This window comes from Anaerosolibacter sp. (assembly GCF_029240175.1).
GTDB lineage: Bacteria > Bacillota > Clostridia > Peptostreptococcales > Thermotaleaceae > Anaerosolibacter.
Genome location: NZ_JARBTM010000017.1, coordinates 57,672 through 115,342, shown reverse-complemented (window position 1 = coordinate 115,342; position 57,671 = coordinate 57,672). Strand labels below are relative to the sequence as shown.

General features: G+C 37.9%; 59 protein-coding genes and 1 other annotated feature (1 of these 60 only partly in view). Of the genes, 48 read left to right on the top strand and 11 right to left on the bottom strand.

Going from position 1 to position 57,671, the window contains the following annotated elements:
- The 7 genes from hypE to K0R93_RS13815 form a co-directional block, all read left to right on the top strand.
- Positions 1-995: the 3' portion of a hydrogenase expression/formation protein HypE gene (hypE, locus tag K0R93_RS13845; protein ID WP_300302408.1), read on the top strand. 7 nt of this gene lie to the left of the window's left edge; the window shows 995 of its 1,002 coding nt (coding positions 8-1,002); its start codon lies off the left edge, out of view; its stop codon occupies positions 993-995.
- 239 nt (positions 996-1,234) lie between these two features.
- Positions 1,235-1,443, top strand: a binding site (T-box leader).
- Positions 1,444-1,507: 64 nt separating this feature from the next.
- Positions 1,508-2,134 carry an arginine--tRNA ligase domain-containing protein gene (gene argS / locus K0R93_RS13840; protein WP_330685166.1) on the top strand — a complete coding sequence of 209 codons (627 nt, stop codon included), beginning with the start codon at positions 1,508-1,510 and terminating at the stop codon, positions 2,132-2,134.
- Between the two features lie 20 nt (positions 2,135-2,154).
- Positions 2,155-2,373, top strand: a complete 219-nt coding sequence (locus K0R93_RS19210; protein WP_300302406.1) for a DALR anticodon-binding domain-containing protein — start codon at positions 2,155-2,157, stop codon at positions 2,371-2,373.
- Positions 2,374-2,547: 174 nt separating this feature from the next.
- Positions 2,548-3,510, top strand: coding sequence for an ArsR/SmtB family transcription factor (locus tag K0R93_RS13830; RefSeq protein WP_300302404.1), 963 nt, complete (start codon positions 2,548-2,550; stop codon positions 3,508-3,510).
- Positions 3,511-3,659: 149 nt separating this feature from the next.
- Positions 3,660-4,634 carry an ABC transporter ATP-binding protein gene (locus K0R93_RS13825; RefSeq protein ID WP_300302402.1) on the top strand — a complete coding sequence of 325 codons (975 nt, stop codon included), beginning with the start codon at positions 3,660-3,662 and terminating at the stop codon, positions 4,632-4,634.
- Positions 4,627-5,412 carry an ABC transporter permease gene (locus K0R93_RS13820; protein ID WP_300302400.1) on the top strand — a complete coding sequence of 262 codons (786 nt, stop codon included), beginning with the start codon at positions 4,627-4,629 and terminating at the stop codon, positions 5,410-5,412. Before K0R93_RS13825 ends, K0R93_RS13820 begins: the two co-directional genes overlap by 8 nt.
- Positions 5,413-6,192, top strand: coding sequence for an ABC transporter permease (locus K0R93_RS13815; protein WP_300302398.1), 780 nt, complete (start codon positions 5,413-5,415; stop codon positions 6,190-6,192).
- Between the two features lie 56 nt (positions 6,193-6,248).
- Here K0R93_RS13815 and fbaA read toward each other — a convergent pair whose 3' ends face one another.
- On the bottom strand, positions 6,249-7,283 hold the full coding sequence (gene fbaA, locus K0R93_RS13810; RefSeq protein ID WP_300302396.1) for a class II fructose-bisphosphate aldolase: 1,035 nt from the start codon (positions 7,281-7,283) through the stop codon (positions 6,249-6,251).
- A gap of 348 nt (positions 7,284-7,631) precedes the next feature.
- Complete coding sequence (locus K0R93_RS13805; protein ID WP_300302394.1) at positions 7,632-7,826, bottom strand: thioredoxin family protein; 195 nt, start codon at positions 7,824-7,826, stop codon at positions 7,632-7,634.
- A 298-nt stretch (positions 7,827-8,124) separates the two neighbouring features.
- Between K0R93_RS13805 and K0R93_RS13800 the strand changes: the two genes are divergently transcribed.
- From K0R93_RS13800 to K0R93_RS13790, 3 genes are all read left to right on the top strand, one after another.
- Positions 8,125-8,433, top strand: coding sequence for a hypothetical protein (locus tag K0R93_RS13800; protein WP_300302392.1), 309 nt, complete (start codon positions 8,125-8,127; stop codon positions 8,431-8,433).
- Positions 8,434-8,608: 175 nt separating this feature from the next.
- Positions 8,609-10,270, top strand: coding sequence for a hydroxylamine reductase (hcp, locus tag K0R93_RS13795; RefSeq protein WP_300302390.1), 1,662 nt, complete (start codon positions 8,609-8,611; stop codon positions 10,268-10,270).
- A 137-nt stretch (positions 10,271-10,407) separates the two neighbouring features.
- Positions 10,408-11,466: a GGDEF domain-containing protein gene (locus K0R93_RS13790; RefSeq protein WP_300302388.1), complete on the top strand. Its 1,059-nt coding sequence runs from the start codon at positions 10,408-10,410 to the stop codon at positions 11,464-11,466.
- Positions 11,467-11,517: 51 nt separating this feature from the next.
- Here the strand turns inward: K0R93_RS13790 and K0R93_RS13785 are convergent, their stop codons facing one another.
- Both K0R93_RS13785 and K0R93_RS13780 read right to left on the bottom strand, forming a co-directional pair.
- On the bottom strand, positions 11,518-13,176 hold the full coding sequence (locus K0R93_RS13785) for a ribonuclease J (RefSeq protein ID WP_300302386.1): 1,659 nt from the start codon (positions 13,174-13,176) through the stop codon (positions 11,518-11,520).
- Positions 13,177-13,281: 105 nt separating this feature from the next.
- The gene (locus tag K0R93_RS13780; RefSeq protein WP_300302384.1) at positions 13,282-13,887 is read right to left on the bottom strand and encodes a class I SAM-dependent methyltransferase; all 606 of its coding nucleotides are present in this window, start codon (positions 13,885-13,887) and stop codon (positions 13,282-13,284) included.
- Positions 13,888-14,172: 285 nt separating this feature from the next.
- Between K0R93_RS13780 and K0R93_RS13775 the strand changes: the two genes are divergently transcribed.
- The 5 genes from K0R93_RS13775 (at position 14,173) to K0R93_RS13755 (ending at position 19,822) form a co-directional block, all read left to right on the top strand.
- Positions 14,173-14,373 (top strand): helix-turn-helix domain-containing protein, encoded by a 201-nt coding sequence (locus K0R93_RS13775; protein WP_300302382.1) that lies wholly within the window; start codon positions 14,173-14,175, stop codon positions 14,371-14,373.
- A 269-nt stretch (positions 14,374-14,642) separates the two neighbouring features.
- On the top strand, positions 14,643-15,470 hold the full coding sequence (locus K0R93_RS13770) for an FUSC family protein (RefSeq protein WP_300302380.1): 828 nt from the start codon (positions 14,643-14,645) through the stop codon (positions 15,468-15,470).
- Between the two features lie 77 nt (positions 15,471-15,547).
- Positions 15,548-16,486 (top strand): hypothetical protein, encoded by a 939-nt coding sequence (locus tag K0R93_RS13765; protein WP_300302378.1) that lies wholly within the window; start codon positions 15,548-15,550, stop codon positions 16,484-16,486.
- Between the two features lie 225 nt (positions 16,487-16,711).
- Positions 16,712-17,854, top strand: coding sequence for a glycerate kinase (locus K0R93_RS13760; protein ID WP_300302376.1), 1,143 nt, complete (start codon positions 16,712-16,714; stop codon positions 17,852-17,854).
- Between the two features lie 129 nt (positions 17,855-17,983).
- A complete protein-coding gene (locus K0R93_RS13755) occupies positions 17,984-19,822 on the top strand; it encodes an HD domain-containing phosphohydrolase (protein WP_300302374.1) in 1,839 nt (612 codons plus the stop codon).
- 86 nt (positions 19,823-19,908) lie between these two features.
- Here K0R93_RS13755 and K0R93_RS13750 read toward each other — a convergent pair whose 3' ends face one another.
- Positions 19,909-20,550, bottom strand: coding sequence for a lactate utilization protein (locus tag K0R93_RS13750; protein WP_300302372.1), 642 nt, complete (start codon positions 20,548-20,550; stop codon positions 19,909-19,911).
- 273 nt (positions 20,551-20,823) lie between these two features.
- Here K0R93_RS13750 and K0R93_RS13745 point away from each other — a divergent pair, with 273 nt between their 5' ends.
- The 10 genes from K0R93_RS13745 (at position 20,824) to K0R93_RS13700 (ending at position 31,211) form a co-directional block, all read left to right on the top strand.
- The gene (locus K0R93_RS13745; protein WP_300302370.1) at positions 20,824-21,843 is read left to right on the top strand and encodes an alpha-hydroxy-acid oxidizing protein; all 1,020 of its coding nucleotides are present in this window, start codon (positions 20,824-20,826) and stop codon (positions 21,841-21,843) included.
- A gap of 225 nt (positions 21,844-22,068) precedes the next feature.
- On the top strand, positions 22,069-23,229 hold the full coding sequence (locus K0R93_RS13740; protein ID WP_300302368.1) for a polysaccharide deacetylase family protein: 1,161 nt from the start codon (positions 22,069-22,071) through the stop codon (positions 23,227-23,229).
- 221 nt (positions 23,230-23,450) lie between these two features.
- Entirely contained in the window at positions 23,451-24,734 is a 1,284-nt protein-coding gene (locus tag K0R93_RS13735) for a glycoside hydrolase family 18 protein (RefSeq protein ID WP_300302366.1), read from the top strand.
- Between the two features lie 128 nt (positions 24,735-24,862).
- Positions 24,863-25,561 carry a Crp/Fnr family transcriptional regulator gene (locus tag K0R93_RS13730; protein WP_300302364.1) on the top strand — a complete coding sequence of 233 codons (699 nt, stop codon included), beginning with the start codon at positions 24,863-24,865 and terminating at the stop codon, positions 25,559-25,561.
- A gap of 16 nt (positions 25,562-25,577) precedes the next feature.
- Positions 25,578-26,009 (top strand): DMT family transporter, encoded by a 432-nt coding sequence (locus K0R93_RS13725; RefSeq protein ID WP_300302362.1) that lies wholly within the window; start codon positions 25,578-25,580, stop codon positions 26,007-26,009.
- Between the two features lie 555 nt (positions 26,010-26,564).
- Positions 26,565-27,743 (top strand): ABC transporter substrate-binding protein, encoded by a 1,179-nt coding sequence (locus K0R93_RS13720; protein WP_300302360.1) that lies wholly within the window; start codon positions 26,565-26,567, stop codon positions 27,741-27,743.
- 123 nt (positions 27,744-27,866) lie between these two features.
- Positions 27,867-28,742, top strand: coding sequence for a branched-chain amino acid ABC transporter permease (locus K0R93_RS13715; protein WP_300302358.1), 876 nt, complete (start codon positions 27,867-27,869; stop codon positions 28,740-28,742).
- Positions 28,743-28,751: 9 nt separating this feature from the next.
- A complete protein-coding gene (locus K0R93_RS13710; RefSeq protein ID WP_300302356.1) occupies positions 28,752-29,714 on the top strand; it encodes a branched-chain amino acid ABC transporter permease in 963 nt (320 codons plus the stop codon).
- A gap of 10 nt (positions 29,715-29,724) precedes the next feature.
- Positions 29,725-30,495 carry an ABC transporter ATP-binding protein gene (locus tag K0R93_RS13705; protein ID WP_300302354.1) on the top strand — a complete coding sequence of 257 codons (771 nt, stop codon included), beginning with the start codon at positions 29,725-29,727 and terminating at the stop codon, positions 30,493-30,495.
- The gene (locus K0R93_RS13700) at positions 30,495-31,211 is read left to right on the top strand and encodes an ABC transporter ATP-binding protein (RefSeq protein ID WP_300302352.1); all 717 of its coding nucleotides are present in this window, start codon (positions 30,495-30,497) and stop codon (positions 31,209-31,211) included. The genes K0R93_RS13705 and K0R93_RS13700 overlap by 1 nt, the downstream gene beginning before the upstream one ends.
- Positions 31,212-31,310: 99 nt before the next feature.
- Here the strand turns inward: K0R93_RS13700 and K0R93_RS13695 are convergent, their stop codons facing one another.
- Entirely contained in the window at positions 31,311-31,508 is a 198-nt protein-coding gene (locus K0R93_RS13695) for a cold-shock protein (RefSeq protein WP_300302349.1), read from the bottom strand.
- A 387-nt stretch (positions 31,509-31,895) separates the two neighbouring features.
- On the opposite strand from K0R93_RS13695, the gene mtnK reads away from it, so the two are divergent.
- From mtnK to K0R93_RS13680, 3 genes are all read left to right on the top strand, one after another.
- Positions 31,896-33,140 carry an S-methyl-5-thioribose kinase gene (mtnK, locus tag K0R93_RS13690; protein ID WP_300302347.1) on the top strand — a complete coding sequence of 415 codons (1,245 nt, stop codon included), beginning with the start codon at positions 31,896-31,898 and terminating at the stop codon, positions 33,138-33,140.
- Between the two features lie 297 nt (positions 33,141-33,437).
- Positions 33,438-35,543, top strand: coding sequence for a glutamine synthetase III family protein (locus K0R93_RS13685; protein ID WP_300302345.1), 2,106 nt, complete (start codon positions 33,438-33,440; stop codon positions 35,541-35,543).
- A 350-nt stretch (positions 35,544-35,893) separates the two neighbouring features.
- Positions 35,894-36,307 (top strand): hypothetical protein, encoded by a 414-nt coding sequence (locus K0R93_RS13680; protein ID WP_300302342.1) that lies wholly within the window; start codon positions 35,894-35,896, stop codon positions 36,305-36,307.
- A gap of 122 nt (positions 36,308-36,429) precedes the next feature.
- Here the strand turns inward: K0R93_RS13680 and K0R93_RS13675 are convergent, their stop codons facing one another.
- Positions 36,430-36,825, bottom strand: a complete 396-nt coding sequence (locus tag K0R93_RS13675) for a VOC family protein (protein ID WP_300302340.1) — start codon at positions 36,823-36,825, stop codon at positions 36,430-36,432.
- A 420-nt stretch (positions 36,826-37,245) separates the two neighbouring features.
- Between K0R93_RS13675 and K0R93_RS13670 the strand changes: the two genes are divergently transcribed.
- The 10 genes from K0R93_RS13670 to K0R93_RS13625 all read left to right on the top strand — a co-directional run bounded on the left by K0R93_RS13670 (position 37,246) and on the right by K0R93_RS13625 (position 47,372).
- Entirely contained in the window at positions 37,246-37,524 is a 279-nt protein-coding gene (locus tag K0R93_RS13670; protein WP_300302338.1) for a hypothetical protein, read from the top strand.
- A gap of 40 nt (positions 37,525-37,564) precedes the next feature.
- Positions 37,565-38,131, top strand: a complete 567-nt coding sequence (locus tag K0R93_RS13665) for a hypothetical protein (RefSeq protein WP_300302335.1) — start codon at positions 37,565-37,567, stop codon at positions 38,129-38,131.
- A 253-nt stretch (positions 38,132-38,384) separates the two neighbouring features.
- Positions 38,385-39,392, top strand: a complete 1,008-nt coding sequence (locus K0R93_RS13660; RefSeq protein WP_300302333.1) for a LacI family DNA-binding transcriptional regulator — start codon at positions 38,385-38,387, stop codon at positions 39,390-39,392.
- A 49-nt stretch (positions 39,393-39,441) separates the two neighbouring features.
- Complete coding sequence (gene rbsK / locus K0R93_RS13655; protein ID WP_300302331.1) at positions 39,442-40,362, top strand: ribokinase; 921 nt, start codon at positions 39,442-39,444, stop codon at positions 40,360-40,362.
- A complete protein-coding gene (gene rbsD / locus K0R93_RS13650; protein WP_300302329.1) occupies positions 40,359-40,778 on the top strand; it encodes a D-ribose pyranase in 420 nt (139 codons plus the stop codon). The genes rbsK and rbsD overlap by 4 nt, the downstream gene beginning before the upstream one ends.
- Positions 40,779-40,790: 12 nt before the next feature.
- Complete coding sequence (gene rbsA, locus K0R93_RS13645) at positions 40,791-42,287, top strand: ribose ABC transporter ATP-binding protein RbsA (protein ID WP_300302327.1); 1,497 nt, start codon at positions 40,791-40,793, stop codon at positions 42,285-42,287.
- Position 42,288: 1 nt separating this feature from the next.
- Positions 42,289-43,224, top strand: a complete 936-nt coding sequence (rbsC, locus tag K0R93_RS13640) for a ribose ABC transporter permease (protein WP_300302324.1) — start codon at positions 42,289-42,291, stop codon at positions 43,222-43,224.
- Positions 43,225-43,298: 74 nt separating this feature from the next.
- Positions 43,299-44,210: a ribose ABC transporter substrate-binding protein RbsB gene (rbsB, locus tag K0R93_RS13635; RefSeq protein ID WP_300302322.1), complete on the top strand. Its 912-nt coding sequence runs from the start codon at positions 43,299-43,301 to the stop codon at positions 44,208-44,210.
- A 445-nt stretch (positions 44,211-44,655) separates the two neighbouring features.
- On the top strand, positions 44,656-46,821 hold the full coding sequence (locus K0R93_RS13630) for an EAL domain-containing protein (RefSeq protein ID WP_300302320.1): 2,166 nt from the start codon (positions 44,656-44,658) through the stop codon (positions 46,819-46,821).
- A 131-nt stretch (positions 46,822-46,952) separates the two neighbouring features.
- Positions 46,953-47,372: a MarR family winged helix-turn-helix transcriptional regulator gene (locus K0R93_RS13625; RefSeq protein WP_300302318.1), complete on the top strand. Its 420-nt coding sequence runs from the start codon at positions 46,953-46,955 to the stop codon at positions 47,370-47,372.
- Between the two features lie 47 nt (positions 47,373-47,419).
- Here K0R93_RS13625 and K0R93_RS13620 read toward each other — a convergent pair whose 3' ends face one another.
- The 4 genes from K0R93_RS13620 to K0R93_RS13605 all read right to left on the bottom strand — a co-directional run bounded on the left by K0R93_RS13620 (position 47,420) and on the right by K0R93_RS13605 (position 50,652).
- The gene (locus K0R93_RS13620) at positions 47,420-48,136 is read right to left on the bottom strand and encodes an FAD-dependent oxidoreductase (RefSeq protein WP_300302315.1); all 717 of its coding nucleotides are present in this window, start codon (positions 48,134-48,136) and stop codon (positions 47,420-47,422) included.
- 241 nt (positions 48,137-48,377) lie between these two features.
- Positions 48,378-49,598 carry a M14 family metallopeptidase gene (locus K0R93_RS13615; RefSeq protein WP_300302313.1) on the bottom strand — a complete coding sequence of 407 codons (1,221 nt, stop codon included), beginning with the start codon at positions 49,596-49,598 and terminating at the stop codon, positions 48,378-48,380.
- A gap of 309 nt (positions 49,599-49,907) precedes the next feature.
- The gene (locus K0R93_RS13610; RefSeq protein WP_300302310.1) at positions 49,908-50,228 is read right to left on the bottom strand and encodes an ArsR/SmtB family transcription factor; all 321 of its coding nucleotides are present in this window, start codon (positions 50,226-50,228) and stop codon (positions 49,908-49,910) included.
- Positions 50,209-50,652, bottom strand: coding sequence for an SRPBCC family protein (locus K0R93_RS13605; RefSeq protein WP_300302307.1), 444 nt, complete (start codon positions 50,650-50,652; stop codon positions 50,209-50,211). The genes K0R93_RS13610 and K0R93_RS13605 overlap by 20 nt, the downstream gene beginning before the upstream one ends.
- 167 nt (positions 50,653-50,819) lie before the next feature.
- Here K0R93_RS13605 and K0R93_RS13600 point away from each other — a divergent pair, with 167 nt between their 5' ends.
- From K0R93_RS13600 to arsD, 10 genes are all read left to right on the top strand, one after another.
- Positions 50,820-52,883, top strand: a complete 2,064-nt coding sequence (locus tag K0R93_RS13600) for a thioredoxin domain-containing protein (RefSeq protein ID WP_300302305.1) — start codon at positions 50,820-50,822, stop codon at positions 52,881-52,883.
- A gap of 207 nt (positions 52,884-53,090) precedes the next feature.
- Positions 53,091-53,252, top strand: a complete 162-nt coding sequence (locus tag K0R93_RS13595) for a hypothetical protein (RefSeq protein ID WP_300302303.1) — start codon at positions 53,091-53,093, stop codon at positions 53,250-53,252.
- 155 nt (positions 53,253-53,407) lie between these two features.
- Entirely contained in the window at positions 53,408-53,737 is a 330-nt protein-coding gene (locus K0R93_RS13590; RefSeq protein WP_300302301.1) for an ArsR/SmtB family transcription factor, read from the top strand.
- Positions 53,738-53,864: 127 nt separating this feature from the next.
- Positions 53,865-54,593: a metallophosphoesterase family protein gene (locus K0R93_RS13585; protein WP_300302300.1), complete on the top strand. Its 729-nt coding sequence runs from the start codon at positions 53,865-53,867 to the stop codon at positions 54,591-54,593.
- Between the two features lie 152 nt (positions 54,594-54,745).
- Positions 54,746-55,078, top strand: coding sequence for an ArsR/SmtB family transcription factor (locus tag K0R93_RS13580; protein ID WP_300302298.1), 333 nt, complete (start codon positions 54,746-54,748; stop codon positions 55,076-55,078).
- Between the two features lie 24 nt (positions 55,079-55,102).
- Complete coding sequence (locus tag K0R93_RS13575; RefSeq protein ID WP_300302296.1) at positions 55,103-55,813, top strand: metallophosphoesterase family protein; 711 nt, start codon at positions 55,103-55,105, stop codon at positions 55,811-55,813.
- A gap of 13 nt (positions 55,814-55,826) precedes the next feature.
- Positions 55,827-56,201, top strand: coding sequence for a Lin0368 family putative glycerol transporter subunit (locus K0R93_RS13570; RefSeq protein WP_300302294.1), 375 nt, complete (start codon positions 55,827-55,829; stop codon positions 56,199-56,201).
- 27 nt (positions 56,202-56,228) lie between these two features.
- A complete protein-coding gene (locus tag K0R93_RS13565) occupies positions 56,229-56,564 on the top strand; it encodes a Lin0368 family putative glycerol transporter subunit (RefSeq protein WP_300302292.1) in 336 nt (111 codons plus the stop codon).
- 29 nt (positions 56,565-56,593) lie between these two features.
- Positions 56,594-57,007, top strand: a complete 414-nt coding sequence (locus K0R93_RS13560; protein WP_300302290.1) for an arsenate reductase ArsC — start codon at positions 56,594-56,596, stop codon at positions 57,005-57,007.
- 281 nt (positions 57,008-57,288) lie between these two features.
- Positions 57,289-57,663 (top strand): arsenite efflux transporter metallochaperone ArsD, encoded by a 375-nt coding sequence (gene arsD, locus K0R93_RS13555; RefSeq protein ID WP_300302288.1) that lies wholly within the window; start codon positions 57,289-57,291, stop codon positions 57,661-57,663.
- Positions 57,664-57,671 lie beyond the last annotated feature (8 nt).

The window sequence follows — 57,671 nt, the reverse complement described above, 5'->3', positions numbered from 1 at the left end:
ATGCGATCAAATTATGCCATGGAAATGGTGGCAAGGACACAATGCAGTTAATCACAGACGTCTTTTATAAGCACTTTCTTAATCCCATACTTTCACAGGGATTAGATGCTGCAGTTTTAGAAATTGGGAAAGAGAGAATTGCTTTTACAACAGATACATTCGTGGTAAAACCAATATTTTTCCCGGGTGGTGATATCGGAAAACTATCCGTATGTGGCACCATAAATGACTTAGTAACGGTTGGAGCAAAACCACTTTATATGAGTTGTGGAATAATTATTGAAGAAGGCTTTGACTTAGAACTCCTTAAAAAAATCACAGCATCCATGGCGGAAACTGCCAGTCTTGCAGGGGTAAAAATTGTAACAGGTGATACAAAGGTAGTAGAGAAAGGTGCAGTGGATCAAATTTTCATCAATACCAGTGGAATAGGGCAGATACAAGACAATTATCAAGTCAAAAAAATCCATCCAGGGGATCAGATTATTGTTACGGGTACCATTGCTGAACATGGAACCACCATAGCGATTGAACAATATAAACTAAAAGTAAAAGGTAATTTTCGAAGTGACTGCACACCTCTTTATGAAATATTAAAGCACCTAGAAGACTATATGGACCATATCAAACTTATGAGAGATCCTACGAGAGGTGGTATTGCTACTACCCTAAATGAATTAGCGGTGCATTCAGGATATGGAATACGTCTTTTAGAAAAAAACATTCCGATTCGAAAGGAAGTGGCAGCGATAAACGAGCTGCTGGGCTTAGACCCTTTATATATTGCTTGTGAAGGAAGAATGCTTCTTGTTGTAGACAAGGATAAATCAAGAGAGATACTGCACTGCATTCAACAGGTTAGTAACTGTAGAGATGCTCAAATCATAGGGGGATTTTTAACCGATAGAGATCCATATGTATATATTGAAAACAGCTTTGGAGGCAGAAAGATAATAAAATCTTTGGAGGGAGAAATGATTCCAAGGATATGTTAAGGGGCTAAATAGATAGACATCGCAATTTCTATAAAATTATGATGGATGAAAATGTACTTATTTAATACAAAGACCTATGGGGATATCTGTATTTTGAATTTCTGTAGGTATTTTTTTATTTTTATTGGAGAGAATTCATAAAAGATCTCATAACAATCCTGAAGAACAGAAGATAATGAGGAGGAATATATTGACAGTAGATATGAAATAATATACTATGACTTACAAAAAATACTTTTAAAAATTCTGTGATGAGAAGAGTATCCATATATATTTTCTAATAGCGAGCAGGAGTATGGTGGAAGTTCTGCAAGAAAGCAAATGGAGAAGAGGGCCTCAGAGAAGCTGCCTGAACAGTATGTAAGGGTTAGCCGTTAACTGCGTTAAAGTATTGAGTGGGCTATATAGCCAATTTGAGTGGTACCGCGGATGCATATCCGTCTCATTTACTGGGACGGGTATTTTTTATGTGCTCTTTTAAATGAATCAATATAATCCAATGGGAGGTATATATGAAAATGCTCATTAAGAAAATAAGTAGTATCGTTGAAGATCAATTCGAACAGAGTGGTTATGATAGAAAGTACGGCACAGTCACAATATCAAACAGGCCAGATTTGTGCCAATTTCAATGTAATGGCGCTCTTCCTGCTGCTAAGCAATATAAAAAGGCACCTATTCAAATAGCCAACGAGATATTAGAGGAACTGAAAAAAGTAGAAGTATTTCATGATGTTTCAGTAGCTGGACCTGGGTTTATTAATATGAATATTAAGGATGGTTTCCTCGCTGAATACATAAATGAAATGTATAATAGTAAGAAACTTGGATGTGATGAAGTTCCTGACCCAAAAACCATTATTATTGATTATGGAGGTGCCAATGTTGCGAAACCCCTTCACGTTGGCCATCTTCGTTCAGCCATAATTGGTGAGAGTCTCAAGAGAATTTTTAAGTTTATAGGTCATAAAGTAATCGGTGATGTTCACTTAGGTGATTGGGGTCTGCAAATAGGTATGGTAATATCTGAACTAAGAAGACGAAATACAGATCTACCATATTTTGATGAAAACTTTCAAGGAGATTATCCAAAGGAAGCCCCTTTTACAATCGATGAGCTTGAAGAAATCTATTTCTAAAGCTATCCAAATTCAATGAAATGGTGGAGTTGAGTTTTACAGACAAGGCACCAAATAAAATATGTGACTATATTTATGATCTAGCGAGTACTTTTAATAGATTCTACCATGATAACAAAATAATATCAGAAGAAAACAACGATAAAAAGGCATCGTGGGTTAATCTCATATCTCTTACTATGAAAGTGCTTGAGACCGGTCTAGAGCTACTTGGCATTGAAACCCCTGAAAGAATGTAATAATGTCTAGACTTAGAAGGAAACAGGAAATGTCCTAAAAAGAAAGAAGTATAAGGTGTTTATGATAAAGTGTTGAATGAAAGATAACAATAGTAAAGTATGTTAAACAGCAAATTAGACAAGTATCGAATTTGGTGATATAATTTTAATATCATGAGGAAATTGGGTGATCGAATGGAGAAGGAGTTTGAACTAAGGGTTATCAATAAACCTTTGTTTTACATTGAGATCATAGCTTTGCTTAATAGGATTGTAAAGGATAGAGAACTCTTAGGGATTTCTTTAAATCATGAGCAAAATGAATTTTTAGATATTCTACAAGGTTTTAGGCTGCAGGGATTTGAACTGTTTGAACTACTACTCTATGATCCTATTGAGGATATGGGTAGTCTTGAAAGGCTATTAAAGGACTATCCAAAGAGAGACTTTTTGTATTTGCTATGTGGAGAAGAACTTGAAAAAGAAAAGATAGATATTCTAATTGAAAACTTTGATGCAATACATGGATTGATTGAAAAAGATAAATATCTATCGGCCTACAACTGGGAAAATGTGAGATATGCTTTTGAAAAGACCAAAGAATTTACCTGCAAACTCATTGATCTATTGAAATTTCTCAATAAGGAAGTTGAAAAATGCTTAGCAGATCAAAACATCTACAGCGAAAGTATTGCGAATGTAAGTATGGAACTGAAATCAAAGGTGCCATTGGATGTGGCGCAGGAGATGATGGGTAAGAAATTTAAGAGAGTGTATGACTTTCGTACCTATTATTTTGTTCCCGCTTATTTTTATAATGCACGGCCCATGCGGACCTTTCATCATCAAGCACAAATCTTAATTTACCCTGTTCAGCAAGTGAATATTTATGACAAGAATAGGATCGCCACTGCTTTGAGAATCATTGGTGACAATACGCGACTAGAGATTATACAAAAGCTCTCACAAAGGCCCATGTTTGGGAAAGAACTAGCAAAAGAGCTGGGGATCGTAACCTCTACCGTGTCCCATCATCTGGATCAGCTGCGTTCCATTGGACTAATTCATGAGGAACGGGATAAAAATACCAAATATTTTAGTATCAATCGAAAGGAATATCATCAACTCTGTGATGCCATGAAGGGTTTTATCAGTTAAAACAATTATAAACTATGAAGAGATAGCTAGGAGAACATCCTAGTTATTTTTTTATGAATCAAACATTTCGGTATTGATTTCTAAAAAGAGAGGTGATATGATGAATATAAAATTCGATATATATAGAATTAGATTGAAAGGGGATTTATATGGGAGTAATTGTCGTTAAAAATTTAAGAAGAGAATATGAAACTTCTCTAGGGGTTGTGAAGAGAGACAAAAAAATCGTTCATGCAGTCAATGACATCAGCTTCGAAGTGGAAAAAGGGGAGATATTTGGGTTGCTTGGTCCAAATGGAGCAGGAAAAACCAGTACCATCAAGATTTTGACTACTTTGTTGGCACCTACCTCTGGAGAAGCTACGGTTTTAGGTCATAAGTGCTTTGGTGAAGAGAAAGAACTGCGAAAGAAGATCAACTTTATCTTTGGCAGTGAAAGAAGTCTTTATTGGAGACTTTCTGCCTATGACAACCTTTCTTATTTCTGCGATTTGTACCATGTACCTGAAAAGATGAAGAAGGATCGGATTGAAAAATTGCTAGAGATGGTTGGATTAGAAGATAGAGCCCATTATAGAGTGGAGACTTTTTCAAAGGGAATGAAACAGCGGCTTCAAATTGCACGGGGCTTGGTGAATGATCCTGAGGTATTGTTCCTTGACGAACCAACGATTGGGTTAGATCCCATGGGGGCTAAAACTCTGAGAAAAATCATAAAGCAGTTAGCAGAACAGGGGAGAACCATTCTCCTTACAACCCACTATATGCTGGAGGCAGATGAACTTTGTGATCGGATTGCGATCATCAATAAGGGAAAACTTTTTGCCTTGAACACCAGTGAAAAGTTAAAAGACAATATGGATTCGTCTATGATCGAAGTAGATTTACATACATTACGAGAAGATACAGTATCTAGACTAAAAGGAATTGAAAATATTACTGATGTAAAAGTTGTCACTGATGATCTAGGACACAGATTAAAAATAGAATGCAGAAATCCTAGACAGATCATGTCCCTGGTGAATGAACAGCTATATGACAATAAAGTAAAATCCATCAATATGCGAGAGGCCACTCTGGAAGATGTATATCTTAAAATCATCGGAGGTGAGCAAAGTGCTTAGTGATGTAAAGGTTGTTCTCGCAAGCTGTAGGCTGCAAATGAAACAATCATTCTCTAGGTCTATGTTTAAGTTTTGTATCCTTGCCTATCCAATACTTGCAGCTATTACCTTTTATTTGATCTACGCAGGTCAAAACGATCAAACCCTAATATCTTATGTTTTCCTAGGCACGGCAATCACTAGCATGTGGTCCTCCATCAGTTTCTCTTCAGCAGGGGATATAGACAGAGAGCGTTTTATGGGTGCTTTGGAAGTGATCTTCTGTTCACCTACAAGGTTTCGGATGATTATGTTTGGAAAGGTTATCGGCAATACTCTCCTAGGGATTGCATCCATGTTCATCAGCTTTCTGATGGTGACCCTCCTATTTCAAGTCCCATTCACTTTGACTCATCCCTTGTTATTTATTGTCAGCATGTTTGTAGGAATTATTTCCTTTATATTCATTGCAATGCTTCTGTCGGGATTGTTGGCCATATCTAGAAACACAAGGGTACTAATGAACTGCATCGATTATCCCGTGTTCATTTTATGCGGTACGGTATTTCCTATTGAAGTATTGCCTGAATGGGTAAGACCTTTGTCCTATCTTTTAAGCCCGACTTATGTTTTAGAACTGGCGAGGATGAGTATCAACGGGATCACAGATATCCGACTATTTTACTATCACATGCTAGGCTTAGGGATTGTTACGATACTTTACTTACTTGCATATCTGAAATTTTATGAAATCATTGATGTGAAGGCTAGGAAAGAAGCAACTTTGGAGGTGATTTAAATGAAAAGATTTTTTAGAATGTCTTCCTTTTCCTTTAAGGCTCTATTGGGTTGGTTGGATCCAAAACTGTACGTGATTTACAAGATTGTTGACCCAGCTTTGCAAATGATTTTTTATACCCTGATGGTACAATTCGTTTATAAAGCCCAGGATATCACCCCATGGATTCTAGGTAATGCCATCCTGTTATGTACAAAGAATGCAGTATTTGCTGTAGGAGTGATGCTTAGGAGTGACAGAGATCAGGGAACCCTGCAGATGATCGTAGCTTCTCCTGTAAATAAACTCCTCGTGTTTCTCTCTAGGGTTTTCTTCAACGTAATCGATTCAGCCTTTACTGTAGTCATTGGTCTAGTTGTTGGGGTTCTATTCTTTGGATTGGATTTCACAGGGACCAATATGCTGGCTTTTGCACTGGCTATAGCTGTGGCGATGATCGGCGGTACGGGTATCGGCCTCGTACTTGGAAGTATAGCCCTAGTAGTGAAGGAAATTCACTTTTTCCTTAATGTAGCGAATATGGTCCTTTATATCCTTACTGGTGCGAGCTTTAGCCGTGAAAAGCTTCCAAGCCTAGTTTATCCTGTAACGAGCCTCATTCCCATTACTCGCAGTATTGATGCTTCAAGAATTATCGTTGCCCACGGGGATTTAGCAAGTGCTATGGGCCTCCTAGGGATGGACTTGCTTATCGGAATAGTCTATGCCTTGATTGGTTTTGCCCTATATCAATATTTCGAGTACAAGGCCAGGGTTTTGGCCACACTAGAAGCCTATTGATGTGCCATTTCATAAAAAAAGACAAGGAAGGCGTTTGTTTGCCTTCCTTATCTTTGCTATCTTGGGAATAATGTGGTGTTCTGGGAACGTAGACTAACAATAGCTTTTTTCATCTGTTCGATCATGCCAGCTTCACCTTTTTTGAGATAACCCCTAGGGTCATAAACCTTTTTATTGCCCACTTCGCCATCAATTTTTAGAATGCCGTCATAATTTTTATAGAAATGATCAGCAATACCTCTTGTGAAGGCATACTGCATATCGGTATCTACGTTCATTTTAACAACACCATATTCTAATGTCTCATGAATCTCTTCAAGACTAGAACCGGACCCTCCGTGGAATACCAAGTCGAGGGTATTTTCTTCGCCAAATTCCTTGACAATTGCATCTTGGCCATGTTTTAGGATTTCTGGTCTTAGTTTGACGTTGCCGGGTTTGTATACGCCATGGACATTTCCAAAGGTTGCAGCCAGTAAAAATCTACTGTTCGGTACTTTCCCTAGCTCCCTTGCTACTGCCAGCATATCCTCCGGTGTTGTGTATAGCTTCTCAGCAGGGGCATCTTCATGGCTGACACCATCTTCTTCTCCGCCAACAACACCCGCTTCGATTTCAAGGATCAATTCGCTCTTTGCACATCTTTCCAATAGACTTTTAGAAATTCGGAGATTTTCCTGTAGCGGCAGTTCTCCACCATCAAACATATGAGAATTAAATAGGTTTGGAAGACCTTGGGCTCTTCTTTTTTCTGTTTCTTCAATCAAAGGAAGAAGAAAACTATCTAACTTGCTTTCCTGACAATGATCGGTATGTAGCGCAATATAAACATTATATTTTTCTGCAAGCAAATGAATATGATTTGCTAAGCTGATGGCACCAAGGGCCATTCCTTCCTTACCTAGACCGGATGCAAATTCTGCACCACCAGTAGAAACCTGGATGATTCCATCTGTTTTCATTTCCGCAAAAGCTTTCATAGCTGCATTTGCAGTAGTCATAGAAGTAACATTTACAGCTACATAAGCAAATTTGTTTTTCTTTGCATGATCTAGCATGCTGCAGTACTGTTGATAATTTACAATTGGCATAGCATGACCTCCCTTTATATTTTGAAGTTGAATTTACGAAAACACGAAAGGGACTTAAAATGACCCTGTGGGACAAAAATACCCCTAAACTATTTTACCATAAATTGATGAATATTTAAATGCAAATATTTAGAATCGTTTACTTTGAGGAGATATAGGTTGAACAATTGAGAGGTGCTAGTATCGGTGAGCTGTATGGACTAAAAAAAGAGTAACGAGACAGAATCCAGGGAAATATTTAAAATTGGAGGGTACTACTGACTTGCAATTAGACAGGATAGCAAAAATATAGTCTATAAAATTTGCCAGGGACAAAGATTCTATCACCTTGTCCCTGTCCCTTAATAATTATTTGGAAGCTTGAATGACTTCTACTACTTCATCAACAGTAGGAATTCTACCTGAAATTTTCACTTCACCATTTACTAGCAGGGCTGGGGCATTCATCACGCCGTGTTTAACAATATCCCTGGCATCACTTATGGTTTCAAACTCAATATCCATACCTAGCTGGGTAAGTGCCGCATCAACGATGGGCTCCATTTCACTGCCGCTTCAACATACGTGTTCTAGAATCTTTATTTCCATGACTAAACCTCCTTGATTGATCTGATGATAGGTAATGTGCTAAAAATATCTACCTGTATATTTTAAGTACCTTATTTCATTTTTATATCCTTCATGTAGATTTTTTAGCAAATTCATTTTATAAATAAATACATATTCATGTATGTGATGTAAGTCACAGGTCGGAAAAGCGGTTTATGATATTCTTAGTCATAGGAAGTGGTTTTAGAAGGCGAATAGATTTTAGTCATATTGAGGACGGAGGCCTAGGTAAATGGATATGAAGATATATAAAAAGCATTATGAGACGATAAGGAATATGGTAAGAGACTTAGGCATTGAAGCAGCCGATGAATACCTGCAGGATGAATTGAAAATTATGATTAAAAATATATCTGCTTTGAGAGAAAAGGTGGACAAACTGAAAGATAACTTGTCCAAGACAACCAATAGTGATGAAAGAACACATATGGAATATGACGTTCAGGATCAAGAAGATCTCCTAAGAAACCTTTTGATCAAGTTAAAGGTTATCGACGAAAGGTATATATGTTTTAAGGAGTATGTAAGGGCGAGAAGCTGAGAAGGATAAAGATGTACTATGGAAGTATCTTGATTGATATAGGGTAGTATTTCATAACAGTAGATAAAAATTTTTATCTACTGTTATTTTTATGATGATCATGGAAAAATTTTGGGTATATATGCCAACGGGGCCATCCGAAATGGCAAATCATAAAACTAAGGAGGATATGTTGATGGAAAATCAAATGTTCTGTTTTCAATGTGAGCAAACCTTAGGGGGCAAGGGATGTGTGAAGCATGGCATATGCGGAAAGAGTCCAGAAGTAGCAGGACTACAAGATTTGTTAATACATATGCTAAAAGGAATAGGATTTTATGGACAGAAGGCCATTGAAAAAGGTCTAAAGATTGATGATGAGACCAATAAGTTTGTCATCGATGCAATCTTTTCAACTTTGACCAATGTAAACTTTGATCCAGAAAGATTTGTAGACTACATAAGAAAAGCTTCTGTGATAAAGGATGGGCTCAGGGACTTAGCTAGTGAAATTGAAGGTGCGATTCCAAGTACTGCGCTATACGTTCCACCTGCTACGGAAGCTGAAATGCTTGAAGCCTCTAAGGGATTTGGTGTTATGGCAGATACAAGTCTTAATGAAGACATTCGATCTCTTAGAGAATTAATGATCTATGGAATGAAGGGAATGGGAGCCTATGCCCATCATGCCCATGTTCTTGGTAAGATGGATGAGACGGTTAGCAGCTTTTTCTACAAAGGGCTAGCGGCAACATTAGATAATAGCTTAGAAGTAGGAGATTTAATAGGATTAAACATGGAGTTAGGGCAAGTAAACTATAAATGCATGGAGTTACTGGATGGTGCCAATACAGGAACCTATGGACATCCAGTTCCTACAGAAGTACTTATTACAAAAAAGAAAGGTCCGTTCATCGTAGTTTCTGGTCATGATTTAAAGGATTTAAAACAATTGCTGGAACAGACGGAAGGAAAGGGTATCAATATCTATACCCATGGAGAGATGATACCAACCCATGGCTATCCAGAACTTAAGAAATATCCTCATTTGGTGGGTAACTACGGGGGCGCATGGCAAGACCAGCAAAAGGAATTTGACGGACTACCTGGTGCCATTTTGATGACAACGAACTGCCTCCAGAAGCCTAGGGACAGCTATAAGGATAGAATCTTTAACACAGGAATCGTTGGATTCCCAGAGGTTGGGTATATAAAAGGTTCTGAAGGTGTAAAGGACTTTACACCGGTGATTGAGAAAGCCTTAGAGCTGGGAGGATGGCTAGAGGATGAGCCAGAAAAGAAAATTCTTGTTGGGTTTGGTCACAATACAGTGTTAAGTGTTGCAGATAAAGTTATTGATGCTGTAAAGAGTGGAGCCATTAAACATTTCTTCCTTATTGGAGGATGTGATGGCGCCAAGCCAGGAAGAAATTATTACACAGAGTTCGCAGAAAAAGCACCAGAAGATACTGTGATCTTAACACTTGCATGCGGTAAATTTAGATTTAACAAAAAAGAATTCGGATCAATCGGTGAACTGCCAAGATTAATGGATATGGGACAATGTAATGATGCCTATTCAGCGGTCAAAGTGGCAGCAGCATTGGCGGATGCCTTTGGATGCAGTGTGAATGAACTTCCCTTATCCTTGATTTTATCTTGGTATGAGCAAAAAGCCGTGTGTATTTTGCTTACCCTGCTTTCATTGGGCATCAAAAACATTCACATAGGCCCGTCATTGCCAGCATTTATTTCACCAAACGTTTTACAAGTGTTGGTGGATAATTTCAATATCACGCCGATTTCAAATGTTGAAGCAGACATGGCTGCAATCCTTGGAGAAGAAGCTTTAGCATAATAAATTGAAAGACTATCCGCTTATGGGTAGTCTTTTCTATTTTATTCTAGCCATACAAATTGTTTGAATTTCGACAGAATTTTCAATATAATGGATACAGATGTGATTAATATTTATTGTGAAGGATGTGCATTCTTTTGGCGGCCATAAGGAAAAGATCATCGATATTGACACTGATTACCATTTGTCTTCTCATTCTATTAAGCAGTGGTGGGTTTTTTACTATGTATTTAACCCATACCATTAAGACTGATGCAGAGGTCATCAATAAATTGGGTATTATAAGAGGTTCTATTCAACGTCTTGTAAAATATGAATTAGCAGGGATTGAAAGCAATGAATTAATCGAGGAGATAGATTCAAAAATCAACGAATTTAACGGTAACAAGATAAGGGTATATGATAAAAAGGGAGAAATCCAGTATGCTTTAGGTGATCTATGCCAGACATGGACGCCGCTAAAGGAGTCAATAGATGATTTTAGAAGGAGTCCCTCTAGTCAAAACAAACAGGTGTTACTTGAAAGAAGTGAGGAAGTCTGGACGAAATCAAATACGATGGTATTGACATCCCAGGGTGTTACAGAAAGAAAAGTGGATAGATTCCAGACCAGTTTTATTTTTTTTGGAATAAATCTAGGTTTAGGAATTTTAATTATTTTTCTTATAAAGAGATATGTAAAAGATACATTAGAGTATCTCGTCAATTATGATGGATTAACAAAATTATACAATAGAAGATATTTCAATGAATATCTGGGCAAAGAGATTTCCATAGTAGAAAGATATGCCAAGGATCTGTCACTGGTTATGTTTGATATAGACCATTTTAAAAAGGTAAATGACACATATGGTCATGACATTGGTGATAGTGTGCTTAAAGAATTATCTAACTTAGTACAAAACCATATAAGGCAAAGCGATATGTTGGCTAGAATAGGTGGCGAGGAATTTGCTGTTGTAGCACCAGAAACAGATGGAGAAAGTGCCGTGTTATTATCAGAAAAAATTAGAAAGATTGTGGAAGAACACGATTTTATGCATGTAGGGAAAATCACAATCAGCTTAGGGGTAACTCAGTTTACCCAAGGAGATAGTAGTGATTCTATTTACAAGAGGGCTGATATTGCTCTATATAAAGCGAAAAATAATGGACGTAACCGAAGCGAAATGGAAATGAGTCAGGTGTTGAACTAGAAAAATAAGGCCTATAGGGATGTAGACATCCCTATAGGCCTTATATAATTTTTATATTTCAATAATAATTGGTAAGATCATTGGTTTTCTCTTTGTTTTCATATAAAGATGCTCACCTAATGATTTTTTTACACTATCCTTGATTGCACTCCAATCTTTGCCTTGTGATTCTGAAAGGGCATTCATGGCGATACTTTTCATTTCTGACATCAGTTCTTCAGATTCTCTTACATAGATAAAACCTCTGGATATGATATCAGGACTGTTGGTAACCATGCCGGTTTCCTTATCGATGGTAATCATGAGAATGACCATTCCCTCTTGAGATAAGAGCTTCCGATCCCTTAAAACGATATTACCCACATCTCCTACACCAAGACCATCTACAAAAACTTTACCAGAAGGTACCTTGCCAGCAATTTTAGCATTTGAAGCATCTAATTCTAGAACATTGCCTGTATCCATGATAAAAATATTTTCCATAGATAGACCTAACTCCTCTGCAATAAGGGCGTGGTGTCTAAGGTGCTTATATTCTCCATGAACCGGCATAAAGAACTTTGGCTGAACGAGACGATGGATCAATTTTAACTCTTCCTGGCAGGCATGGCCTGAAACATGGACATCCTCAAGGGATTCGTAAATTACATTTGCACCTTTTTGGAACAACATGTTTACGTTGTTAGATACCATTTTTTCATTACCAGGGATCGGAGTCGCGGAAATGACAACCAAATCACCAGGTACAATTTCTACCTGCCTATGGGTGGATGATGCCATTCTAGATAGGGCAGCCATGGGTTCCCCTTGACTTCCAGTGGTAATAATCATCAATCGGTTTGCCGGGTATTTATTGATATCTTTAATATCAATAAAGGTACCTTCAGGAGCGTTAAGATAGCCTAATTCCAGGGCTACATTGACTACATTAATCATACTCCTTCCAGAAAGGGCTACTTTACGGTTCGTGTTAATAGCTACATCCAGTATTTGTTGAACCCGGTGGATATTGGATGCAAAGGTGGCAACGATAGCTCTTCCTGGAACATTGGCAAATATTCGCTTAAAGCTTTCGCCTACTCGTCTCTCAGACATTGTATAGCCCTCACGCTCAGCATTGGTACTGTCGGCCATGAGCAGCAGGACACCCTTTTTGCCTAACTCTGCAAAACGGGCTAGATTAATCGCAGCACCTTCAATCGGTGTATAATCTATCTTGAAATCCCCCGTATGCACGACCACCCCAACTGGTGTATGTATTGCCAAGGCTGCTGCATCGGCAATACTGTGGTTAGAGTGAATGAACTCCACTTTGAATATGCCCAACTCAATGGTTTGGCCTAATTGAACAGTTTGTAGGTTTGTATCTCCGAGCATGCGATGTTCTTCCAGCTTGTTTTTTAACAAGCCAAGGGTGAGCTTTGTCCCAAAAACAGGTACATTGATCTCTCTTAATACATAAGGCAATGCTCCGATATGGTCTTCATGACCGTGGGTCAAGACAATACCTTTAACCTTATCCTTTTTATTTCGTAAATAGGTGATGTCAGGGAGTACCAAATCGATACCCATCATTTCATCTTCGGGAAAGGCAATACCGCAATCTACAATGATGATATCTTCTCCGTACTCAAAGACTGTAATGTTTTTCCCTATTTCCCCTAGTCCTCCTAAGGGAATAATTCTTAGTTTCTTCTTACTTTTAGACATAAAAAACCTCCGTATTCATTTTTAACTATATTCAGTATATACCTTCTCGTAGATTAAATAAACATAAGTTGAGTTATTAGCTCTATAGCTTTAGTTTGGCCCATTTTATTTTTTGCAAACAGCAACCATTAAATAATATTTTTTATTTGGTTTAGGAAATTCTATGGTGTTGTCTAATTGATGATACATGGTAATGCTGTTAAAAGGATTCAGTATATCCATAAATTCATCTTCGGTATACTGGAAAACGTGATATGGATTGGAACAAGGTTGATCCTTACCCTTCCCAAACGGGGTGGAAATAATGAGGGTACCATCTGACTTGAGAAGATTATATAGGTTTTGTATAAATTTTGCATCACCATCAAAGTGCTCTATGGTTTCAAAGCTGATGATCGTATCAAACTTTCCATAAAGCGTTAGAAGGTTTTTATTCAAAGCATCATCTGCGAAATAGGATGTTTTATAAGTTTTATAGTGCTTATTCGCATAATCTATACTTTCTTGGCAATGATCAATACCTACATATTCGGTGATAGCAGGATTCTTCTTAAACAGTATTTCACTGCCATAACCCACGCCACAAGCTATATCTAGAACTCTGCCTCTGCAGAATTTACGTGCAAATCTATAACGGAATAAATGCTCAAGAAGCAGACCGCTTTTAGGATTCATAACCTTGGGAATGATTCTTTCTCCAGTATATTGCATCTTTCAATCCTTTCTATTTGTCCTATAACCATTTATAATTAAATATATTATAATATGATTATAACAAATAAATATAAATGATACAATGTAACATATAAATGACCTTGTTTCACTATAATAATTTATATATAATAGCTATAGAGTATAATATAAATAGGATAGCTGCAGATTAATGAATAAATATGTTTAGCTATGTTAGAAAGAAATATTATATATGATATAACTATTTTTGAACTTATAATAATTATTTATGCATAATCTAAATGGGAGAGAGGAAGATGAAAATTGAAACATGATCATCACCAAGAAGATGAGATTATGACGGTAAGTGAAGTTGCTGAGTATCTTAAAATCAGCGAGGTAACAACTTATAAGTTCGTTCAAGAGGGGAAAATACCAGGATTTAAAATCGGTCGTCATTGGCGAGTAAAGAGAAGTGATCTGAAAGAGTTTATTGAGAGGCAAAAGCGAGGGGACCGTTTGTAAATATATAGATTCCTACGAAGAAAAGATTATACTTGAAAAAAGTATATGGAAGTTAAAAAGTGCTGTGGATAGGATTTTCATAGAATCAAGAATTATAAAGAAGAAAAATACCCATATAAAAAGTCCTCCAGCGCGCTGGGGGATTTTTTATATGGGTATTGGGTTTAAGATAATTCAAATAGTAATACTGAAGAGGTATAGAATAAGTTAAAGAACTTTAGATTAGGGTATAATGAAAGAAAAATCCTAAAATATAATGAGGTATAAAAATGTTGAAGAAGAGAATGCCAATGAAATTCCCTAAAATCGGAATGAGGAGTATAAAGACCTTTATTGCCGTGTTCTTATCTATGGTTATAAGTAGTTTGCTAGGGTTTACTTCTCCTGTGTATACCACGTTAACGGCGTTTTTTTGTATGCAGAGCTCCATCATTGAATCATCTGAAATGGCGTCCAAAAGGGGTATAGGCACCATCATCGGGGGAGTGTTTTCATTAATCTATTTGCTGCTAGTGCCTGAGAATGTATATATAATTCCTTTTGGGATATTGGGAATCATTTATTTATGTATTTTAATAGACAAGAGAGATAATATTCCCATGGCAGGTGCAGTGTTTTTGATTATTAGTTTTGGGGTAAGTGAGGGAAAAAGTTTCGATACGATTGCTTATGTTATTGATAGGGTGTTAGCAACGTTTGTAGGCATTGTTATAGCGATCTTTGTAAACTACTATATAAAGCCGCCAAATCCATTTGAGAAGCTAAAAGAATTAGATCGTTGGCTGATCGTGTTTATAGATAAAAATATTGGTGAAGCAGAGCAGTTTGAAAAGATAAAAGGTTTGGAGGAATATCGATTAAAGAATCACGAGTTCAGGGATATTATTGAGTTCTATCATAAAGAAATCAACAGCAAGCGTCATGCTGTGGATATTAAGTACTATATGAGACATTTGACCTTGTTCAGAACAGCATACAGTCACATTTTTATTCTAAACTCCAAGAAAGAAGATATGGGTCTGGATATACAGAAATATCACATGGAGAACTTAAGCGCTATCAAAGAAGAATTAATCAAAGAGAGCATGGTAGATTGAAAGAGCAAGAGCTGCGCTAGAGAAAATGGAAGGAATTTGTTTTGAAAAAAAGAATAGGATACAAGGGAGGGATCAGGATGATAGAAAATCTAAATAGAGAGATTTTGGAAGCAAAGAAAAAGATGTTAGAAAAGGAAAGAACGCAGCGGCTGCTGGTTAAGGCAAAACAACAGCTGAAGAATGAACATGTGAAAAAAGAAGAACTATATGAAAAGTTTATGAGAGAAAGAAAAGATGTAGAAGTCCTTGAGGGAATCACATTAGCGAGTCTGTTTGCGACGATTCTTGGCACAAAGGAAGAAAAACTAGACAAAGAACGGCAGGAATTATTAAGTGCAAAACTCAAATATGATGAAGCAACCAAAGGGGTGACCCAATTAGAGAAAGAGATATATGCGTTGGAACAACAGGTGGAAGCGTTCAGAAATCCTGAGCTAGAATATGAAAGATTAATTGAGCACAAAACGGATTATTTAAAAGGGAACAAAGACTATGATATGCGTACTTTTATGTGGGAAGCGGAAAAATCCCAAGCAGAACATACCATAAAGGAATTGCAAGAGGCAGGGCTAGCAGGAACAGAATTACTAGACAGCCTGCAAAAAGCAAAGAATGAGCTTGAGTCAGCCAGTGGGTGGGGAACTTGGGATATGCTTGGGGGCGGATTGATTGCAACCATGGCAAAACATTCAAAGATTGATGAGGCAAAGGCCACTATGGGGAATGCTCAGATTTTAGCAAAACGTTTTGAAAGGGAACTTTCTGATGTTGGCGAGAATATGGCTTTTGACATTGAAATTGGTGCTTTTGCTACCTTTGCAGACTATTTTTTTGATGGATTGATTGCTGATTGGATTGTACAGGATCGTATCCATGAATCCCGAAGCCGTGTAGAACAACTGGCTAGCAAGGTAACGCTTTTGCTGTCGAAAATTTCCCGGGGAATAGAGGATATGCAGAAGAAAATAGAAGGTATCGATGAAGAAATGAAGAAGTTTATCGAAGGCATGGCGTAGGGCAATGCGATGTTGTAGGGGCGATTCACGAATCGCCCGTAGATCCTTGATACCAACCCGCCTGTCATCCTGAATATCGTGAAGAATCTGAAAGTGGATCTTTAAGATGCTTCGCTACGCTCTGCATGACAGCAATTATAACATTATCCTAATGACTAGTCGGTTTTAGGCATATTCAATCTGGAATCGGTATCGAGAAATTTAATTGAGGGGGAGGTATCAGGTATGAAAATTGTTATTGCACCAGACTCCTATAAGGGGGCTTTATCTTCTAGGGAGATTGCCAATGCTATAGAGGCAGGTGGAAAAAAAGCATCAGGCTGCATCGATATAATAAAGGTGCCCATGGCTGATGGTGGAGAAGGTACGGTAGAGGCTATGGTAGAGGCGACTGGAGGCAGTCTGGTATATGTTGATGTCACAGGGCCATTAGGTGATAAGATACATTCCTATTATGGCATCCTTGGTGATGGAGAAACAGCGGTTATAGAAATGGCTGCAGCTTCTGGCCTTCCCCTAGTGCCGATGGAGAAAAGGAATCCTCTTTACACAACTACCTATGGTACTGGAGAATTAATAAGGCACGCCATTGAAAATGGGTGTAAAAAATTGATCATAGGCATCGGAGGAAGTGCCACCAATGATGGGGGCATGGGAATGGCCCAAGCCTTAGGCATAAGATTTTTAGACAAATATGGAAATGTATTAGGCTTTGGTGGAAAAGTCCTCGAGGAGATACAGGAAATAGATATGTCAAATCGTATTCCTTTTATAAAAAATACAGAAATACTTGTTGCTTGTGATGTAACAAACCCTTTATGCGGTCCAAGGGGGGCTTCTTATGTTTTTGGTCCACAGAAAGGAGCAACACCCCAGATCGTTGAGCAGCTTGACAAGGGGCTCGAAAACTTTTCATCTGTAATCTTTGAACAGCTGAATGTAGCAATAAAGGACCTGCCGGGTGCAGGCGCTGCAGGAGGACTAGGCGGAGGTTTAGTAGCTTTCCTTGGAGCAGCTTTAGAGAGCGGCATCCAAATCATGATAAGAGCTAGTAGGCTAGAAGAGAAAATAAAAGAAGCTGACCTTGTGATTACTGGTGAGGGCAAAACAGATGAACAAACACTATTTGGGAAGGTGCCCTTTGGTGTGGCTCAGATAGCTAAAAAGTACGATGTACCTGTTATATGTCTTTCTGGGGCATTGAGTGATGGCTCGGAAAAACTCTATGATCATGGTGTAACTGCTCTATTCAGCGTGGTGAATAGAGATATGAGTCTTGCAGAGGCCATGAATAATACATATGAGCTTGTTAAAAGTGCATCAGAGAATATTTTGCGGTTATATGTAAAATCTAGCAATAGTTTTTAGTCTATTTCTGTATATGTTCGGCAGGAAAAACACGAGATAAGTCGAATAAAATTAGAATTAAAATAAATTAATTGAATTTAATAAAATCAAATCTCTGACACTATAATCATTAGCAAAAGAGGGATACGGATGAAAATTAGCATAAGAAAAAAAATAACTATTATGGTACTTATTCTAACTTTGGCTTCCGTGTCCACCCTAGGAGCTATTGTATATAAGAATGCAAAAGAGATTCTTATCAGTGACATAAAATCAAAAAGCTTTAATACGTTAACCAACATTAATGACTATTTTTTAAAAAATTTCATGGACAGCATGGAGTATGTAGTAAACTATTGGGCTGAAAATGAGGATATCGTTAACTATGAAAAAGGATACAATCAGCCGAAAATGGTTACTTCTATACCACAATCTTTTGAGGCTATAGACAAGCAATGGCAAGGGTTTATATCTGCCAATCCTGATACAGCATGGATATATTTTGGTTCAGAGGAAGATGGTTCGATTTTCATTACGCCACTGGACCCTACCATGCCGGCGGAATATGACTGTAGAGAAAGGGATTGGTATCAACGTACGGTTGAAAACAACGGCAGAGTTATCTGGACGGAGCCCTATCTAGATGCCGGAGATTCTGGTGAAGTGATTGTTACGGTAGCGAAGGCGGTTAAAAAAGGGGAAAAACTTGTAGGTGTTATCGGAATGGATATCAAGCTTAGCAAGTTCTCCCAAATTATTAAAAGTTTAGTATTCGGAGAAAAAGGATACTTGATGCTAATAGGCGATAAAGGAGATATTTACGCCCATCCGGATAAAAGCATGTTAATGCGTAATATAGGGGAGGATCCATGGTTTGGAAAACCACTTTTAAATAGCAATGGGACCGATCTATACAATGTGAATGATGGAAAACAATATGTTGTTTCCTATCTCACTGTGCCTAAGACAGGTTGGAAGCTAGTGGGGATCATGGAAGTTGATATTGGTGAAATGATTATATCCATTAAGAATAAAGTTCTTGTTATAGGACTTGTAAGCGCTATTATTACACTTGTTTTAGGATATGCATTATCTTTAATTGTAACAAGACCAGTAGAAAAAATTATGGGTGTTATCCACACAATATCCAAGGGAAATATGGGTGTCCGAGTGGAAATTGATTCCAAAGATGAGTTTAAAATACTAGGGGATAAATTTAATGAAATGCTGGGCCAAATAGAAGACTTATTAGATGAAAGAAATATTCATGTACAAGAGTTGGTCAAGAAGAATCAAGAGATCAAATTACAGAATGAGGAAATACGAACTTATTCTGAAAAATCAGAGGCAATGAATCAAGAATTAGCAGAGCTTCTCCACGAGATTCGAAAGAATTATTTATCGACTGTAAAGGCATTGGCTAATTCTATAGAGGCCAACGATGAATATACCCGTGGTCATTGTGAGCGCGTGAGAAATATTTCAATGGAAATTGCAAAGGCTATGGGGCTCGATCCCAATGAAACAAACAATCTTGAGTTTGCCAGCGTGCTCCATGATATAGGAAAGATTGGAATACCCACAGAGATTCTCAATAAGGAAAGTGGATTGACTTTTGAAGAATATGAGAATGTAAAGAGTCATCCTAGAATTGGATTCGATATTTTGGCTGGCGTAGATTTTCTAAATGCCAGCAGGGAAATCATTTATCAACATCATGAAAGAGTAGATGGTAGAGGATATCCCAGAGGGTTAAAGGGAGCGGAAATCAATCTATCTGCGAAAATTCTAGCTGTGGCTGATGCCTATGATGCGATGACCAGTGCAAGGCCCTATCGAAAAGTGCCCCTAACCATTGGTGAGGCAGTGATTCAACTGCAAGAGGCAAAGGGCGTTCAGTTTGACAACCAAGTGGTAGATGTACTCGTAGAAATTTTGGATCAAGAAAGTGTTGTTATTGATTTCGTCAATGTAGAAAATACTGCATGATATTGCAGTTAGGAGAATGTGTGCATATTATCAAAAAAAGGTAAGGAGTACTCCTTACCTTTTTTGAAAACAAAAAACTGGAGAGACTAATAGCCTAATTCTTCTCCAACAACCAGTACGTGAATATCTGAGACTGGCGGGCGTTTGTGCAAAACTGTAGTAACATTGCAAAGACGAGTAGGTCCTTGACAGTCCATACAGTGACCTGTATTTACACAGGGATTGGGTCGATTTAATCTCTTATTGTTGAGGGGGGCAGCAGTTATTCGAATACGCTCCTCTGCTTCCTCGATACTTTCTACAATCTTATTGGTACCAGCGATGACAATAACTTTTTTAGGGCCAAAGATCATGGCAGCTACCCTGTTTCCTGTTCCATCTGTATTTACAAGTCGACCATCGGCTATAATTGCATTGGTGCTTGTTAGGAATACATCACAGGTTAGTTGTTTGCGACGGGTTTCCAAAACTTCTTCAGGGGTTAGACCAGGTTTATGGTGGCAGAAGATGGTATTACCTCTCTCCTCCAACAATTCAACCAGCTTGAGTTGCTGTACAGTCCAAGAACCTGCGATCCCAACTGTGGCATCGGAGGGAATCATGGAAATAATCTGCTCAACTGCCTCCTGGGCTGTATCGTAAAAGGCAGCATGGAAACGATTCTTCTCTAATGCTGCAACCGCTTTTTGCCCTAGTTCCTTGTTGTTTGCACTTATTTGTTCACTCATTAATATTCCTCCTATGTATATCGATTTTATTTGCATATATAAAATGTATCATGACAAAAAGCATTTGTAAAATATAAGATATTCTCTATCTTTGCTAAATCTGCAGAAGGAAGGTTTTTACATCAAACCATCGATTTGTTACAGTCCATGTCTGGAATTCTACCAATAACAAAGAAATGCTTGACAGGGAAAAGCATAAAGAATAAAATGAATAAAAATCATTTAGGAAGTCTAAATATAATCTTCCAAATACATATATTAGGAGGGACTGGGATGGATTTTAAAGAGGCAATGGAAAGTGCCAAGAAAATTGAAGGTTTTAAATGCAGGGTCTGTGGGCAATGTAACGGTAAGGTTTGCAAAGGAGAGATTCCCGGTGTGGGAGGCAAGGGCTCTGGAGCAGGTTTTATGAGAAGCTTTGACAAACTAAACGATATCAAATTAAATATGGACACAATTTATGCGGCTGAGATGGTGGATACTTCTATTGAGTTGTTTGGAAAGAAGTTTCAATATCCTATTTTCGCAGCACCCATTGGTGGTCTTGTAGCTTGCTATGGTGAAAAACTTACCGATTATGAGTATTCTAAGGCTATTGTTGATGGATGTAAGGAAGCTGGAACCATTGGGTTTACAGGGGATGGTGTCAAGGACGAATTTTTCCTAAATCCAGTAAAAGCCATTGAAGAAAATGGTGGGTGGGGTATACCAACCATCAAACCATGGAGAAAGGATGAGGTGGTTGAACGGCTCCGTGCCGCAGAAAAGGCTGGTGTAGCAGCAGTAGCTATGGATATTGATGCAGCTGGGCTGGCAATCTTGGCCATGGCTGGAAAACCAGTCAGTCCCAAGTCTGTAGAAGAATTAAAAGAGATCATTGACGCTACGGAGTTACCTTTTATTATCAAAGGGGTTATGACTGCAAGAGGCGCATTAAAAGCTTTAGAGGCAGGTGCATACGGCATCGTAATCTCAAACCATGGAGGCAGGGTATTGGATCATACACCAGGTACTGTGGAAGTTCTTCCTGAGATCGTAAAGGCTGTAAAAGGAAAAATGAAAATATTTATCGATGGTGGTATTCGCACAGGATTGGATGTACTAAAAGTTTTAGCCCTCGGTGCAGATGCTGTGTTGGTTGGACGGCCATACGCTGTGGCTGCCTATGGCGGCGGTGCTGAAGGGGTAGCGGCGTATACTAAAAAGCTTGGCGCAGAGCTGGTAGAGGGTATGGTCATGACAGGCTGCAATTCTCTAAAGGATATCAATGAAGAGATTATTTTCAAAGGTTAAATAAGAAATGATGTGGAAGCAAGAGGGAATCTTTTTGATAGATTCTCTTTTTTTGTTTGACAAAATAAGTAAATTTTTTTAAAAAAATCAGCATTCCTTTGTAAATGAACACTTTTAAGAAAGAATTGCTTGCTGTTATTTATTTCAATTTCTATTTCCCAGATTGAGTGAAATAATAAAGATATAAGCTGAAAGTTAATCTTTTGCTGGGAAAGGAAAATCCATATGAAAAAAATAGCTTTGTTTTTGATGATCTCCATCATTGTTTTCTTTCCTAATGAGAGCTATGGACATCAAGAAGATCTTAATAAATTAATCTTTATTGTGGTCAATGAGCAGCTGATTGCCTTTGAAGATGCATATCCAGAAGTAAAGGATGGTACAACCTATATTCCTATAAGATTTTTTGCTGAAGCAATGGGAGCAGACGTAAAGTGGGACAATGAATCCAATAGTGTTTATATTACAAAGGATGAAGGGGAGATTATATTGGATATCCCTTTAAAGACCTTAATTACTGATGGAGGAATTATCATGACAGATTGTGTTTATGTAAAACATAATCGTATCATGGCTCCCTTCAAGGTTATAGCAAAATGTTTTGGTTATGATGTGTCATATATCCCAGCAGGTCCCATTGCTAGGGCAAAAAATAATAATGCACGAATGGTTGATGAGGAAGTATATTTTCATTTTCAAGACACGATGACCAAAGAAAAGGAAAAAATGATCTTGACCATACGGAATCGAGAAAAAGAAGAATTCAGATTAAGGTATAAGATTGCCTATATTACTTTTGACGATGGTCCTTCTATCTATACGGAAAGATTGCTTAAAATTTTGGAACAATATCATGCCAAAGCTACCTTTTTTATGCTGGCAGATCGGATTACGAACTACTCAGAAATTGTAAAAAAGGTGGCGGAAGAAGGGAATGCCATCGGACTCCATGGTGTAACCCATGATGTCAAAAAGATTTATAGATCTCCGTCAATTTTGGTATCGGAAATGAATGCGTGCAACGATGCGCTGCAAATGGTAACAGGGATGAAGACCACGCTGATTCGAGTACCTTATGGCAGCAAACCCCATATGACAGAGAAATTTAGGGAGGCAGTTCTTCGTGAAGGATATAAAATGTGGGATTGGAATGTAGATAGCAAAGACAGTGAAGCAGATTATGTTTCCCCTGCAGTGATTCTTGAAAATGTCAAGGAACAAGTTGCACGGCGTAATGTTCCTATTATATTGCTTCATGAAAGACAATCCACGGTAGAGGCACTTCCAAAGATTCTAGAGCATTTAAACCAAGAGGGATACATCTTGATTCCCATTGATGGAGAACAAAAACCCTATAGTTTTTGGAAAGACATGTACGAAAGATGATCACAATAATGTAAAATCAGAGGGTCTGATATCTACCTCTGATTTTTATTTTTGTTACCCCTTAGATATGTGAATGATCTGTCCTGCTCACCTTCTTTTTAATATTAACCTATGCTGTGGGAATGAGAGATGTTCTTGGACGAAAAATTAAATGCAAAGGCATACACAAACATTTTTTCCAGACATATAGTGAATTGAAACTATATAGTGAGGTGAGTATATTGATCATTCATGTTGTGAAACCTGGTGAAAGCATTTACAATATTGCGCAGCGGTATGGCGTTTCGCCAGAGAAGATAATTGCCGACAATGAATTGAGCGAACCAAATCGGTTGGTTGTGGGGCAAACCATAGTGGTATTAGAGGGACAAAGGCGCCATACTGTGTTACCAGGCCAATCCCTGTATGGCATTGCCAGACAATATGGTGTTGCTGTAAATGACTTGATTGCAGCAAATCCCCAAGTAGGAGCAAATGGTGTGATTTACCCAGGTCAGGTACTAACGATACCATCAAGAACAGCGAAAAGGGGTACAATTGAAGTCAATGGATATGCATTACCCAATATTAATATGGAGGTACTGAGAAAGACGCTCCCGAATCTGACGTATCTTAGTATATTTAGCTATGAGGTAAATCCAGATGGAACTCTGAGACCCATTAATGATGAACCTCTTATCCAGGCTGCTCGGGCAGCAAATGTGGCACCATTGATGGTAATTACAAACCTTGAAGCTGGAGGAGGCTTCAGCAGTGAGGTTGCAAAAGCCATTTTGACCAATGATGATGTCCAGGAAAGGCTTATTGCCAATATACTTGAAAATTTGAGAACAAAGAATTATTATGGTCTAGATATCGATTTTGAATATATCTACCCTGAAAACCGCGAAGACTATAACAATTTCCTAAGAAAGGTTACAAGTCGTTTAAGAGATCAGGGTTATACTGTGACGACTGCTTTGGCACCAAAGATTTCTGCTGAACAGGAAGGTGTTTTATATGAAGCCCACGATTATCCTGTCCATGGCGCACTAGTAGATCATGTGATCTTAATGACCTATGAATGGGGATACACCTATAGCCCTCCAATGGCTGTAGCACCTGTTGATGAAATCAGAAGAGTGTTAAACTACGCAGTATCAGCTATTCCAAGGGAAAAAATTTTTATGGGGATACCAAATTACGGCTATGACTGGACTCTGCCTTATGCCAGAGGCTCTCGGGCTACGACTGTATCCAATACAGGGGCAGTGGATCTAGCACGGACACGAAGAGCTGCCATCGAATATGATGGGGAGTCCCAATCTCCATTCTTTAATTACTATGATACCAATGGAAAACAACATGAGGTATGGTTTGAGGATGCTCGAAGTATACAGGCAAAATTAAATTTGGTTGAAGAGTACAATTTGGGTGGAATCAGCTACTGGACCATTGGAAGATATTTCCCTCAAAATTGGCTGGTAGTAAACGCTCTATATGATGTTCGAAAGGTTCTTTCCTAGAGAAATAATAGGTATAGACTGAATTTAATTTAAATAATTTGCAAAATAGGACATATGTCCTTTTCTTTTTTTATGCTATTATTTAAACTAAAGTTAAAGAGGATAAACATTGTGAAAGAGGTACTGGGATGAGACTCACAACAGAAGGGAATCTGTTATATACATATATCGAAAAATATAACTTGAAGGATATCTTCGATCAAGAAGTGATCCAATACATGGCTTTGTATACCCTAGACAAAGGAGAATGCATCTGTCAGAGCGGGGATATGTTTCAGTCCATGTTCTTTTTGGTTAAGGGAAAGTTGAAGATTTATACGGTACAAGAAAATGGAAAGGCTTTATTATTGAGATTCAACAAACCTTTAAGTATTGTAGGAGATATGGAATATCTCACAGGCTATCAGGCACGATGTAATGTAGAAGCCGTGAATAAGTGCATGCTGATAGAGATAAAATATGAGCACCTCAATAAATTTTCTTATAATGATCCTAAATTTCTTCGGTTTTTAATTAAGCAAATATGCCACAAGCTGTATACTATTTCTAATGCTACTGCTTTGAACCTTTTGTATCCAGTAGAAAATAAGTTTGCAAGCTATCTTTTGTCTACCATGGTTAATGAGCAGGAGGATGTACATAGAGAGGAATTAAAATCGTCGAAGCTCACTGAGGTGGCTACGCTATTAGGAACAAGTTATCGCCATCTGAATCGTGTAATTAGACAATTAGAGAAAGAAGGAATTATAAGTAGAAATAAAGGATCAATTATCATTCATGATATCAATAAGATCGAGGAGCTTTCTTGCGGAAGTTTATATGAATAGGAGTGGAGAGGCTATTATGCTGGGAATTATCTATTCCATCTTCGGAGGAATCTTGGTTAGTTTGCAAAGTATTTTTAATACAAGGGTAAGTGAGAGAATCGGATTGTGGGAAACGACTACAGTGGTTCATGGTGTTGGGCTACTTTTTTCTCTGTTGATGCTCCTAATTTTGAGGGAGGGTAACATGGGAAAAATCACTGAAGTGAAAAAACTATATTTGATTGGCGGTGCCTTCGGTGTAATCATCATTTATTGTGTTATGAAAGGCATAGGACTGACAGGCCCTACACTAGCAATTGGTACTATGTTGATAGCACAGCTTATTACCACAGTCTGTATCGATACATTTGGATGGTTTGGGGCAGAAAAAATTGCCTTTCATTTTACGAAACCAATGGGAATTTTGGTTATGATTGCAGGTGTCGTGATTTTTAAGATCAAGGGCTGATCTAGCACGGATCTACCAATGCATATCTTCCTTCTTAGATGCACAATGAGCGTCCCCTAGCGCATATATTTTGCATCTATAAGTTAAATAAGCAAAAATATAAAGACAGGATTTTCCTGTCTTTATATTTTTGCTTATTTTCAAATTATGACAGGAGTCTACAATATAATAAAATTTAAAGGAAAATTTTTGTTTAAATCTTCTGAATTTTGCAAGATTGAAAATGCAATATTGGTATCGTTTTCCGGAAAACGAATAATATTTCATTTATCAGAAAATTTAAAAAACGGTATTGACAGGGGTATAGGGAGTAACTATAATTAGTTTTATAAATAATTTCAGAGGTTTAGAGAATCGTGCCTAAGGGAGTTAAAATATTAGGTACAGCTAAATCTATGAAATGAATGGATGAATATTATGAAAGTTTAATATTTATTCCATTCAGATTACAGGAGAAAGTGAAATTGCAATCTGAAATCATACGCGTTTTATGCATAAGGAAAGATTTCATGGAATTCCTGAACAACTAAAAAATCAAAAAGAGGGGGACTCAGTATGAAAAGAAAATCATTTATTCTTATCGCAATGTTATTGATTGCAAGTTTGTTAGTAACAGCTTGCGGAAGCAAGCCTGCAGAAGCACCGGCTGCAGCACCAGCTGGCGGAGACGAAGGACCGATTAAAATCGGCGGTATTTATCCTTTGACAGGTGCTATCGCAACCTTCGGACAGTCTTCTAAGAAGGCTATAGATATGGCGTTTGAAGAGGTTAACGCCAATGGTGGCCTTCTTGGCAGAAAAGTAGAGCTTGTCATGGAAGACAACAAAAGTGCCCAAGCTGACTCAGCCACAGCTGCACAAAAACTCATCCAACAAGACAAGGTAGTCGCTATTCTAGGTGCGGTAGCAAGCTCCAACTCCTTAGCGGCGGCTCCAATTGCTCAGGAAGCAAAGGTTCCTATGGTATCCTCTTCCTCCACGAACCCAGCGGTTACTGAGGTAGGAGATTATATCTTTAGAGCAGCCTTCATTGACCCATTCCAAGGTCAGGTTATGGCGAACTTTGCAACAAATGATTTAAAGGCTGTAAAAGCAGCAATTATGACCGATGCAAACAGTGATTATTCCATTGGTTTAGCCAATGTTTTCAAAGATGTATTTACGAAGAATGGTGGTTCTATTGTTTCTGAGGTATCCTTCGTTAGTGGAGATACTGACTTCAATGCCATCTTGACAACTGTAAAGAATGCACAGCCAGATGTCGTGTTTGTACCATCATACTATGATACAGTAGGACTAATTCTTAACCAAGCGAAAAATAACGTAGGCTTCCCAGAAAATGTTACGTTCCTTGGTGCAGATGGTTGGGATTCTCCAACATTGTTCGAGCTTGCTGGTGATGCTGCAAATGGACACTATTTCAGTAACCACTACTCACCAGACGTAGATTCTCCAGAAGCGAAGAAATTTATTGAAGCATTTAAGGCAAAATACAATGAGACACCAGACGCCCTGGCTGCCCTTGCTTACGATACAGCATATATGGTTTTCGAAGCTATTGAAGCAGCCGGAAGTGCTGATTCTACAGCTATTAGAGATTCACTTGTTAAGATCGACTTAAAGGGTGTTACAGGGGCCATCAAATTAAATGAAAAAAGAGACCCAGTAAAGAGTGCCGTTGTAATTAAAATTGAAGATCAACAACAAAAATACTTCACAACTGTAAATCCATAAAAGAATCAATAATAAGGTGAATGAAGAGGGGGATTGACCTACCCCTCTTTCATTTATAACTATGAAATTTGTTTAAATTTGTATCATACGCTAAAGAAATAGTCGATGAAAGGAAGTGGGGATGTGGCAGAATTTCTACAACAGTTAATCAATGGTATTTCTCTGGGTAGTGTATATGCCCTTATAGCCCTTGGGTATACAATGGTTTATGGAATCATAAGACTGATTAATTTTGCCCATGGTGAAGTTTATATGTTAGGGGCTATTTTTGGGTATTATGCAATTACGACTTTAAAATTACCCTTCTTTGCTGCTTTAGCTTTGGCAATGGTTCTTTGTGCTGGGCTTGGTGTAATTATGGAGAGAATTGCATATAAGCCGCTGAGAAATGCGCCAAGGGTTGCGGCGCTTATGACTGCTGTGGGATTATCTTTATTTTTTCAGAATTTCACTATATATTCTATAGGGGCATCTCCAAAAGCATTTCCTAAGATGCAGCAGATAAACTGGAGCTTTATGGGAGCCACAGTGAGCAATGGGCAGGTACTCATTTTATTTACTGCCATCGCGCTGATGATTATTTTGCATTTTATTGTACAGAAAACAAAAATGGGAAAAGCCATGAGAGCTGTTTCTTTCGATCAGGACGCAGCAAAATTAATGGGAATCAATGTAGACAATACGATTTCCTTCACCTTTGCCATAGGTTCTGCCTTGGCAGCTGCAGGCGGTGTTTTGGTAGGTCAGTATTACGGTGTTGTCCAGCCTTTGATGGGAACCCTCCCGGGATTAAAAGCCTTCGTAGCCGCAGTTTTAGGTGGAATTGGAATTATTCCTGGGGCCATGATCGGAGGACTGATTCTTGGGGTTGCTGAGTCTACCATCAGTGCCATTGGTTATTCTACATTTAGAGATGCAGTGGCCTTTGCCATCCTTATCGGTATACTTATTTTGAAACCGGCTGGCATCCTAGGTAAAAATGTTAGAGAGAAGGTGTAGGTGATGGCCATGAACAAGAAAAAATTACTAACAGTAGCAGCTGCAATGGCATTTGGCGTTGCAATTCAGTCACTGATTTGGCTTGGTGTACTAAATGCCTACTATGCCCAAGTCTTAACGACGATGAGTATGTTTATTATATTGGCAACCAGCTTAAACCTTATTAATGGAATTACTGGACAGTTTTCTTTGGGTCATGCAGGATTTGCAGCGGTAGGAGGATACTTCTCAGCAATTATAACCACAAGGATTGCACCGCCGCTGCCTGGCCCCATTGTGTTTCTTGTTTCGCTTTTGGTAGGTGGTCTAGTTGCAGCTTTAGCCGGCTTTTTAATCGGGCTCCCTACACTACGTTTGAGAGGCGATTATTTGGCAATCGCAACCTTAGGTTTTGGTGAAATTATTCGAGTTTTATTTGTAAACTGGAAGTTTGTAGGTGCCGCCGCTGGTATGTGGGGTATTCCTGGTTATACAAACTTCTTATGGGCGTATGCTATAGCTGTTTTAACGGTGCTTTTTATTGTTAATTTTATGAATTCATCCCACGGTCGTGCCTGTGTTTCTATTCGTGAAGATGAAATTGCAGCAGAGACAATGGGGATCAATACAACAAGATATAAGGTGATGGCGTTTACCTTTGGTGCCTTTTTTGCAGGCGTGGCAGGGGGGATCTTCGCCCATCTCATTCGATTGCTGCACCCACAGTCCTTTACCTTCATGTTCTCTGTGGAGATTCTGCTGATGGTTGTTTTAGGTGGCTTAGGAAGTATTACTGGTTCAGTGGCAGCAGCAGTGTTGCTGACATTTTTATCGGAAGCCCTTCGCCAATTTGCTGAGCTCAGAATGGTAATCTATTCATTGATGTTAATTGGCATCATGCTATTTAGACCCCAGGGATTATTCGGAACAAAGGAATTGTCTGTAGACATGTTGGCAGGAATGAAGTCGAAGTTTAAATTCTCGAAGAATTGAGGTGTTCAGCATGGCGATCATTGAAACAAAACAATTAGTAAAAACTTTTGGAGGCTTAACAGCAGTAAGTGGATTTGAAATCTATCTGGATCAAGGTGAATTAATTGGTCTGATTGGCCCCAATGGTGCTGGAAAGACAACGGCATTTAACATGCTTACAGGTGTTTACCAGCCTTGTTCGGGAGATATTATTTTTCTGAATGAAAGCGTTGTAGGAAAGAAACCTTATGAGATTACTCAGAAGGGAATTGCTAGAACCTTTCAGAATATCAGGCTTTTTAAAGACCTATCCGTTATTGATAACGTAAAGATTGCGTATCATCAAAATGTAAAATATGGTGTGGCAGCAGGTATATTTGGAACAAAGAAGTTTAAACAGGAAGAACAAGAAATTACAAATAAGGCAATGGAGCTGTTAAAGATATTCAAACTAAATCATAAGGCAGACGAATATGCGAAGAATATGCCCTATGGGGAACAACGACGATTGGAAATTGCCAGGGCTTTAGCAACGCAGCCTAAGCTAATTTTACTCGATGAGCCTGCTGCAGGGATGAATCCCCAGGAAACCCAGGCCCTTATGGAATTGATTCGATTCATTAGAGATACCTTTGGCCTAACGGTTCTTCTGATCGAGCATGATATGTCCTTGGTAATGAATGTTTGTGAGCGTATTTATGTATTGGATTATGGAAAGATTATTGCCCATGGCACACCTCAGGAAATTAAGTCAAATCCTAAGGTTATAGAGGCATATCTAGGCGAGGAGGTGGCCATATAATGCTAAAGGTTGAAGATCTAAATGTATTTTATGGTGCGATCCATGCCATTAAAGGTATTTCCTTAGAGGTAGCAGAAGGACAGATCGTTACCCTTATCGGTGCAAATGGCGCTGGCAAAACAACCACGTTGAGAACCATATCAGGGTTAAATAGGGCAAAAAGTGGACAGATTTCTTTCAAAGGAAAACCGATCAATACACTGCCAGCCCAGGATATTATGGCTATGGGAATCTCACAGGTTCCAGAAGGTAGAAGGGTATTTGCAAATATGACGGTATTGGAAAACTTGGAATTGGGTGCATATCTTCGAAAAGATAAGAGTGGTATAAAAAAGGATATGGATCATGTTTTTGAGAAATTTCCACGCCTTTTAGAAAGGATTAAGCAGCAGGCTGGGACACTAAGTGGTGGGGAGCAACAGATGCTGGCCATGGGTAGAGCATTGATGTCAAGGCCAAAATTACTATTGTTGGATGAACCATCCATGGGCTTGGCACCGCTGCTAGTGCAAGGAATATTCTCTATTATCAAAGAGTTAAATCAAGAGGGAACAACCATTCTACTTGTAGAGCAGAATGCCCATATGGCACTGTCCATCGCCCATCAGGCATATGTATTGGAAACAGGGAAGATCGTTCTTTCAGGAGATGCGAAAGAATTAGCGTCTAGACCAGAGATTTCTGAAGCTTATCTAGGCGGTGCAGTAGGTCACTAAATCAGCGTGCTCCTATATTTAGATATATGATTTTCTATTTCGGCAAAAGCCCCGTGGATGATAATCCATGGGGCTTTTGTCTTGAAAAAGTAGGGAAACCTAAACAGGTATTACATTTTTGGCTTGTGGGCCGCGGTCGCCTTGCTCGATTTCAAATTCTACTTTTTGGCCTTCTTGAAGAGATTTAAAGCCTTCTGACTGTATAGCTGTAAAGTGAACGAATACATCGTCTCCGCCTTCTCTTTCAATGAATCCAAAGCCTTTTTCTGCATTAAACCATTTTACTGTGCCTGTCATTTGTTTCTACACCTCCTAAATCCATTACAAAGAATACTTTTAGAGATATTGTACCTCTCTATTTATTATGATAATGCTTGAAGAAAGTTATACTTCATAATCACTAAGTAGCTTGGAATTAATTTCAAATTTTGTAAAGCAGCCTTCCGTTTATCTCGGGGAAACAACCTAACGGAACGGCACAGGGGCCGCTCCCTACGAATATTCTTTTCACAATCTTGATCTCGATCTTACGTCGCATTCTTTTTCTATTACGATTCAAAAACTGATCAACTGAGGACAAAAATGTATAGCTAGTGAGCAAAATGTTATGGGTCGGTTTTATTGATGGATAATGGCTGAGATGATATGATTTGAGTAATAAACATAGATAGGTGATGAGGACAGATGCTAATTATTACACCGGATAACATCATTGAATATGTGCGAAATCACACAAGGATATTCCCACAAAACCAACTTCTTGTAGAGGATATCAGTGACTTTAATCCTGAAGAAGAAAAAGAGGGTTTTGTAAATTATATCTATAGAGTATACAATCATGAGAAATCAGTCATTGTTAAGCAGGCCAGACCCTATTTGAAATATTTCGGAGAAGGCTACGATTTAACTCCTTTTCGAAACGTTCTAGAGTATGAAACCCTTCGATTAAGGGGACAAATCGTTTCAGCATACATTCCCGAAACTTATTATATTGATAGGGAAAACCATATTTTTATTATGGAAGATTTATCTTATCTAAAAGTCATGCGCTTTCAACTAAACAAAATGGCATATTTTCCAAAGTTCTCAAAACAAATAGGAGAATACTTAGCCAAGTCAAATTTCTATACATCTGAGCTCTATCTAAAACCGGAAACCCATAGGCTTCTGCAAGCAACATTTATCAATGCAGATATGCGATCCATTATGGAGAATGCTGCATTTATTAGGGCTGCTTTTCAAGGGCTTGATTACAATACACCTAACAAAAAGCTTCTAAGGCTCTCTGAGCTTGTATGGTCGAAAGATGAGATTATTCTAGAATGCTACAAGATGAGGGACATATTCATGAAAAGGGGGGAATGCCTCATTCATGGTGATTTACATACTTCCAATATTTTTATTGATAAAGATCGGATGAAGATCATTGATATGGAGTATACCTTCATGGGGCCTTATTCATTTGATATGGGATATTTAATCGCCCATTTAATATCTCAGTTTGCAGCATTTACCTTTAAATCAAATGTTGATGATGGGAAGAGGGAGGCCTATTGTATCTATCTACTGCAAACCATAAAGGAGATATATGACTATTATGTATATTTCTTTAATGAATGCTGGGAGAAAGATGGAAAAGAAGCCTATAAGCAGATCAAAGGCTATAAAGAATCGATTTTAGAAACATTTTTGTCAGAGGTTATAGGTTTTGCTGCCTGTGCGAATATGATCAGACTTATATCATTGGTAGGATATCCAGATTTTGATGTCATAGAAAATATGATAGACCGGTGTAACGCCCAAGGACTGTCTATTGCCATTGATCAGTATATGCTTTTAAACAGAAATAAGATAGGGTCTATGGACGAATTTATCGAAATCATAGTAACCATTAGGGAAGATTATATAAGAAGTTTAAATAATCATTAGTAAAGTACCGTTTGAATTTTATGGAGCAATTAATTGATGATATTTTACAGCGTTAGGAGAAAAAAGTTGTTGCAAACAGTAGCGGTGTGTAGTAAGATAATATGTATAAAAATTCAGTCAACTAAAATTAAATACTTATTACAGCAGTAAATACTTAAGGGCAATGGCGTTCTTGTGAATAAAAGCTAACTGCATGTAAAAATGACTATTATGGTCTTGTGGGCAATGGCGTTCTCGAGTTTATTCGAGGACGCCTTTTTATTTTTATACGAAATTATCATATGAGGGGGATGTAAAATGAACTTTGCAAATCGATCGTTAAGCGAAATCTTTGGTACGAATGTATTTAATGATGCAGTAATGAGGCAGCGTCTGCCTAAAAACACGTATGAGGCATTACGTAAGACAATTGATCAGGGCGTAGAATTAGATCCTGCAGTGGCGGAAGTTGTTGCAAATGCAATGAAAGATTGGGCAATAGAAAAAGGAGCAACCCACTTCACTCACTGGTTCCAACCAATGACAGGCTTTACTGCTGAGAAACATGACTCCTTTATATCACCTACAGCAGACGGAAAAGCGATCATGGAGTTCTCAGGTAAGGAGTTGATTAAAGGAGAACCGGATGCATCCTCTTTCCCATCGGGAGGAATCAGAGCAACCTTTGAAGCGAGAGGATATACTGCTTGGGATTGTACGTCCCCAGCTTTCTTAAAAGAAGATACCCTATGTATTCCAACGGCATTTTGTTCCTATACTGGAGAAGCATTGGATAGAAAGACACCATTGTTACGTTCCATGGAAGCTATTTCTAAGCAAGCCCTTCGTGTATTAAGATTGTTTGGAAATGAAACATCTCAAAAGGTAATTACAACGGTGGGTGCTGAACAAGAGTATTTCTTAATAGACAAAGAATTTTTTAAGAGGCGTAAGGACTTAGTATATACAGGAAGAACCTTATTTGGTGCAATGCCTCCAAAAGGACAGGAATTAGAAGATCATTATTTTGGAAGCTTAAAAGAACGAGTTTCGGCCTATATGAAAGAACTAGACGCAGAATTATGGAAATTGGGTGTTGCAGCAAAAACAAGGCATAATGAGGTTGCACCTGCACAGCATGAGTTGGCACCAATCTTTGCATCTACAAACATTGCAACAGATCATAACCAGTTGATCATGGATACGATGAAAAAAGTAGCCAATCGTCATGGCTTAGTGTGCTTATTGCATGAAAAGCCATTTGCAGGAGTAAATGGATCAGGAAAACATAATAACTGGTCGATGGGTACCGATGATGGAGTAAACCTATTGGAACCAGGAACAACGCCCCATGAAAATGCACAGTTTTTAGTATTCTTAGCGGCAATCATCAAGGCTGTAGATGTCCATGCGGATTTACTTCGTCTTTCAGCGGCCAACACAGGAAATGATCATAGGCTTGGCGCCAATGAAGCGCCGCCGGCCATCATTTCTATATTCCTTGGTGAACAGTTAACAGATATTTTAGAGCAAATAGAAAAAGGTCCAGCGACGAATTCTAAACAAGGGGGTATGTTGACGATTGGCGTTTCTACACTACCGGCTCTTCCGAAAGATGCAACGGATCGTAACAGAACATCTCCATTTGCATTTACTGGAAACAAATTTGAATTTAGAATGGTTCCATCTTCTGGGTCTATTTCAGGTCCTAATGTTGTACTAAATACTATTGTTGCCGATGTATTATCAGAAATTGCAGACCAACTAGAGAAAGTGACTGATTTTAATGGGGCTGTACAACAATTGCTGCAAGAGATTGTAAAACAACATGGAAGAATTATCTTCAATGGAAATGGATATTCTGAAGAATGGGTTGAAGAAGCAGCTAGAAGGGGCCTGCCAAATATTTCTTCCACGGTAGCGGCTATTCCAGCAATCATCACAGAGAAAGCTATTGCTTTATATGCTAGACATAAAGTATTAAGTGAAGTAGAACTACACGCTAGATATGAAATACTATTAGAAGAGTACTCGAAGCAAATTAATATCGAAGCAAGAACCATGATCGAAATGGTAAAACGTCAGATGATACCAGCTGCGATCAAATACGCTACAGAGTTGGCAGCCTCTATCAATACAATAAGGACAGCTGTGGCCAGTGCAGATGTAACTGTACAGATAGATTTACTAACAGAAGTTTCTTCTTCTCTGGTTTCTTTCAGAGAGAAATTGGCTGCACTAGAAAAGGTAACTGAAGAGGCAGCCGAAGTGGAAGGGGACGCCTTGGAACAAGCACAGTTCTACAGAGAATCTGTGTTTCCTGCCATGGGTGAGTTAAGAACCGTTGGAGATTATATGGAAACATTAGTAGACGAAGCATTATGGCCGATGCCTACCTATGGAGATTTATTATTCCAAGTATAAAAAGATAAACTTATCATAAATATTAATAAAAGGAGCTGTCTCATTGGTAGAATACTATTTCTACCATGAGACAGCTCCTAGCTTTGTCTTTTCTAGGTAATACTATGCTTTCCGAGTAAAAGCTTTCACGGTATACCTTCTTTCTAAAATAGAAAGAGTAGATGTTAATGTTGGCAGGCGTGCGGATTTTCCCGACATAAGACACCAAATAGCAATCTTTGAGTCATCTATATATTTATTTCGAATCAAAAATAATTCTTGTATCTTAATTAAAAATAGTTTAAATTTATACTAAACGAATTGAATAAGTGTATGGAGATTATTCACAGGAATGTACATGGAGGGATTATATGGAGATTCGAGATATACAAGATAAATATATATTAATTGTGGATGAATCAAAAAATATAGTTATTGAAAAGCCTGTAGGGTATTGGAAACCCAACGATGTTCAACGACTTCATGATGACTATGCTACAAAAGTTATACCTCTATTCGAAAACAGAAAATGGATAAAATTATGTGATTTAAGAGCATATGATGTATCCATGATTACGGAGGAATTAAAAACCTATATTGGAAAGATGGAAGGTCTTGGATTCATGGGAGGGGCGATCGTTATCGATGAGGCAAGTAAATATGCATCTGTTATAGAACTCCAGATGAGAAAATCAATACAAGATCGGCCAATTCGTCTTGCGCTATTTACAAACTATCAGGAAGCGCAAGAATGGGTAATAAAGGAAGTACAAAATCATATATAAGCTAAGCATTTTTAGCTCATAACAGCAAAAAACTCGCTTTTACGTCCCAATATGGAAGTGGGGTAAGCGAGCGAAGGGCTTATTTCTTATTCAAAAGTCAATGTAATAGCTTAAATAGGTAATTATCTTCCGGCGTAATCCATAGACCATGTAGTACCATAACAATCAGTTACGACTGCATGGTAAGAACCCCAAAATGTTTTTTGCAATTCAAAAGTGACAGTACCCTTTAACTTAAGTGTAGTATACAGCTGGTTTATTTCATCTTCACTATCCAATTGAAGTATAATGCTAATATTGCTGCTCTCGGTTTTTGGCCCAAAGGTATCATTAAGATATAAAATACAATCGGCGTTAATGTGCAATTCAGCATGAAGAATTTTACCTTCCTGGCCTTTAAACATTTCCTTTCCGTCTGTCATTTGAAGATTTTTTATTTCTCCGCCGAACACCTCTTTGTAGTAGTCTAGTACTTCTTTACAGTTTTCTACGCTGATATTAGGTACAATTCTTTTCATATCAAAGTATCCCCTTTGTTTATTATTTAGTTTCCACAAAATTTTTAAGTTTAGCAAGCTTATGATCCCAAAACCGTTCATAGTAGGCAAGCCATTGTTTTGGTTCAATCAAGTGCAAATATCTAGCTTTTCGTGGGTTAATTATATGAAAATTTTTGGTTGCGTGTCAAGTAAAAGTTAAGAACGATACATGTTGACTAAGGGGTTATAAAAAACAGGTACACATGAAAAAGCATGTTAAAGGTTGTAGGAGTTCATTATTTTGGACAACACCATAGGATATATTTTTTTTCGGTATTTTAAGCTTGCTTGAATTGGTTTTTCTGATGTGATGAAGCCTTTGCAAAAGCAAAATCAAAACTACCCACTGAGCGGGTAGTTTTGATTTGAATAGATAGGGGAATATTAATAAAAGAATTTATGTGTGAAAGTGGAGGACGACAATGGAACACAAAAGAGAGTCGATTGATCAATGAGAAGCCTCCTTATCTGCTTCAGCATGCCAATGGTCCTGTAAATGGTTATCATGAGGTGATGAAGTCTTTGAAAAAGCAAAAGGGAAAAAACTTACTCTCTACGTATTGGATATTCCACTTGCCATTGATGATATTTATATACTATAATGCATTAGATAAATATTTCATCGAAGGGGATATTAAACAAAAAACGGCAATGGTAGGAATGCTTGAGGCCTTTTAGCAGGTAAAATCCTTATTTTTATATAAGCAAAGGTGATAAAATGCAAAAAAAAAGATATTTTCAAAATCTTTATAACTTTGAAGAATCAACCGGAACATATCTTATCGAAGTATCTCTCGATAATTATGATGATGTATATGATGATTGGGACCCTTCACCATTTAAAAAGAGAGATATTGAAGTTGAGTTCAATGATTTCATCGTAAATTCTTCAGAAGATATTCCTTTAAAGTATAATATCTGTATTGTGCTATATTTACCTATATCCAAAAAAGATGAAAAAAAAGAGACAGCTTTAATATCTGCCTATCAGAATCACTATAATTATGCCATAGAACGGCTTGAGAAGATTCAATCTAACTTAAATAAAAAGACTATTTTTTACTTATTGTTTTCTCTTTCGCTTTTAAGTATAGGATATTTTTTCTTTAAAGACGATCAAAACATTGTGCTTAATGTTCTACACGAAGGAGTCTTTATAGGCGGCTGGGTATTTCTTTGGGAGTTTTTCACGAATATTTTTATAAAAACGAGAGAATCTAAAGTTGAATATAAACTATATAAAAGGCTATACCAATCCAAGATAAAATTTGTATACTTTGAGTAATTTCCATGAGTTACATCATTACCTGAATAAAGAGACTGATCCGTTAATAAGGGCAACCTTAATGGATCAGTCTCTTTATTTAGGTTAATGCATCACAAAAGCAGATTTTATTGGAGTGTCGCGAACTCACAAATAAGATGCAGAAAATAGGAAAAAATCTACTTGAAAAAAACAATTGGGCAATATATAATTTACTTAAACGGTTTAGTAAACCGTTTAAGTAAAACGTTTAAGTAGACTGTGGAGGCATATGATGAAGGTTACGATCAAGGATATTGCAAGGATAGCTGAGGTTTCAACAGCCACTGTGTCTAAAGTTATTAATCATAAAGACCATGATATTAGTCAGGCAACAAAGGACCGGGTAAATAAAGTAATGAAGGAATGCAACTATGTTCCAAATGTCATGGCTAGAAGCTTGATCACGAAAAAGACCAAGACGATAGGACTTGTTATTCCAGATATAAGAAATCCATTTTTCCCTGAATTGGCTAGAGGTGCAGAAGATAAAGCAAACGAAGAGGGATACAATATTATATTCTGTAATACAGATGATGAGTTAGTCAAGGAAGAAAAATGTATAGATATGCTAGTGGAAAAAATGGTGGATGGCATTATATTTACCGCATCGGCAAGAAGAAAAACGGGCGTAGAGAGTTTAAAACAAGCTTCTATCCCCATTGTCTTAGTGGATAGGGATATAGATTTTAAGGGAGTAAAAGGAAAAATCATCGTGGATAACTTCCAAGGAGCTTATCAAGGGGTCAGCCACCTTCTAGATTGCGGATATAAGAAAATCCTATTTATATCAGGTCCTTTACAAAGCAAACCTGGTATAGACCGATATGAAGGCTATAAAAAAGCACTAAAAGAATTTGATATTCCTGATCAGGATGCAATGGTTTTAGAAGGTGAGTATAAGAGTGAGTGGGGATACGATGCAATAAAGCTTCTGAGCCAACAAGGGGTAGTCTTTGACGGACTGTTTTGTGGAGATGACTTAATTGGTATTGGAGCCATTAAGGCACTAAAAGAATTAGGAAGAGATGTACCTCGGGAAGTAGGGGTAGTTGGTTTTGATGATATATATATGGCTAGCTTGGTAGATCCAGAGCTTACAACCATAAAACAACCCAATTATGAAATGGGATATCAAGCGGCAGGCATGCTGATTAGTGCCTTAGAAAAGAAAAGCATACGAAAAAAAGATATCCTATTAGATACAAAGCTTGTCATAAGAAAATCGACGATAAAGAAATAAGATTTAAAGGGGGGAAGGTCTTTAGTTGTTTTGACTAGAGAGCGAAAAGATGAGTAGTGTAGTTGTAGTGGGTAGCTTGAACATGGATTTGGTTGCAAGTACCAAGAAGATGCCGAGGGCTGGGGAGACGGTTATTGGTGCATCCTTTCAGCAGATACCTGGAGGCAAAGGTGCCAATCAAGCTGTTGCCATTGCGAGATTAGGCGGGAATGTGAGGATGATAGGTACAGTTGGTGATGATGGCTTTGGAGACACCTTGGTGGAAGCATTAAATAAAGACAAAGTAGACACAGCATCTGTACGAAAGGAAAACGATTGCTCCACGGGAGTTGCAGTTATAACCGTGGACGAACAGGCAAACAATTCAATTATTGTTATCCCAGGAGCAAATTATAGGATGACAATAGAGGACATAGACAATTGTATAGACCAAATAAATGAATCGGATTTGGTTGTCCTACAGTTGGAGGTGCCAATAGAAGTAGTCAAACATACTTTGGTGAAGGCCAAGGAATTAGGCAAATATACAATACTAAATCCAGCTCCTGCCCAATACCTTGACAATGACATCATTTCAAAGGTAGATCTGCTAATTCCAAATGAAACCGAACTAGAGATATTATCTGGGATAACGATTAAAGATCAAAACGACATCTTAGAGGCTGGAAGAAAGCTTGTTGCAAGTGGTGTAAAGGAGTTGATTGTAACCCTTGGGGAGCAAGGCTGTCTTTATCTAACAGGGAAAGAATATAGGTACTTTAAAGCTTATAAGGTAAGTGCCATAGACACCACTGCGGCAGGAGACAGTTTTGTAGGAGGAATCACCATTGGTCTTATGAATGGATTAGAAATGGATCAAGCCATCGAACTTGCATCAAAGGTAGGGGCATTGACTGTTACGAAACAAGGGGCCCAGAGTTCCTTGCCATACCTAGAAGCGGTTACTCAGTTTAAGGGGGAATTACTATGAAAAAAGGTACTTTAATTAATGCAGATATTTCTTATGCCATCGCAAAGATGGGACACAATGATATGCTTACAATTTGTGATAGCGGATTACCCATTCCAAGAGGGGTACAAAGAATAGATGTTGCTATAAAGAAAGGTGTACCAACCTTTATAGAGACCCTGGAAACCATAGTAGAGGAATTACGGATTGAAGAGATTATTATAGCAAGAGAAATAAGAGAAATCAGTCCCCACATGTTTCAGGAGATATTGAAGATTATCGAGTCCGTTGAAGCTGCTGAGAACATCAAGGTAAGGATAACAGAAGTAGACCATGAGGAATTCAAATCAATGACAAAGGAATCTAGCTGTATCGTAAGGACAGGGGAGTATACGCCTTATGCAAACATTATATTGAAATCAGGAGTGGTATTTTAGGGAGTGAGGAAATTGGCAAAACCACTATTGCAGATGAAAGGTATAACAAAGGAATTTCCAGGAGTAAAGGCCTTAGATCAAATAGACTTTAATATTTATGAAGGAAAAGTGATGGCATTACTAGGCGAAAATGGAGCGGGTAAATCAACCTTGATGAAAATTCTTAGTGGTGTTTACCAAATGGACGAAGGCGAGCTTTATTTTAAAGAGAATCATATAAAATTTAAAACACCAAGAGATTCCCAGGATGTGGGCATTGCCATCATACACCAAGAATTGAACCTAGTTCCTCAGCTTACGATTGGGGAGAACATATTTCTTGGGAGAGAACCTGTAAATAAATTCAAAAGAATAGACTGGAAAAAGCTATATGCCAATTCCTCCAAATTGCTGGAGCGGCTAGGTATCGAAAAAGATCCTATGGAATTGGTATCAAATCTGAGCATCGGTGAACAGCAAATGGTTGAAATCGCCAAAGCTTTGTCCTTAGATGCAAAAATTATTATCATGGATGAGCCAACGGATGCATTGACAGATAAAGAGACTGCAGCTTTGTTTAAAGTAATAAATGAGCTTAGGGAGAATGGCTGTGGCATCGTTTATATATCCCATCGCTTAAAAGAAATTTTTGAAATATGTGATATGGCCACTGTACTGAGAGATGGAAAGTTTATCACAGAGGACCTTGTGACAAACTTGAACGAAGACTTAATCATAGAAGCCATGGTCGGTAGAAAGCTGGAAGAACAATTTCCCCGGGTAGATGTTGAACTTAAAGAAGTTGTTTTAGAGGTGAAAAACCTATCCAATGAATATATAGAGGATATCAGCTTTACCTTAAGAAAAGGTGAAATAATTGGAATTGCAGGCTTGATGGGATCTGGGAGAACTGAACTTGCAAAAACGATTTTTGGCAGCCTTCCAGTCAGAGAAGGAGAAGTTTTCATTGATCAAAAACAGTATACTATTTCTTCACCTAAATCTGCATTGGAACATGGTATAGCGTATGTTTCTGAAGATCGAAAAGGTCAAGGGTTGATCTTAGATTTATCGGTGAAAGAGAATATGAGCTTATCAGATTTAAAGCAGTTTGAAAGCTTCCTCTTCAAGCTAAACGGACAGAATGAAGAGCATATGGTACGACACTATATTGACAACATGTCCATAAGGACACCTAGCATGGATCAGACAGTTAAGAACCTTAGTGGTGGGAATCAACAAAAAGTATCCATTGCGAAAGGCCTCATGACAAAACCTAAAATACTGATTCTTGATGAACCAACAAGGGGTGTAGATGTTGGCGCGAAAAAGGAAATTTATAATTTAATCAATCAATTTAAAAAAGAAGGCATGAGTATTATCATCATATCCTCAGAACTGCCTGAGGTGCTCGGAATGTGTGATCGTATACTGGTTATGTTTAATGGCAAAATTACAGGAGCTTTTAATAGAAAAGAGGCCAGCCAAGAGCAAATATTAAGATGCGCTGTTGGAATAGAGGAGGCTTAGTATGAAAATTGATAAAAATAAATTACTCAAGTATAAATCAGTGATTGGCTTATTGGCTTTTTCAATTATTATTTCATTTGTTAGTCCCCAATTTCTTACCTTTTCTAATATCTTAAATGTCTTTAGACAGACATCTATCAATTCTATTATTGCAGCAGGGATGACGTTTGTAATTCTGACTGGAGGCATTGACCTTTCTGTCGGATCAGTGTTAGCGTTTGCAGGTGCAATATGTGCCAGTTTAATTGCGAGTGGAATGAATGCATTCTTTGCTATTGCAATTGCACTTATGGTCGGGACATTGGCAGGAGCCATTTCAGGTATTATCATCAGCAGAGGAAAGGTACAGCCCTTTATTGCCACCCTTGTCTCCATGACGGTTTTAAGGGGTGCAACACTGGTATTTACGGATGGAAGGCCTATTACCCTAGTGAGTGGGGAAAATGCAGAGAGATTTTCAACTATTGGAAATGGCTATTTCTTAGGGATCCCCGTCCCCATTTATATTACCTTGATAGTTTTTGTAGCTGCTTATTATATCCTTCGTCAAACTAGGTTAGGCAGATATGTGTATGCCCTTGGAGGAAATGAAGAAGCTACAAAGCTATCAGGAATATCTGTAGCTAAAATCAAAGTCATCGTATACGCGCTGAGTGGTTTATGCGCAGCATTGGCAGGCGTTATTATCACCTCTAGACTTGCTTCGGCACAGCCAAATGCAGGTTCTGGATATGAACTAGATGCCATTGCAGCAGTTGTCCTCGGGGGAACTAGCTTGTCAGGCGGCATGGGCAGCATATTCGGCACGGTTACAGGGGCATTGATTATTGGTGTTTTAAACAATGCGCTAAATATACTAAATGTATCGTCTTACTATCAGATGATTGTAAAGGGAGCTGTAATTCTCATTGCAGTGCTGCTAGATAGGAAAAAATAATTTAGTTTTCTGCTGAAAAACCTTATGTTTTTCGGAGAATGATAAAGTCAATTATATTAAAGGGAGGAATTAAAATGAAAAAGGTATTAAGCATGATGATGGTGTTGTTGCTATTGGTAGGTATGTTAGCTGGTTGTACCAATAACACAGCACCAACAGAGACAAAGGAACCAGAAGCGCTAAAAATGGGATTAGTTGTTTCTACATTAAACAATCCATTCTTTGTTACCCTAAAAGATGGAGCAGAAGCAAAGGCGAAAGAAATTGGTGCTGAATTAATTGTTTTAGATTCACAAAATGACCCTGCGAAGGAATTAGCAAATGTAGAGGATTTAGTAACAAAAAAAGTTGCTGCGATCCTTATTAACCCTACTGATTCAGACGCGGTAGGAAGTGCGATTAAGCTTGCGAATGAAGCAAAGATACCTGTAATTACCCTTGATAGAGGCGCAAACGCTGGTGAGGTAGTTACTCACATTGCGTCAGATAACGCAGCAGGTGGAAAAATGGCAGGAAAATTCATTGTCGATCAACTTGGTGGAAATGGAAAAGCCGTTGAACTAGAAGGTATTGCAGGAACTTCTGCTGCAAGAGACAGAGGGCAAGGATTTAATGAAGCAGTTAATGGAACTGGTATAGAGGTTGTTGCAAAGCAAACAGCAGATTTTGATAGAACAAAAGGATTAAGCGTAATGGAAAATATTCTTCAAGCGCAGCCAGAGATTAATGCAGTATTTGCCCATAATGATGAAATGGCATTAGGCGCATTAAAGGCAATAGAGGCAAGCGGTAGAGAAATTATGGTAGTAGGGTTTGATGCGACTGATGATGCGGTGAAAGCTGTTGAAGAAGGAAAGTTAGCTGCCACTGTAGCCCAACAACCAGATATGATTGGTTCGTTAGGGGTAGAGATGGCCGACAAGGTGTTAAAAGGTGAATCTGTAGATAGCTTTGTTCCGGTGGATTTAAAGCTAGTAACCAAATAGAATAACATAAGTCAAAAAGTATACAAAATGAAGAGGATGGGTGATTTCACCCATCCTCTTCATTTTGTATAACATCCATAGGATATTTCCAGTTACACTTAATATTTTCAAAAACAAAAATTGTTACATAGTACAGATGATCTCTGTATGCGTTGTGTAGACAGGTTGTTTTGATTCAAAAAGATTCTGAATAGTGCAAGTAGTTAATATATGTACATGGAGGGAAGAAAGTTATATAATATGGTTAGTATTTCCATCGAGTCGATATTTGTCTAAAATTGACTTAAAGAAAGTGTGAGCCATACTGCGTTTTCATGCTTATTTTGACCAGAAGGTTGGCATTAAATAGTAATTTGGAATAATAGTTGAGATAAAGCGGGGATATAAAATCAAAACAGGGTATTCGTAGATGATGATATTGTGTAAATGTGGGAGGAAGAAGCAATTGCCAAATATAAATAGGAGCATAAGAACTTTCGTTAAATTTAATGAGCAAATTGGAAATAATACATTGCTGATTTCAATAAGGCGTGGACTTACATACATGATTCCGTTGGTATTGATTGGTTCTATTGCATTGTTCTTTTTAAGTTTACCGATACCAGCCTATCAAACCATGATGGAAGAAGTTTTTGGAAGTCATTGGAAAAGTATTTTCCTTTACATTCGTGATGGCACTTTTAATATCCTTTCGATCATTATGATTATATCCATCAGTTATTCCTATTTCGTTGAATTTAAAGAATTGCATGTTCATAATATAAGTCCCATTATTGCTGCTTCAGTTTCTTTGGCCTCTTTTATTGCAATTTCTGGTATAAGCAAAGAAGGATTTCTGTTTGAGAATTTAGGAGTAATTGGTGTTTTTGTTGCTATTTTGACAGCTGTCAGCTCTTCTTGGGTATTTTTGAAGCTCAGCTCAGTAAAATCGCTAAGAATAAAAGCTTTCACAGATGGAGCTAATTCAGCATTCAATTATACCTTAAATTCTATCTTTCCAGCAGCTATAACAATAACTGTCTTCGCAGCTATAAATCATGCACTGATCGTTTTCTTTGGTATATCAAACATACAAAGCTTTATATCAGACTTCTTTAGTGAACTGTTTGTTAAAATAGAGTCACCTTTATGGAGCGGGATTTTATTTGTTGTACTTATCCATGTTTTCTGGTTTTTAGGGATGCACGGGAGTAATATTCTCGAGCCAGTGGCCCAAAGCATATTTGTACCGGCTATTGCCGTCAATCAGGCATTAATCGAGACACATAAGTTGCCTACGGAAATATTCACGAAAACATTTTTTGATACATTTGTTTTGATGGGAGGGTGTGGGTCTGCCCTATGTCTTATATGTGCGATCCTGATTACAGGAAGAAGTAAAAATCAACTTCAACTTGCAAAATTGTCACTGATCCCTGTAGTATTTAACATTAACGAGCTGATTGTGTTCGGTATACCCATTGTACTAAATCCTATCTTTATGATCCCATTTCTGTTTGTACCGGTAGTCTTAACATTAAGTTCATTTCTCGCTATGTACTATGACTTGGTTCCTTATACAAGTAACCTCGTGGAATGGACAACCCCTATTTTTTTGAGTGGTTATATTTCAACGAAATCAATAAGTGGAAGCATACTGCAATTTTTCAATTTGCTTTTGGGGATTCTTTGCTATATACCTTTTGTAAAACTTGCAGAGAATATATATGAAGTACAGATGAAAAACAGTATCAATAAGGTGTATGATTTTTTCAAGCAGAATGAAGGACCCGGGGCGGCTTTAGCACTTCTTGATAGATACGATGACATAGGGAGCATATCTAGATTTTTGGCGGTTGATTTGGAGCATAATCTTAACAATAATAAATTAGCCTTGTTTTACCAACCACAGGTAAACTATGAGGGAAATGTAATCGGAATGGAAGCGCTGCTGAGGTGGAATCATGACAGCTATGGTTATATCTATCCTCCCTTGATCATTGCACTTGCAGAAGAATCCCAGATTATAGATAAACTTGGCTACTGGATATTAGACACGGCTTGCAGCGACTTAAAAAGAATGGAAGAGAAAGGTCTTCAGCATCAATCTGTGTCAGTGAATGTATCTGCTGTCCAGCTGGAAAACGAAGGCTTTATCCAAAACATAGAAGAAATTATCAATAAACACCTCATTGAGCCTCAGAGGCTCAATATTGAGATAACTGAGAAATTGGCACTAAAAAGCAACAAAAAAATTATTCATCAGATACATTCTATAAAAAAGATGGGAATCAAACTAGAAATGGATGACTTCGGTATGGGACACAGTTCCTTGATATACCTGAAAGAATATCAATTTGATACGATTAAGTTGGATGGTTCTTTAGTCCGTGATATTATGTCCAATTACATTTGTAGGAATATTATTTCATCTATTGTACTTCTAGGTAAAGATTTAAACTATTCAGTTATAGCAGAATATGTTGAAAATGAGGAGCAGCGGAATATTCTTCATGAGCTTGGCTGTGATCAATTCCAGGGATATCTCTACAGCGAGCCAATTCCCTTCAGTGAGCTTGTTGAGTATATATTGAGAAAACCACAAGGACTTCTAACTTCCCAAAGTAGTTAGCTTTAGTAACATATTATTTAGAGACAGCATCTATTTTATCAACATTCATTCAGTTTCAAAAAATAAGTTGACAGGATTTAATTTAGCGAGGATGCTAATATTAAGTTAACCAACTAAATTTCGGAGGTATTATGGAAAATTTAGCTTATCTGATCATTAAGGTATCAAGACACCTAAAGAACAGCCTTGATAACAAGCTGAAAGAGTATGATGTTACTGCTGCACAGTTTTCAGTGCTTAATCAAATATATAATAAGAATGGCTCAATTACATTAGTGGAAGTTGCCAGTAAGTTAAGCTCAGATAAACCTACAATATCCGCCATCATCGATCGGTTAGTATCCAAAGGATTATTGGAAAGAGTGGATAATCCAAATGACAGGCGTTCTGCATATTTAAAGATGAGTCGAGAAGCACTTGATTTAGTGGTAAATTTGAGATTGATTTCAGACCAATTAACTACCTTAATATTTGATGACTTTGAAAGTGAAGAAATCGCTGCTCTTGAAAATTATCTTTTAAGAATAGCGAAAAAAACGGAGATGCTATAATTTGAAAAAGAAGTGACCTTTCAGAGATGAAGGTCACTTCTTTGCGCTTAGTATCCTAGGAAGGGATCATTCTTAATATTTTTTTTACTGATTCCCTGTTTCATTAACACTTCCTTTATGGATTTTACCATACCCTCAGATCCTGAAATATAGTAGTATGCATCATTTCCATACTGTATCATGTATGTTGATAGCGCTTGATTTAACTCTTCCCGCCCAGAGATATATTGTACATATAGATCATCACGACCATTCATCATCCTATCGATTTCATCCTTATAGAAATATTCTCCATTGCTACTGGTATATAGGAGATGCATAGACTTAGGCCCTGCTTCTTTATTTTGTGTTATGCTGGTGAGGATAGACCGTACAGGGGTAATTCCGATACCGCCAGCAATACAGATTACTGGTTTACTGATATCCTCTACATAAAATGGTCCAAAAGGTCCTTTCATAGTAATCGTATCGCCTGGTTTTAAATTTTGAAAAGCTTCCTTATAGGAGCTGGGCTTTGCTGGGATATGCATAGATATCATAACATGGCCTTCATCTTGTGTAGAAGCGACACTGAAAGCTCTCCATTTTTTTCCTGATAATTTTAGGTTATCAAAGGTGAATATACCATGTTGTCCTGGTTTCCAATGAATCATTTTCTCTGACTTGAAGAAAAAGGTTACTACATCCTTTCCCTCTTGTTTTTTTCCCGAAAAGATCAATCTATTCTTTGTAAAGACAGGTAAAAAATCCTTTAGAAAGCCCATAACGATTCTCCCTTCATGATGGTTTTATTTGAAATAGCAGCGGATTTAATTAAGAATTTAGTTAGTTAACTTACTATTTCTTTGTTGAATTAATACCCTCTTTACACTGTGAAAATCAAATATTTTCATATACTAATAAAGATAAATGGATTTTTTTCATAGTACAAATCATAAAAATAAAAAATTACATCATAAAATGGGAAGTCAAGAAGGTGACAATATGTTAGCAATGAGTTCACCATCATATTTCATTGGTATCTGAAGTAGATTTTGTTGGACTAACATACTCTGTATTACCATTTTTTAATACTACGCCATGGATCACTGGATTTTTGTACTTTTCTATATGGTTTATTGCATCTTCTAGCCTTTTAAACCTTTGAACAAAAGCCTCATCAAAGTATACCCAATATTTATATTGTTGTCGTAACTCCAAGGCTTCTTCTGCAAGCATGAGGGGAAGTCCAATACTTGGCTCATAGATTTTGTCAAAGTTTTTTTCACTATAGGACCCTCTAGCAAATTCAATTGTAAAAGAGGGTTTTTTTAGTTCCGCAGCAGTCCAGTCGGTAAAGCCCTTATAGGAAGAAAAATTTTTAGGAATGCTGCTGTAGGAAGGAAAAGGTTGAAAGCCTGTGATATGAGTAATTTTTTTACTGATATGGATTACCTCTGCTAAATCATCCATAGTTTGATATTTATACCAGTAAAAAAGACTGCCCTGGGTGTGATAGGAGCAGTAAATCATAAAGGGATGCTTAAGGCTTAATGTCTCTAATGCCTGGGTTTCAGGTTCGCTATGGGGATAGGCTCCCTTGTAATAAGAATTCGAAGGCTTCATTGGATTGGGTAATTCCTTCTCCTCCCAGCCAAAGTTCCATTGCTTATTAATGTCGACTCCTTTGATATTGGCCTTCCACCTATTTATGCCCGAAAAATAGGGTGACCGATCGAAGCTAGCTATGGAGGCTAAGTTCTCTCTTAAAGTAGCGTCTCTGACAGCAGCTTCTCCTAGAATGGTGTAATCTACACCATCAGGATTAGCCATGGGGACAAAATAAATAGTTACTTGATCCAAAAGTTTTTTTACATCATATCGTTTAATAATTTTCTTAGAATAATAGGCATTACAATAATCTTCTATATTCTTTAATATAATATTTGTGGTAATTCTCTCCCTTGCATGGACACTACCATTGATGTGTATAAGTGTATCACCCTTTCCAAGTTTTAGAAGTATAATATCTCTATTATCCCATGATTTTCCAAGGCTTTCCCAGGTCACTAATTCAGAAAAATTTTCCTCTAGTTCTTCAATCATGGTTACCATGTGGTGATACGTAATGGGTTCATAGGGATGAACAATTTCAAGATTTTTATAATTATACTCCACAGCGGCAGCAGGTAGGCTTGCAAAAATAAAACAAATACTAGTCAAGACGAGAATAATCTTAGTCTTCATAGCTACCTCCATATCTTTTCCTATTCCTATCTAGAAATAAATCACTAATATTATATGTGAAGGCCAATTTACAGGTTCTTATTTTGAGTATTAATGGAAATAGGTAGAAAGATATATGGTAGTTCATGCAGCTTGCAACTGGTGTCAATCCAGTTACTATAACCACAGCAAAAAGCTCGCCGTTCACGTTTCCAGATGGAAGGGTGTAAAGCGAGCCAGGGATGTACTCTAAAAAAGCCAAAGTTTTTCAATTTTCTTTGCCAATAGTAGATATAATTTTTTTCATATCAATTGATCTCTTCTACATTATTAATCAGCTTCCACAAATTTTTTAAGTTTGGCAAGCTTATTATCCCAGAACCTTTCATAGTAGGAAAGCCATTGCTTTAGCTCCATCAGAGGCTCGGGTTGGAGTTTGTACCTTGTTTCACGTCCGACCTTCCTTTCGCTTACAAGCCCTGCATCTGCTAAAACATGTAGATGCTTGGAAACTGCTGTGCGACTAATAGGAAAATGTTCACTTATTATAGTAACAGACATCTCTTGATCTGATAATAAGCTCAGCAGTTCTCGACGGGTAGGGTCAGCGATTGCTTGAAATACATCATGCTTAGGAGAGATATCCGCCATTTTTATCACCCAGCTTTTTGCTTAAGTCTTCTAAAATATAACCCCATCCATCGTACATGGTGTCCCGTATAAACCCATGTTCCTCAAACCAGCCGGCATGCACAAGTTTAAACTGGGTTTTGCCTTCCAATTCCTTTAATTCAAAAGAAACATATTGTTCCATATTATTACCACACCATGTAAAACCAAGACGTGTAGGTGGGTCTAGTTCCATCACCTTGCAATGTACGATTCCGTCCCAATCACCTCTAGGTTGGGAGATAAATGTAAACTCATGTCCTACAACAGGTAGAAAATCGTTAGGCATAAACCATACTGCCAGTCCTTCAGATGTGGATATTGCCTTCCAAACTTTTTCAATCGGAGCATCCATTAGGATAGTTCGCTCGATATCAGGCAGTTTTCCATGGAGTCTTTCTTTCATTCGTTTACCTCCTTGTGAAGTTGATGTGAAACCATTTGGTTTCGTAATGTAATTATATGACACCTTTTGGTTGCATGTCAAGTCAAAAGCGAATAAAGCATTTCTAAATTTATTATTCGAATTATAGGTAATAATAAACTATATACTAAATGTGGAGATGAATGAAAATGACTGAATACAAATATACGAATAAGCTTATTCAAGAAAAATCACCATATTTATTGCAGCATGCACATAACCCCGTAGATTGGTATCCGTGGGGAGCTGAAGCTTTTGATAGAGCTGTGAGCGAAGATAAACCTATATTCCTTAGCATCGGGTATAGTACTTGTCATTGGTGTCATGTGATGGAAAGGGAGAGTTTTGAGGATAAGGATGTAGCCGAGGTATTGAACAAGCATTTTATCTCTATCAAAGTGGACCGAGAAGAACGACCGGATATTGATCATATCTATATGAGCTTTTGCCAGGCAATGACTGGACAAGGGGGATGGCCTTTGACAGTAATATTGACCCCTGAGAAAAAGCCTTTTTTTGCAGGAACATATTTTCCTAAGACAAGCAAATATGGACAGCCGGGGATCATTGATCTATTGAATCAAATACAGGATGCTTGGACAAATCGAAGGGATGAATTGGTGGAATCCAGCCAGAAAATTATCGAAGCTGTAAAAACCTCAGTGCTAGACAGCAATAGAGATGAATTGGACAAAGAAATTATTCATACTACTTATAATGAACTAAAGCACTTCTTTGATCCTGTATACGGTGGGTTTGGAAAGGCGCCTAAATTTCCTGCACCCCATAACCTATCTTTCCTGCTGAGATACTATGCGGCAACGGGTCAGGAGGAAGCACTGGGAATCGTAGAGAAAACCTTAGACGGAATGTATGCCGGAGGAATCTTTGACCATATAGGCTTTGGGTTTGCTAGATACTCCACAGATCAACAATGGTTGGTACCCCATTTTGAAAAGATGCTCTATGACAATGCCTTGTTAATCATTGCCTATGTAGAAGCATTCCAAGTCACAGGAAATTATCGCTATGCTGAAGTGGCTGAGAAGGTATTGACCTATATTCTTCGGGATATGAGTCCTGTGGAAGGTGGATTCTATTCCGCAGAAGATGCAGATTCGGAAGGTGAAGAAGGAAAATTTTATGTATTTGATATGGAAGAGGTAAATGAAGTCCTTGGAAAAAATGATGGCGAATTATATAGCCAGTATTACAATATAAAAAAAGGTGGAAATTTTGAAGGAAAGAGCATACCCAATTTAATAGGTGTTGATTTAGGGAAGATAGAAAATGACCCAGAATTGAAGGAAAAGTTGAGTCTATGCAGAGAAAAGCTCTACCACTATCGGGAGCAAAGGATTCATCCTTTTAAGGATGACAAGACCCTAACGTCTTGGAACGGGCTGATGATTGCAGCTACTGCCTATGCAGGCAGAGTGCTGGACAATATTGCCTATATTCATGCTGCAAAAAAAACAGCAGGGTTTATTATGCAGCGATTGGTAAGAGAAGACGGAAGACTGTTGGCCAGATATAGAGAGGGGGAAGCTGCATATCCCGCCTATATCGATGATTATGCATTTTTGATTTGGGGACTTATCGAGCTTTATGAAACAACTTATGAAACAATATATCTTGAGAAGGCTATAGGGTTGACGAACGATATGATCAGTCTTTTCTGGGATGAAAAAGAAGGCGGCTTTTTCATTTATGGGGGAGATAGCGAGTCGTTGATTGTGCGACCAAAAGAGATTTATGACGGCGCAACCCCATCAGGAAACTCTGTAGCTACTTACTGTATGCTCCGGCTGGCAAGAATGACGGGAAACAAAGAATTTGAAGAGAAGGCGATGTCTCAATTCCAGACCTTTGGGGGCAATGTAAAGGAAAATCCCAATTCTTACACTCATTTTATGATGGCATATCTGTTTGCCAACATGCATACAAAGGGGATTGTGATCGCAGGAAAGCGAGAGCAGGAAGATACCAAACGGATGTTAGCTCAACTGGAACAGCGATTCTTACCTTTTGCAGTTGTTATCTATAATGATGAAAATCTAAAATTGCAAGATTTGGTTCCTTTCGCAAAAAACCAGAGGATGGTTGGAAATAAAGCCACTGCCTATGTGTGTGAAAACTTCGCTTGTAGTATACCGACTTCTGATATAGACCAATTTATCCAGTTGCTATCTGCCAATAATCAGTTAAAATAGAATTATGAAATGCCTTATGTACTTTTGAAAACTGTAGGAGTAAAGCCTAAAGATAGCTATATGAAATGAAAAAAGGGGGAGATGTATAGCATGCGAATATCAAATTGGCTCAAGAACTACATACAGGACAAGGGAGGCGTCATGAATGTGACGGTCCGAACGGTAATTGCTGGGTGATGAGCTGCCTACAAGGCACCATCAGGTTTGATGGGTAAACCAGAATCGCTAGTGGGTTTTGAAGTATTTATAACTGAAGATGTGGAAATATATATTGAGAAAATCATTCTAGATAAATATGTAATCGATAACGAAATTCTTATGGCTATTGAAGGGATTGGTAGATTTAAACTTGAAAATATTAAAGATTGAAACGTGGAATGATTAGAAGTAATGAATTAAATAGAATAATAGTATAGGGGCAGATTTTAAGGTTAGCCCTTATATTATTAAGAACATATTGACAATCATCTATGTACAATAGATAATATTAATAGTAGCAATGTATGACAGGGAGTTGGTGAGAAATGAAAGAGGAGATAGAGATTTTCAAAGCCCTATCCGATGAAAATCGCTTAAAGATATTAGAGATGTTGTCCTGTGGGGAATTATGTGCTTGTGACATTCAAGATGGTTTAAGCCTGACACAGCCTACGATTTCCCATCATATGAAGGTACTCCAACAGGTAGGCCTAATCAATGTTGAAAAAAGAGGCAAGTGGTCATTCTACTCGATTAAACAAGATCAAATAGATAGAACCTGTGATTTTATCAAGAAGATTACTACGCCATCAAAGGACTGTATTTGCAATAAATTCTCCTGTGATTGTAATAGCATAAAATGTATAGAAGAATAAAAATATCGAGAGATTAAGGAACGATTGATATTCCCAAGATTGTGAATAAAGTGCAAACAAGATAGGTATATAATAAATAAGCCCAGGGGTTTCCTGGGCTTATAATTGTAAAGTGGAGTGATTTTAAATGGTAAGAAGGATGGCATTCATTTCGGATATACATGGAAATATAGAAGCGCTAAGGGCAGTGCTTAATGATATAGAGGAGAAAGGTATCTCAACGAAGGATACTTATTGTTTGGGTGATTTGGTAGGATACGGCCCTAGACCAAATGAAGTGATCGAATGTATGAAAGAAAAAGAAATCCAATGTATATTAGGTAATTATGACGAGGCTGTTGGATTCTTTTTGCCCACCTGCGGATGCAGCATCGGTTCTGAGATAGACAGAATTAGGACAAAAAATTCTCTAAGCTGGACGACTGAACATACATCTGATGAAAACAAACAATTTTTAAGGGAGTTGGAAGAACAAATTACTGTAGAGGTGAATGGAATCACAATACTGTTAACCCATGGAAGTCCTTTTTCCATTAATGATTATGTCTTTGAAGATGACATTGAAAAACAACAGGATATTGTATCGGAAATTGTAGAAGATATTATTGTGTTTGGACATACCCATTTCCCCTATTACAGAGAGGTGGAAGGCAAGTTGTTTATAAATGCGGGTAGTGTAGGCAGACCCAAAGATGGTGACAATAGGGCTTGTTATTGCATATTGGAGGTAGATCAAGATATAACTGCTAATTTTTTTAGAGTCTCCTATGATGTTGAAGCGGTTGCTAGAGAGATTGAAGATTCTGAGTTGTTTGATGAGTTTGCTGATGTTTTAAGAAATGGCAAGGTAGATTAGTACTTAATCTATTGTTTTGAGAAATTAACAGTGATTTAACACTCAATACATTTACATATCACAATATCATGATATATAATAGTAAGCATAAGATCATAAGCGTTGGATGATAATAGGTAAAATAGTCAAGGCTTGGGAAGAAGGGAATTAACATGGAAATACAGTTAGGCAATGAAGAGATTATGAGATTAAAGCTGGTGAGTAAATTTTTTAAAGGATTTGCAGACTACAGCAGACTGTGCATATTTCAAAGCCTCATGGATGGAGAAAAAACAGTGACAGAGATAATCGATTATACAGGCTTTAGTCAATCGAAAATATCCAACCACCTAAAATGTTTGAGAGAGAGCGATCTGGTAGAAGCTAGACAGGATGGGAAATTTATTTACTATGAGATTAAAGATGAAAAAATAAAGACAATTCTTGGTATTGCAGCCGAAGTGATCAAAGATGTTTCGGAGGAGAAGTTGAACTGTATGAAATAGTGATAATAAGGAGTGGGTAATACTATGAAATTTGCAGTGATTTCAGATATCCACGGAAATATGGATGCCTTAGAGATGGTGTTAAAGGATATAGAACAAAATGGAATTCACAAAGTCTATTGCACGGGAGACCTGGTAGGATATGGGCCTTATCCCAATGAAGTAATTGAAAATATTAGAAGCAGACAAATACCTACATTACAGGGAAACTATGATAAGCGTGTGGGCGAAGAGTTATCTAAAGCTGATATCAAAGATAAGAGTGCCATGGACCCCAGTGCCCAGGTACGTCATTGGACACAGGAGCATACTTCAATGGAAAACAAAAAGTGGCTTAAGGAATTACCCAAGCAGCTATCTATTGAGGAAGAAGGAAAAAAGATACTGCTAGTCCATGGAAGTACAAGAAGAAACAATGAATACCTATATGAGAACTCGGAAGAGTTAGAAGAAATTGCCGAAAATGCCGAATTTGATGTATTGATTTTTGGACATACCCATAAGCCCTTCCATCAGGTTGTGAAAGGTATCCATTTCATTAATGCTGGTAGTGTGGGGAAGCCAAAGCATGCTCAAGGGGATTCTAGGGTAACCTATATTATTGTAGATGTAACTGAAGAGCATGTAACCGCGGAAGTAAGATACATTGCCTATGATTATGAGAAGGCTGCAAAAGCAATGATTGATGCTGGGTTGCCAGTGAAATTTGCAGATAACCTAAGAGGACATTTATAGAAGAGGTGGAACCATGAAAAATATCCAGACAGTGATTGGCGGCGCAATTGCGGGTATCTTTGTCATGAGTGTGTGGGGAGAATTTGCTGAAAGCTATGGTATTGTAGGCGGTTGGATAGCGGCGTTAATTATCATCGGTACCATGTGGTTTTTAAACCATCACATAGGCATACTCCATAACCCTGAGGAGGGTGCATGGGTAGATATGGCCCTGGCTATAGGTGTTTGCGGTACATTAAGACCCGTATTCTCAGCAGGTTCCATAACGCCCTTGATAGACTCGATGCCTACCCTAATCGTTGTAATCCTTGGCGGATTAGCAGGTGGGATTATGGCAGCTATGATTCAAAAAGGTGTAGACAAGGAAAAAGAAAGCAAAAGAGCATAGTAAATAGATTTGAAGGGAGCTCAGAGTATGACAGTGGGACTAGCAATCTCAACTTTTGTTGGTGCATTTATCTTTCCTTTTTTAGTTAGTTTATGTTGGGGAAAGATGGTAGAAACATGGGGTGCCATTGGTGGATGGATGGCGGCAGGCTTTATCGTGGGCACTACCTGGGCATTGAACCATGGTATGGGAATGATCTACCAAAGTGGAGAGGCATGGGTAGATATGGCCTGGGCAGCAGGTGTGGGGTTGTTGGCGGGAGCTAAATACTCTGGTGCAAGCTTACGGAAAGCCATGCCTACGGTCCTATCGTCTATTTTGGGCGGTGCCATCGGTGCATATGTATTGTCAACTTTTCTATAAATATTAGAGCATATTAAGGAGGAAATCACATGAAAAAGAAGATTGCATTTGTATGTATTCATAACTCATGTCGTTCACAAATGGCAGAGGGATGGGCGAAGCATCTGGGTTCAGATGTTTTAGAAGTTTATTCTGCAGGGACTGAAGATTACCATGAAGTAAAGCCCTTAGCAGCTCAAGTGATGGAGGAAGCAGGTGTGGATATGAGTGGTCATTATCCAAAGCTGTTGACAGATATTCCAGAAGAGGTAGATATTCTTGTAACGATGGGGTGTGGTGTTGTATGTCCTTTCATGCCATGTAACCATGAAGAAGACTGGGGCCTTACAGATCCTTCAGGCGGACCGATTGAAGATTTTAGACAAACAAGAGATCTTATTAAAGAAAAGGTTGAAAACCTAATCGAGAGAGTAAAAAAAGGTGAGTTATTATCCGATGGCTAACAACTCTAAGACTCCCGCTTGCACGCTGTGTAAGCGATGATCAATAAATCAAAGATTTATGATCCCTGCTTATACAAGCGGGAGAAAAGAGTTGTACAGCCCCTGGATAATGCGACTTGGCGTTCAGGTGGAGTTGCAAACTCCATCTGAACAAAGTCTTACTTGATTTTCTGTAATCTTACATAGAAATCATTGACAATGGAAAACTAATAACATATATTATATATAGATGAGTATCTATATGAAAAATAATGAAATAAAAATAAAAGGAGTGTATCATCATGAAGAAAATGGTAATTTTTGAGCCAGCTATGTGCTGTCCAACGGGGATTTGTGGACCATCTGTGGATAAAGAACTGTTAAGAATTTCTTCAGTAATTAATAACTTAAAGAAAAATGGGCAATCGGTGGAAAGGTATAATTTAACGAACAATCCTCTAATTTTTGTGCAGAATGAGGAAATAAATAAAATGCTAGATAAAGAAGGTATAGAGATTCTTCCTGTAACAATGGTTGATGGGGTTGTGGTAAAGACAAAAGCCTATCCTACCAATGAAGAACTCTGTAATTTATTAGGTGTGTCGTCAGACTATCTACTGCAAACAATAAATATAAAAACATCTGATGGCTGTGGTTGTTCTGGTGGTTGTTGCTAATCGTATAG

Excerpts from the sequence above, each read along its gene's own strand:
- K0R93_RS13710 (WP_300302356.1), top strand. The coding sequence starts at position 28,752 with ATGAACAAGAAAAAATTACTAACAGTAGCAGCTGCAATGGCATTTGGC.
- K0R93_RS13800 (WP_300302392.1), top strand. The coding sequence starts at position 8,125 with ATGGATATGAAGATATATAAAAAGCATTATGAGACGATAAGGAATATG.
- K0R93_RS13575 (WP_300302296.1), top strand. The coding sequence starts at position 55,103 with ATGAAATTTGCAGTGATTTCAGATATCCACGGAAATATGGATGCCTTA.
- K0R93_RS13815 (WP_300302398.1), top strand. The coding sequence starts at position 5,413 with ATGAAAAGATTTTTTAGAATGTCTTCCTTTTCCTTTAAGGCTCTATTG.
- K0R93_RS13605 (WP_300302307.1), bottom strand. The coding sequence starts at position 50,652 with ATGAAAGAAAGACTCCATGGAAAACTGCCTGATATCGAGCGAACTATC.
- mtnK (WP_300302347.1), top strand. The coding sequence starts at position 31,896 with ATGCTAATTATTACACCGGATAACATCATTGAATATGTGCGAAATCAC.
- arsD (WP_300302288.1), top strand. The coding sequence starts at position 57,289 with ATGAAGAAAATGGTAATTTTTGAGCCAGCTATGTGCTGTCCAACGGGG.
- K0R93_RS13750 (WP_300302372.1), bottom strand. The coding sequence starts at position 20,550 with ATGAGTGAACAAATAAGTGCAAACAACAAGGAACTAGGGCAAAAAGCG.
- K0R93_RS13780 (WP_300302384.1), bottom strand. The coding sequence starts at position 13,887 with ATGCAATATACTGGAGAAAGAATCATTCCCAAGGTTATGAATCCTAAA.
- rbsB (WP_300302322.1), top strand. The coding sequence starts at position 43,299 with ATGAAAAAGGTATTAAGCATGATGATGGTGTTGTTGCTATTGGTAGGT.
- hcp (WP_300302390.1), top strand. The coding sequence starts at position 8,609 with ATGGAAAATCAAATGTTCTGTTTTCAATGTGAGCAAACCTTAGGGGGC.
- K0R93_RS13685 (WP_300302345.1), top strand. The coding sequence starts at position 33,438 with ATGAACTTTGCAAATCGATCGTTAAGCGAAATCTTTGGTACGAATGTA.
- K0R93_RS13705 (WP_300302354.1), top strand. The coding sequence starts at position 29,725 with ATGGCGATCATTGAAACAAAACAATTAGTAAAAACTTTTGGAGGCTTA.
- K0R93_RS13665 (WP_300302335.1), top strand. The coding sequence starts at position 37,565 with ATGCAAAAAAAAAGATATTTTCAAAATCTTTATAACTTTGAAGAATCA.
- K0R93_RS13625 (WP_300302318.1), top strand. The coding sequence starts at position 46,953 with ATGGAAAATTTAGCTTATCTGATCATTAAGGTATCAAGACACCTAAAG.
- K0R93_RS13580 (WP_300302298.1), top strand. The coding sequence starts at position 54,746 with ATGGAAATACAGTTAGGCAATGAAGAGATTATGAGATTAAAGCTGGTG.
- K0R93_RS13695 (WP_300302349.1), bottom strand. The coding sequence starts at position 31,508 with ATGACAGGCACAGTAAAATGGTTTAATGCAGAAAAAGGCTTTGGATTC.
- K0R93_RS13830 (WP_300302404.1), top strand. The coding sequence starts at position 2,548 with ATGGAGAAGGAGTTTGAACTAAGGGTTATCAATAAACCTTTGTTTTAC.
- K0R93_RS13615 (WP_300302313.1), bottom strand. The coding sequence starts at position 49,598 with ATGAAGACTAAGATTATTCTCGTCTTGACTAGTATTTGTTTTATTTTT.
- K0R93_RS13620 (WP_300302315.1), bottom strand. The coding sequence starts at position 48,136 with ATGGGCTTTCTAAAGGATTTTTTACCTGTCTTTACAAAGAATAGATTG.
- K0R93_RS13745 (WP_300302370.1), top strand. The coding sequence starts at position 20,824 with ATGGATTTTAAAGAGGCAATGGAAAGTGCCAAGAAAATTGAAGGTTTT.
- K0R93_RS13805 (WP_300302394.1), bottom strand. The coding sequence starts at position 7,826 with ATGGAGCCCATCGTTGATGCGGCACTTACCCAGCTAGGTATGGATATT.
- K0R93_RS13770 (WP_300302380.1), top strand. The coding sequence starts at position 14,643 with ATGTTGAAGAAGAGAATGCCAATGAAATTCCCTAAAATCGGAATGAGG.
- K0R93_RS13600 (WP_300302305.1), top strand. The coding sequence starts at position 50,820 with ATGACTGAATACAAATATACGAATAAGCTTATTCAAGAAAAATCACCA.
- K0R93_RS13740 (WP_300302368.1), top strand. The coding sequence starts at position 22,069 with ATGAAAAAAATAGCTTTGTTTTTGATGATCTCCATCATTGTTTTCTTT.
- K0R93_RS19210 (WP_300302406.1), top strand. The coding sequence starts at position 2,155 with ATGGTGGAGTTGAGTTTTACAGACAAGGCACCAAATAAAATATGTGAC.
- rbsC (WP_300302324.1), top strand. The coding sequence starts at position 42,289 with ATGAAAATTGATAAAAATAAATTACTCAAGTATAAATCAGTGATTGGC.
- K0R93_RS13565 (WP_300302292.1), top strand. The coding sequence starts at position 56,229 with ATGACAGTGGGACTAGCAATCTCAACTTTTGTTGGTGCATTTATCTTT.
- K0R93_RS13785 (WP_300302386.1), bottom strand. The coding sequence starts at position 13,176 with ATGTCTAAAAGTAAGAAGAAACTAAGAATTATTCCCTTAGGAGGACTA.
- K0R93_RS13825 (WP_300302402.1), top strand. The coding sequence starts at position 3,660 with ATGGGAGTAATTGTCGTTAAAAATTTAAGAAGAGAATATGAAACTTCT.
- K0R93_RS13610 (WP_300302310.1), bottom strand. The coding sequence starts at position 50,228 with ATGGCGGATATCTCTCCTAAGCATGATGTATTTCAAGCAATCGCTGAC.
- K0R93_RS13680 (WP_300302342.1), top strand. The coding sequence starts at position 35,894 with ATGGAGATTCGAGATATACAAGATAAATATATATTAATTGTGGATGAA.
- K0R93_RS13755 (WP_300302374.1), top strand. The coding sequence starts at position 17,984 with ATGAAAATTAGCATAAGAAAAAAAATAACTATTATGGTACTTATTCTA.
- K0R93_RS13585 (WP_300302300.1), top strand. The coding sequence starts at position 53,865 with ATGGTAAGAAGGATGGCATTCATTTCGGATATACATGGAAATATAGAA.
- argS (WP_330685166.1), top strand. The coding sequence starts at position 1,508 with ATGAAAATGCTCATTAAGAAAATAAGTAGTATCGTTGAAGATCAATTC.
- K0R93_RS13675 (WP_300302340.1), bottom strand. The coding sequence starts at position 36,825 with ATGAAAAGAATTGTACCTAATATCAGCGTAGAAAACTGTAAAGAAGTA.
- K0R93_RS13595 (WP_300302303.1), top strand. The coding sequence starts at position 53,091 with ATGGGTAAACCAGAATCGCTAGTGGGTTTTGAAGTATTTATAACTGAA.
- K0R93_RS13570 (WP_300302294.1), top strand. The coding sequence starts at position 55,827 with ATGAAAAATATCCAGACAGTGATTGGCGGCGCAATTGCGGGTATCTTT.
- fbaA (WP_300302396.1), bottom strand. The coding sequence starts at position 7,283 with ATGCCAATTGTAAATTATCAACAGTACTGCAGCATGCTAGATCATGCA.
- K0R93_RS13700 (WP_300302352.1), top strand. The coding sequence starts at position 30,495 with ATGCTAAAGGTTGAAGATCTAAATGTATTTTATGGTGCGATCCATGCC.
- rbsD (WP_300302329.1), top strand. The coding sequence starts at position 40,359 with ATGAAAAAAGGTACTTTAATTAATGCAGATATTTCTTATGCCATCGCA.
- K0R93_RS13765 (WP_300302378.1), top strand. The coding sequence starts at position 15,548 with ATGATAGAAAATCTAAATAGAGAGATTTTGGAAGCAAAGAAAAAGATG.
- K0R93_RS13660 (WP_300302333.1), top strand. The coding sequence starts at position 38,385 with ATGAAGGTTACGATCAAGGATATTGCAAGGATAGCTGAGGTTTCAACA.
- K0R93_RS13670 (WP_300302338.1), top strand. The coding sequence starts at position 37,246 with ATGTGTGAAAGTGGAGGACGACAATGGAACACAAAAGAGAGTCGATTG.
- K0R93_RS13760 (WP_300302376.1), top strand. The coding sequence starts at position 16,712 with ATGAAAATTGTTATTGCACCAGACTCCTATAAGGGGGCTTTATCTTCT.
- K0R93_RS13730 (WP_300302364.1), top strand. The coding sequence starts at position 24,863 with ATGAGACTCACAACAGAAGGGAATCTGTTATATACATATATCGAAAAA.
- K0R93_RS13590 (WP_300302301.1), top strand. The coding sequence starts at position 53,408 with ATGAAAGAGGAGATAGAGATTTTCAAAGCCCTATCCGATGAAAATCGC.
- K0R93_RS13720 (WP_300302360.1), top strand. The coding sequence starts at position 26,565 with ATGAAAAGAAAATCATTTATTCTTATCGCAATGTTATTGATTGCAAGT.
- rbsK (WP_300302331.1), top strand. The coding sequence starts at position 39,442 with ATGAGTAGTGTAGTTGTAGTGGGTAGCTTGAACATGGATTTGGTTGCA.
- K0R93_RS13560 (WP_300302290.1), top strand. The coding sequence starts at position 56,594 with ATGAAAAAGAAGATTGCATTTGTATGTATTCATAACTCATGTCGTTCA.
- K0R93_RS13725 (WP_300302362.1), top strand. The coding sequence starts at position 25,578 with ATGCTGGGAATTATCTATTCCATCTTCGGAGGAATCTTGGTTAGTTTG.